At 56.0% G+C, this 57,671-nt stretch carries 41 protein-coding genes (1 of these 41 running past the window's edge); 21 read left to right on the top strand and 20 right to left on the bottom strand.

Going from position 1 to position 57,671, the window contains the following annotated elements:
• Positions 1–318: 318 nt before the first annotated feature.
• The 6 genes from PKY88_08865 (at position 319) to PKY88_08890 (ending at position 18,450) form a co-directional block, all read left to right on the top strand.
• A complete protein-coding gene (locus PKY88_08865) occupies positions 319–2,445 on the top strand; it encodes a carbohydrate-binding protein (GenBank protein ID HOQ05309.1) in 2,127 nt (708 codons plus the stop codon).
• A 40-nt stretch (positions 2,446–2,485) separates the two neighbouring features.
• Positions 2,486–7,297, top strand: a complete 4,812-nt coding sequence (locus PKY88_08870) for a family 43 glycosylhydrolase (GenBank protein HOQ05310.1) — start codon at positions 2,486–2,488, stop codon at positions 7,295–7,297.
• Between the two features lie 156 nt (positions 7,298–7,453).
• A complete protein-coding gene (locus PKY88_08875; protein HOQ05311.1) occupies positions 7,454–12,421 on the top strand; it encodes a glycoside hydrolase family 127 protein in 4,968 nt (1,655 codons plus the stop codon).
• Positions 12,422–12,442: 21 nt separating this feature from the next.
• Positions 12,443–14,011, top strand: a complete 1,569-nt coding sequence (locus PKY88_08880) for a glycoside hydrolase 43 family protein (protein HOQ05312.1) — start codon at positions 12,443–12,445, stop codon at positions 14,009–14,011.
• 22 nt (positions 14,012–14,033) lie between these two features.
• On the top strand, positions 14,034–16,106 hold the full coding sequence (locus PKY88_08885; GenBank protein HOQ05313.1) for an alpha/beta hydrolase-fold protein: 2,073 nt from the start codon (positions 14,034–14,036) through the stop codon (positions 16,104–16,106).
• A 28-nt stretch (positions 16,107–16,134) separates the two neighbouring features.
• Complete coding sequence (locus PKY88_08890; protein HOQ05314.1) at positions 16,135–18,450, top strand: glycoside hydrolase family 95 protein; 2,316 nt, start codon at positions 16,135–16,137, stop codon at positions 18,448–18,450.
• 78 nt (positions 18,451–18,528) lie between these two features.
• Here the strand turns inward: PKY88_08890 and PKY88_08895 are convergent, their stop codons facing one another.
• The gene (locus tag PKY88_08895) at positions 18,529–20,703 is read right to left on the bottom strand and encodes a hypothetical protein (GenBank protein ID HOQ05315.1); all 2,175 of its coding nucleotides are present in this window, start codon (positions 20,701–20,703) and stop codon (positions 18,529–18,531) included.
• Between the two features lie 582 nt (positions 20,704–21,285).
• Here PKY88_08895 and PKY88_08900 point away from each other — a divergent pair.
• From PKY88_08900 to PKY88_08910, 3 genes are read left to right on the top strand one after another with little or no spacing between them, the layout of a single operon-like run.
• On the top strand, positions 21,286–22,674 hold the full coding sequence (locus PKY88_08900) for a hypothetical protein (GenBank protein HOQ05316.1): 1,389 nt from the start codon (positions 21,286–21,288) through the stop codon (positions 22,672–22,674).
• Positions 22,671–24,422 carry a cysteine peptidase family C39 domain-containing protein gene (locus PKY88_08905; GenBank protein ID HOQ05317.1) on the top strand — a complete coding sequence of 584 codons (1,752 nt, stop codon included), beginning with the start codon at positions 22,671–22,673 and terminating at the stop codon, positions 24,420–24,422. The genes PKY88_08900 and PKY88_08905 overlap by 4 nt, the downstream gene beginning before the upstream one ends.
• 47 nt (positions 24,423–24,469) lie before the next feature.
• Complete coding sequence (locus PKY88_08910; protein ID HOQ05318.1) at positions 24,470–25,270, top strand: DUF1559 domain-containing protein; 801 nt, start codon at positions 24,470–24,472, stop codon at positions 25,268–25,270.
• 101 nt (positions 25,271–25,371) lie between these two features.
• Here the strand turns inward: PKY88_08910 and PKY88_08915 are convergent, their stop codons facing one another.
• Together PKY88_08915 and PKY88_08920 are read right to left on the bottom strand one after the other, a co-directional pair.
• The gene (locus PKY88_08915) at positions 25,372–26,535 is read right to left on the bottom strand and encodes a hypothetical protein (protein ID HOQ05319.1); all 1,164 of its coding nucleotides are present in this window, start codon (positions 26,533–26,535) and stop codon (positions 25,372–25,374) included.
• Between the two features lie 4 nt (positions 26,536–26,539).
• Positions 26,540–27,088 carry an RNA polymerase sigma factor gene (locus PKY88_08920; protein HOQ05320.1) on the bottom strand — a complete coding sequence of 183 codons (549 nt, stop codon included), beginning with the start codon at positions 27,086–27,088 and terminating at the stop codon, positions 26,540–26,542.
• Positions 27,089–27,546: 458 nt separating this feature from the next.
• On the opposite strand from PKY88_08920, the gene PKY88_08925 reads away from it, so the two are divergent.
• From PKY88_08925 to PKY88_08945, 5 genes are all read left to right on the top strand, one after another.
• Positions 27,547–29,103, top strand: a complete 1,557-nt coding sequence (locus PKY88_08925; protein HOQ05321.1) for a hypothetical protein — start codon at positions 27,547–27,549, stop codon at positions 29,101–29,103.
• Entirely contained in the window at positions 29,100–29,621 is a 522-nt protein-coding gene (locus tag PKY88_08930) for a hypothetical protein (GenBank protein ID HOQ05322.1), read from the top strand. The genes PKY88_08925 and PKY88_08930 overlap by 4 nt, the downstream gene beginning before the upstream one ends.
• A complete protein-coding gene (locus PKY88_08935) occupies positions 29,596–30,723 on the top strand; it encodes a hypothetical protein (GenBank protein ID HOQ05323.1) in 1,128 nt (375 codons plus the stop codon). The genes PKY88_08930 and PKY88_08935 overlap by 26 nt, the downstream gene beginning before the upstream one ends.
• 122 nt (positions 30,724–30,845) lie before the next feature.
• Positions 30,846–32,354 carry an asparagine--tRNA ligase gene (locus tag PKY88_08940; protein HOQ05324.1) on the top strand — a complete coding sequence of 503 codons (1,509 nt, stop codon included), beginning with the start codon at positions 30,846–30,848 and terminating at the stop codon, positions 32,352–32,354.
• Positions 32,355–32,582: 228 nt separating this feature from the next.
• Complete coding sequence (locus PKY88_08945) at positions 32,583–33,773, top strand: peptidylprolyl isomerase (protein HOQ05325.1); 1,191 nt, start codon at positions 32,583–32,585, stop codon at positions 33,771–33,773.
• A 64-nt stretch (positions 33,774–33,837) separates the two neighbouring features.
• On the opposite strand, the gene PKY88_08950 is transcribed toward PKY88_08945, so the two are convergent.
• The 11 genes from PKY88_08950 to PKY88_09000 all read right to left on the bottom strand — a co-directional run bounded on the left by PKY88_08950 (position 33,838) and on the right by PKY88_09000 (position 42,391).
• On the bottom strand, positions 33,838–34,116 hold the full coding sequence (locus tag PKY88_08950; GenBank protein ID HOQ05326.1) for a hypothetical protein: 279 nt from the start codon (positions 34,114–34,116) through the stop codon (positions 33,838–33,840).
• A 185-nt stretch (positions 34,117–34,301) separates the two neighbouring features.
• On the bottom strand, positions 34,302–34,823 hold the full coding sequence (locus tag PKY88_08955; GenBank protein ID HOQ05327.1) for a YbaK/EbsC family protein: 522 nt from the start codon (positions 34,821–34,823) through the stop codon (positions 34,302–34,304).
• A gap of 12 nt (positions 34,824–34,835) precedes the next feature.
• The gene (locus PKY88_08960; protein ID HOQ05328.1) at positions 34,836–35,033 is read right to left on the bottom strand and encodes a hypothetical protein; all 198 of its coding nucleotides are present in this window, start codon (positions 35,031–35,033) and stop codon (positions 34,836–34,838) included.
• A gap of 271 nt (positions 35,034–35,304) precedes the next feature.
• Entirely contained in the window at positions 35,305–35,847 is a 543-nt protein-coding gene (locus PKY88_08965) for a hypothetical protein (GenBank protein HOQ05329.1), read from the bottom strand.
• Between the two features lie 57 nt (positions 35,848–35,904).
• On the bottom strand, positions 35,905–36,396 hold the full coding sequence (nrdR, locus tag PKY88_08970; GenBank protein HOQ05330.1) for a transcriptional regulator NrdR: 492 nt from the start codon (positions 36,394–36,396) through the stop codon (positions 35,905–35,907).
• 217 nt (positions 36,397–36,613) lie between these two features.
• Positions 36,614–37,528: a hypothetical protein gene (locus PKY88_08975; GenBank protein HOQ05331.1), complete on the bottom strand. Its 915-nt coding sequence runs from the start codon at positions 37,526–37,528 to the stop codon at positions 36,614–36,616.
• Positions 37,525–37,770: a MerR family transcriptional regulator gene (locus PKY88_08980; protein ID HOQ05332.1), complete on the bottom strand. Its 246-nt coding sequence runs from the start codon at positions 37,768–37,770 to the stop codon at positions 37,525–37,527. Before PKY88_08980 ends, PKY88_08975 begins: the two co-directional genes overlap by 4 nt.
• A gap of 435 nt (positions 37,771–38,205) precedes the next feature.
• Positions 38,206–39,180 carry a type II secretion system F family protein gene (locus PKY88_08985; protein ID HOQ05333.1) on the bottom strand — a complete coding sequence of 325 codons (975 nt, stop codon included), beginning with the start codon at positions 39,178–39,180 and terminating at the stop codon, positions 38,206–38,208.
• A 46-nt stretch (positions 39,181–39,226) separates the two neighbouring features.
• Complete coding sequence (locus PKY88_08990) at positions 39,227–40,045, bottom strand: PTS sugar transporter subunit IIA (GenBank protein ID HOQ05334.1); 819 nt, start codon at positions 40,043–40,045, stop codon at positions 39,227–39,229.
• 26 nt (positions 40,046–40,071) lie between these two features.
• Positions 40,072–41,820, bottom strand: coding sequence for a hypothetical protein (locus PKY88_08995; GenBank protein HOQ05335.1), 1,749 nt, complete (start codon positions 41,818–41,820; stop codon positions 40,072–40,074).
• Positions 41,821–41,896: 76 nt separating this feature from the next.
• Positions 41,897–42,391 carry a ferritin family protein gene (locus tag PKY88_09000; protein ID HOQ05336.1) on the bottom strand — a complete coding sequence of 165 codons (495 nt, stop codon included), beginning with the start codon at positions 42,389–42,391 and terminating at the stop codon, positions 41,897–41,899.
• A gap of 213 nt (positions 42,392–42,604) precedes the next feature.
• On the opposite strand from PKY88_09000, the gene PKY88_09005 reads away from it, so the two are divergent.
• The 3 genes from PKY88_09005 (at position 42,605) to PKY88_09015 (ending at position 46,413) form a co-directional block, all read left to right on the top strand.
• A complete protein-coding gene (locus PKY88_09005) occupies positions 42,605–43,876 on the top strand; it encodes a uroporphyrinogen decarboxylase family protein (protein HOQ05337.1) in 1,272 nt (423 codons plus the stop codon).
• 16 nt (positions 43,877–43,892) lie between these two features.
• Positions 43,893–45,332, top strand: coding sequence for a sugar porter family MFS transporter (locus PKY88_09010; GenBank protein ID HOQ05338.1), 1,440 nt, complete (start codon positions 43,893–43,895; stop codon positions 45,330–45,332).
• A gap of 76 nt (positions 45,333–45,408) precedes the next feature.
• Positions 45,409–46,413 carry a glycoside hydrolase family 5 protein gene (locus PKY88_09015; protein HOQ05339.1) on the top strand — a complete coding sequence of 335 codons (1,005 nt, stop codon included), beginning with the start codon at positions 45,409–45,411 and terminating at the stop codon, positions 46,411–46,413.
• Positions 46,414–46,469: 56 nt separating this feature from the next.
• On the opposite strand, the gene PKY88_09020 is transcribed toward PKY88_09015, so the two are convergent.
• Entirely contained in the window at positions 46,470–46,673 is a 204-nt protein-coding gene (locus PKY88_09020) for a hypothetical protein (GenBank protein ID HOQ05340.1), read from the bottom strand.
• 280 nt (positions 46,674–46,953) lie between these two features.
• Between PKY88_09020 and PKY88_09025 the strand changes: the two genes are divergently transcribed.
• Complete coding sequence (locus tag PKY88_09025) at positions 46,954–48,192, top strand: AAA family ATPase (protein ID HOQ05341.1); 1,239 nt, start codon at positions 46,954–46,956, stop codon at positions 48,190–48,192.
• A 101-nt stretch (positions 48,193–48,293) separates the two neighbouring features.
• Here the strand turns inward: PKY88_09025 and PKY88_09030 are convergent, their stop codons facing one another.
• The 5 genes from PKY88_09030 to PKY88_09050 form a co-directional block, all read right to left on the bottom strand.
• Positions 48,294–50,879, bottom strand: coding sequence for a DNA translocase FtsK 4TM domain-containing protein (locus PKY88_09030; GenBank protein ID HOQ05342.1), 2,586 nt, complete (start codon positions 50,877–50,879; stop codon positions 48,294–48,296).
• 167 nt (positions 50,880–51,046) lie between these two features.
• Positions 51,047–51,562 (bottom strand): hypothetical protein, encoded by a 516-nt coding sequence (locus PKY88_09035; GenBank protein ID HOQ05343.1) that lies wholly within the window; start codon positions 51,560–51,562, stop codon positions 51,047–51,049.
• A gap of 94 nt (positions 51,563–51,656) precedes the next feature.
• Positions 51,657–52,952, bottom strand: coding sequence for a phosphopyruvate hydratase (eno, locus tag PKY88_09040; GenBank protein HOQ05344.1), 1,296 nt, complete (start codon positions 52,950–52,952; stop codon positions 51,657–51,659).
• Positions 52,953–53,343: 391 nt separating this feature from the next.
• Complete coding sequence (locus tag PKY88_09045; GenBank protein HOQ05345.1) at positions 53,344–54,351, bottom strand: alpha/beta hydrolase; 1,008 nt, start codon at positions 54,349–54,351, stop codon at positions 53,344–53,346.
• 144 nt (positions 54,352–54,495) lie between these two features.
• Positions 54,496–55,623, bottom strand: a complete 1,128-nt coding sequence (locus PKY88_09050; GenBank protein ID HOQ05346.1) for a choice-of-anchor D domain-containing protein — start codon at positions 55,621–55,623, stop codon at positions 54,496–54,498.
• Between the two features lie 314 nt (positions 55,624–55,937).
• Between PKY88_09050 and PKY88_09055 the strand changes: the two genes are divergently transcribed.
• The 3 genes in view from PKY88_09055 to tsaA are tightly spaced (at most 15 nt apart) and all read left to right on the top strand, a layout consistent with a single transcriptional unit that may run on beyond the window.
• Positions 55,938–56,279: a metalloregulator ArsR/SmtB family transcription factor gene (locus tag PKY88_09055; protein HOQ05347.1), complete on the top strand. Its 342-nt coding sequence runs from the start codon at positions 55,938–55,940 to the stop codon at positions 56,277–56,279.
• 15 nt (positions 56,280–56,294) lie between these two features.
• Complete coding sequence (locus PKY88_09060) at positions 56,295–57,629, top strand: permease (protein HOQ05348.1); 1,335 nt, start codon at positions 56,295–56,297, stop codon at positions 57,627–57,629.
• Between the two features lie 11 nt (positions 57,630–57,640).
• A protein-coding gene (gene tsaA / locus PKY88_09065; GenBank protein HOQ05349.1) for a tRNA (N6-threonylcarbamoyladenosine(37)-N6)-methyltransferase TrmO crosses the window boundary here: on the top strand, positions 57,641–57,671 show its beginning. The gene runs 449 nt beyond the window's last position; only the first 31 of its 480 coding nucleotides appear in the window; the start codon lies at positions 57,641–57,643; the stop codon falls past the right edge of the window.

Genomic DNA, 57,671 nt, shown 5'->3' on the forward strand with positions numbered 1-57,671 from the left:
TCTGCAACCGCGAAATCTACGACATGGGTATGTACGATGCCAACGGCGACTGCCGGATTACGCTGGCGGACTTTGCAGCGTTTGCAGCCCGGTGGCTGGAAGATGACCGGATCTATCCGAATCCGTAAGCGGTTCATACCGGGGACACCGCTTTCTGTCTTCTTGTAAAACGGTTCGAAGCACCGCTCCGGCAAACAAGGCCGGGGCGGTGCCTTCCGGATTCAAAGAAGACATAGAAAATTCCAAATGGGCGTTTCAAGACAGGCGGCAGGAGAAAAAGAAAAAGAAGACAGTTTCGACTCCACAAATGGGGGGTTTATGAACAGAAAAAGAGCTCGGTTTTTCCAAGTCATTTCTCTCTTTTTTTTCGCGTCTTTTAATGCAGCGATCTGCTGCGGCCGGCAGTCTGACAACGGCGACGGCACATTCACCAATCCGATTCTTTACGCGGACTATCCTGACCCGGATATCATCCGGGTCGGCCAATATTTTTATATGGTCACTACGACTTTTGCAGACTCACCCGGTCTGACCGTCCTGCGATCCGAAGACCTGGTGAACTGGGAGATTCTTTCTCACGCAGCTTCTTTCCTCGATATGGCACCCGAGTACAATATGCTGAATGAAACGACGGCCTATCGGAAAGGAATGTGGGCCTCGAGCATCCGCTATTACAACGGAATGTTTTATATTGTGGTCAATCCCTGGGGAGCGCCGGGCGCCCGGGTGTACTATGCCTCCAACCCGGCAGGGCCGTGGAATTACCATCAGCTCGACCGCGGCGCCCACGACCCGGGATTTTTCATCGATGACGACGGAACGGGATATATCTTCTATGGGTCAGGATGGATTTCCGTCCTGACGCTCAACTCGAATTATTCGGCGGTGGTCGCCCAGACGAACAATGTCGTCAACGGCGGCGGCGAGGGGTCGCACGTCATCAAACGCGGCAATTATTATTATCTGTTTAACGCCAACCCCGGCACCTGGCCGTTCCAGCTCCGCTGCTCCAGAGCAACCAGCATTTTCGGTCCGTGGGAAACCGGACACATTTGTCTGCTGGCAACGACCGGCGGCCATCAGGGGGCTATTGTCGATATCGATGACAATGATAACTGGTACGGCTTCGTGATGCAGGACAGCGGAGCAATCGGGCGGATGACCCGCATCGGGCCGGTCTTTTGGGAGAATGACTGGCCGGTCTTCGGCACACCGGCCGAGCGGGATGTAATGGCGGCGACGTATCCCAAACCGATTCAGGGCAAACCCATCATTCAGCCGCCGACCAGCGATGATTTCGAATTGCCCGTTCTGGGGCTTCAATGGCAGTGGAACCACAACCCGGACAACAGCCGCTGGTCGCTGACAGAGCGGCCCGGCTGGCTTCGGCTGCGTCCGACCCGGGCCTCGGGCTTCTGGACCGCCCGCAACACACTCACCCAGAAAGGCCAGGGACCCTGGAGCCGCGGCCAGGTCAAGCTGGACCTGCAGAATCTGCAGCCCGGCGACATCTGCGGCTTCGGAACACTCGGTAAATACAGCGCCCACATCGCTGTTCATTGCGATGCAGGCGGAGCCCTCTTCCTGAGGATGAATGTCCTGCAGGACACCACCAGCGGCATTCAAACCGAAACCCGTGTGTCTTCCGTTCCGATTGCTGCGAACATCCTCTTTCTTCGAACGGACCTGAATTTTCAGACCAACCAGGGGCTCTGCTCCTATAGTCTGGACGGGCAGAGCTGGACGCCGCTGGGCGGCGAGTTTCCGCTGGCTTTCGACTGGCAGACCGGTACGTTTCAGGGCGAAAAATATGCTCTGTTCTGTTATAATCCCAATACCGCCGCCAGTCCCGGCTGGGTGGATGTGGACGGGTTTGAGTTTTTTGACTCGCCGCCGCCTCGTTCGGCCTTTCGTCGAATTGAAGCGGAGGACTTTGACGAAAAATCCGGCACCCAGACGGAGACCTGCAGCGAAGGCGGCCTGGATGTCGGATATATCCAGAACGGCCATTATCTGGTCTATAAAAAAGTGAATTTCGGGCGCGGGGCGGTTTCATTTCGGGTTCGGGCGGCTTCGGCAACCTCCGGCGGAAACATCGAACTTCGTCTGGATTCGCCGAGCGGCCCGCTCATCGGCACCTGTCCGATTCCCAACACCGGCGGCTGGCAGACCTGGCAGACCCGCTCCTGCGCGGTCAGCGGGGGTTCAGGAATCCGCGATTTGTATCTGAGATTTACCGGCGGCACCGGTTATCTTTTTAATCTGAACTGGTGGCAGTTTATTCGATACGGCGACCTGAATGCCGATACAATCGTGGACAAAAGCGACCTGTCGGCCTTTGCCGACTTGTGGCTGCAGCCGCACAGCGGCCTGGACCGGGACAGCAACGGCATCCTCAACCTGACGGAGTTTGCCGACCTGGCCGCCGCCTGGCTGGAGGACTGACTCTTATGCTGACAACAGATATCCTTTAAATGGGGGAATTATGAAGTTTCAAAAAACTGACGATCGATTCCGGAAAAGTTTTATCTTTGGATTTGCCGCTGTTCTTTTGGGATTCCTGTCCGGTCTGCTGCGTGCGGATTATCCGATTATGTCGCAGCACTACGCCGCCGACCCGACGGCCGTCGAATGGAACGGACGACTGTATGTGTATTGTTCCAACGACGAGGAAAACGGCGAGAACACCGGCTACATTATGGATTCTATCGCCTGTTTCTCCACGGATGATTTGAAAAACTGGACGGACCACGGCGTTGTCTTTGATGCAGACGAGCTGTCCTCCTGGTATTCCGGCACTGCCTGGGCCCCCTGTATCGTCTATCACAACAACAAGTTCTATTTGTATTTCGGGGATGCGTACTGGGGTATCGGCGTCGTGACGAGTGATTCGCCGACCGGCCCGTTTACCGCTCCGAAGAACGCACTGGTGGTCACCCGCTCCACGCCGGGGGCAAGCAGCACCTGGATGTTTGACCCGTGCGTGTTTGTGGATGATGACGGCACGCCGTACCTGTGTTTCGGCGGCGGCGGAGCCAATCAGGGACGCATAATCCAGCTGAACACAAATATGATGGACCCTGTCGGCTCAGCCATATCCATTGAAGCGCCGGACTTCTTTGAAGCTTCACTTATGCACAAATACAACGGCACCTACTACTATTCCTATGCTGACAACTATGAAGATTCAACTCCCTCCTCCCAGATTGCATATCAGACCGCTTCGGCCCCGATGGGCCCCTTTACCCATCGTGGTGTCGCGGTCCCTCAGCCCCCGTACAACTACGGCAACAACAACCACCATACCTTTTTCACATTCCAGGGCGAATGGTACTGCGTCTATCACAACCGCTATCAGGCGACGATAGACGGAGTGTCCACCACGGAACACCGCAATATCGGTCTGGACCGGCTGTATTACAACCCGGACGGCACCATCCAGCCGCTCGTTCATACCCAGGATGGGCTGCCGCAGCTGAAATACCTCAATCCCTTTGTCCGAGTGGAAGGGGAAACCCTGGCTCAGCAGAGCGGCATTCGCACGCAGGTCTGTTCGGAAGGCGGGATGAACATCACCGCTGTTGACAACGGCGACTGGATTCAGCTTCGGGGTGTGGATTTCGGCACCGGCGCCGGCAGCTTCAAAGCCCGCGTCGCCTCGACGAAAACCGGCGCAGGCATCGAATTGCGGCTGGATTCTCTGAGCGGCACCCTGATCGGCACTTGCTCGGTTCCCAACACCGGCGGACCGCAGACCTGGACAACCGTCTATTGCAATGTGAACGGCGCCTCCGGTGTGCATGATTTGTATCTGAAGTTTACAGGACCGGCGGGCGGCGACCTGCTCAATCTGGACTGGTGGCAGTTTCAGACCGAGCCGCTGACGATGGTCTCCGTCAACATCAATCCGGCCATTCTCTATCAGACCATCGAGGGTCTGGGCGGCGCCATCTGTTTTTATAACGGCTGGGTGACCGCTCATCCGTACAAATCCGAAATCTACACCCACGCCTTCGCCGGACTGAATCTTTCAATGCTGCGGGTGGGCAACTGGTGGCGGGGCACAGATGGTCAGGATACAGCTACTTATGAAATCGCGGCCGCCGCCAATCAGCGGCTGGGCCGGCCTGTGCCGATTCTGATGTCCTCCTGGTCGCCGCCGGCTTACCTGAAAAGCAACGGCCAGACCGGAGGCGGCGGCACACTCATTCAGGTCAACGGCCAATACGACTATGCGGGATTCGCCGAGTACTGGTATCAGTCTCTTCAGGACTACATCTCGCGCGGCGTCAACCCCATTTGGATTACCATCCAGAACGAGCCGGACTGGACGGCGGATTACGATTCATGCCGCTTTGATCCGACGGAAGCCGAGTATGCCAGCTATGCCCTGGCTCAAGATGCCGTGTTCAATCGGCTGCAAAGCATGGCCTCTCCGCCCAAACTGCTCAGCCCGGAATGTGTGGGCCTGTACGGCAACGCCGCCGGTCTGCGCAATTATCTGAACTACCTGAATCCGAACACCTTTTACGGCATTGCCCACCACCTTTACGGCGGCAGCACCGACGGAACACCGGACGGATACAACACCGCCTTTACAACCGTCTTAAATACCCGCAACACACAGTTTCCCGGCAAGCCGATTTTTATGACGGAATTCGGGGATATCAAAGGATTGATTCCTGTTGCCAATCTGATTCACAACAGTCTTGTCGTTGAACAGGTCAGCGGCTACAACCACTGGTGTCTGGTCTGGCCCGGCGATATTGGTCTGGTGGAGATTGAGTTCCCCTGGAGCTACTACGGAACAGGAGGCTCCTGGACAAATCCCAAGGGATACTGGCTGAATCCGTCCTATTGGTCGATGAAGCATTATTCCTATTATGTCCAGCCGGGATTCCGCCGCACACAGTCGTCCAGCGGACATTCCAATCTGCTGGCATCCTCGTTTTTATCCCCCGACGGCAAACGGCTCGTGGCAGTGCTCATCAACCGTCTGGAAACGGAAACCCTGTATGCCGATCTGAACATCGGTTCTTTTGCGTATAATTCCTCCAGCGTCTTCCAGACCGTCGGAACCCAGTATTTCCAGGCCCTAGGTCCCATGGGTTCGCCGGTGGTTCTGCCGCCGTCTTCGGTGACGACGATTGTTCTGGACTCCTACGGGCCGGCGGCTCCGACAGGACTGGCAGCGACGGCGATTGTCGATTCGCAGATTAACCTGACCTGGGCGGCTTCTCCCGGCGCCTTGTCCTACACTGTCAAACGCTCCACCGTCAGCGGCGGGCCTTATACAACCATCGGCACGAACATCACGGGCACCGCATTCAGCGACACTCAAGTCGAGCCGGGGATGACCTATTACTATGTGGTCAGCGCCAACACGCTCAGCGGTCAAAGCGCCGACAGTGCGGAAGCCAGTGCCGCCCGCGTGCGCACCTACCTGCGGTTCAATGAAACCAGCGGGACGACGGCGGCGGATGCCACCGGCGGCGGACGAAACGGCACGCTGGTCAACGGCCCGACCTGGGGCACCGGCAAATTCGGCAATGCGGTCTATCTGGACGGAACCAACGACCACGTCACGCTGCCGGCCGGCGTCGTCAACGGCCTGACGGACTGCACCATCTCCCTGTGGGTGTACCTGAATTCCGTCAGCACCTGGTCGCGGGTGTTTGACTTCGGCACCGGCACGACCGTCAACATGTTCCTGACGCCGCGGCACAGCAACACCTCCGGCACCGTGCGGTTTGCCATTACCACCAGCGGTGCCGGCGGGGAACGCCGCATCAACGGCACGTCAGCCCTGCCGACCGGCGTCTGGACCCACGTGGCCGTTACCTTCAGCGGCAGCACCGGCATCCTTTATGTCAACGGACAGGAGGTCGGACGCAACACTTCGATGACGCTCAATCCGTCCTCGCTGGGCAATACAACACAGAACTATCTGGGCCGCTCACAGTACGCAGCCGACCCGTATCTGAACGGGCGAATCGATGAATTCCGCATCTACTCGAGGGCTCTGAGCGATCTTGAAATCGCCCGGCTGTATGAAGAACAGATTCCGGCAGCGGCTCCGCCGACTCCGACAGGCCTGACGGCGACGGCGGTTTCCGGCACCCGCATCAATCTCAGCTGGAACGCGGCCGACACCGCCACCAATTATGACATCAAACGGTCAATGACCGGCGGCGGCCCGTACACCCATCTGACCAGTGTCTCCGGAACCTCTTGGAGCGACACCGGCCTGTCGGAGCAGACCCCTTACTATTATGTCATCAGCGCCGTCAACAGCGTCGGCAGCAGCGCCGACTCGGCGCAGGCCCAGGCCGTCACGCCCGCCGACCCGCCGGCCGCTCCGACCGGTCTTGCGGCGCAGGACATCGGCGGCGCCGTGCGGCTGACCTGGAATGCCAACACAGAAAGCGATTTGGCGGGATATTACGTCTGGCGCTCCGCAGCCCCCGGCAGCGGCTATACGCGGCTCAACAGCACCCCGCTGAACAGCCTGACGTTTACAGACAGCGCAATCACTTACTACACCACGTATTATTATGTGATCACGGCAGCGGATACCGACGGCTATGAAAGCGGCTATTCCAACGAAGTGTCCATCACGCCGGCGGACCCGCTGGTTATCGTCCTGACATCCGCTGATTTTGAAAGCGGCTTCGGCGCCTGGGTCAATCTGACCGGCGCGGACAATCAGGACTGGCTCCGCAATTCCGGCCAAACGCTGACACCCAACACAGGGCCTTCGGGCGGAGCCAACGGAACCACGTGGTATGCGTATCTGGAGACCTCGCCGGGCTGGGCATATATGCCCGGTGATACGGCCATTCTCGAAAGCCCTGTGCTGTACGGCACACAGCGCCGATTGACCTTCTATTATCACATGTACGGCGCAGAAATCGGCTCGCTGTTTGTGGATGTGGAACAAAACGGCACCTGGCAGTACGGCGTCTGGAGCCGCACCGGCCAGCAGCATACATCCATCAACGAGCCGTACACCAAGGCCGTTGTCGATTTGAGCAGTTTTAGCGGCCCGATTCGGATTCGCATCCGGGCCGCGGCCGCCGGCGGTTCCCGCGGAGACATTGCTGTCGATGAAATCACCGTGACCGGACACTGGCTCTACGGAGATTTCAACGGCGACGGGACGATCAATTTGGAAGACCTGACGGCCTTCAGCACTCTGTGGCTGGACACTCATTGCGAGCTGGACCGAAACGGAGACTGCCGGATTGATTTGGCGGAGCTGACGGAACTGGCCGCCAACTGGATGAAAACCTTCTGATTGGAAAACCCGATTTCGTCTTGGCCTATGACAAGGACCGTCGATTTCAAAACAAACCAGGAGAAATAGAAATCAGCCGGAGAAAGGGTTGCCTGAGCCGTTCTCCGGCTGTATCGTTGGTACAAAAGGATGTATTAGAAACAATGGAGGTTTTTTATGAAAAGGACGCTGCCTGCACAGGTTCCCGCCGTAAGTCTGCTTTGGCTTCTGATGAGTTTGTCTGCCGTCGGTTTTGCCGCCGCTCCGATTGCCTTTGAGCAGTTTGAGTACAGCGGACAGGACATTACCTCACCGGCCGCCCTCGAAGCCGGACATTACCGCAACCCGATTTTGGCCGGCTTTCATCCTGACCCGAGCATCTGCCGTGTCGGAGACGACTACTATCTGATTAACTCAACATTTCAGTATTTTCCCGGTCTTCCCATCTTTCACAGCAAAGATTTGGTCAACTGGAAGCAGATCGGCCACGTGATTCACCGCCCGGAGCAGTTAAACTACACGTCTCGCCGAACCAGCGGCGGACTGTTTGCCCCGGCTATCACATATCACAAGGGGCTGTTTTATGTAATTTGCACAATGGTGGATAATCTGGGCAATTTCGTGGTTACCGCCCAAAACCCCGCCGGCCCCTGGTCGAACCCGGTCAAACTGGACTTCGGCGGCATTGACCCGTCCATCTTTTTTGACAACGATGACCGGGCCTGGATTGTCAACAACGATGCCCCACAGGGGCCGCCGCAGTACGATGGCCATCGAGCCATCTGGATTCAGGAGTTTGATTGGAAAAATCTGAAAATGGTCGGCCCGCGCAAGATGCTCATCGACGGCGGCGTGGACATCACCAAAAAACCCATCTGGATTGAAGGCCCGCACATCTACAAACGCAAGAACTGGTATTACCTTTGTTGTGCGGAAGGCGGCACGGGCCCGGGACATTCTCAGGTTATCTTCCGCAGCCGCAGTGTGGACGGCCCTTATACCCCCTGGGAAAAAAACCCCATTCTCACCCAGCGCGATTTAGACCCCCAAGTCCTCGGCGCTGTCACCTGCACGGGCCATGCCGACCTTGAAATCGGTCCGGATGGAAACTGGTGGGCGGTCTTTCTGGCCGTCCGGCCCTATCAGAGGGGCCTGTCGCCTATGGGCCGAGAAACCTTCCTGCTGCCTGTTACCTGGACCGAGGACGACTGGCCGACCATCCTGCCGACCGACCAAAGGGTCCCGCTGATTGTCAAATCCCCCAACGGCGTCTCTGTCCAGCCGTCTGCCGTTCCCTACACCGGTTCGTTTTCCTGGCGGGATGATTTCAAACAGAAAGACCTCTCGCTCGAATGGATTATGCTCCGCCAGCCCAAACAAACCTGGTGGCAGATTGACACCGATGCCGGACGGCTTCTGCTGACGCCGCAGAACGAAAAACTGTCCGGCACGGGCAACCCGAGTTTTCTGGGCCGGCGCGTCCGTCATCCGGTTTACACCGCCTCAGTGACTGTGGAAGTCCCCAAAGAAAACAACGTCTCGGCCGGACTGGCTTTGTTTATGAACGAACGCCATCATTACTTCTTTGCGGTTCGGCGCGTCGGCGGCAAGCCGCGTATATTTGTGGAATGCGTCAAACGCGGCCAGACCAGCGAGTTGGCCTCCGTTGACCCGCACGCCGCCCAGACCGTTCGGCTGACCATTGAGGCCGACAAGGCCGTCTGTTCCTTCCGCTACCAGATCCCCGGCGAAGAACGCAAGACCCTGCTGGAAAACGCCGATGCGGCAATGATTTCCTTCTCGGTTCCGGACGCTCTGTTTCTGGGCGCCACCGTCGGACCCCACGTCCGCCTCGATGCGTCGCCCTTCCCGCCGCCGCTGGCGAAGGGCTCCACGTTCCAAATCCAAGGCAATCCGATTTTCCGGGATGCCTTCACCGCCGACCCGGCCCCGCTGGCGGACGGCGACACCCTCTATGTCTATGTCGGCCATGACGAGGCCAAAGACGGCGAGCTGTTCAATATGACCGGCTGGCTGTGCTACTCAACAAAGGACATGAAAAACTGGGCCGCCCACGGGACCGTCCTGAAGCCCACGGACTTCCAGTGGGCTGTGGGGGATGCCTGGGCCTCCCAGGTCATCAAAAAAGACGGCAAGTACTATTTCTTTGCCACGGTTCAGCACGGCCCGCCGCACGTCGGCAAGGCCGTCGGGGTAGCCGTCTCAGACAGCCCGACCGGACCGTTCAAAGATGCCCGCGGCAGTGCTTTGGTTTACGACAAAATGACGCCCAACTCCAAAGTCCCCTGGGAGGACATCGACCCGACCGTACTCATCGATGACGACGGCACACCCTGGCTGTGCTGGGGCAACGGCGACTGCTATCTGGTCAAACTCAAGCCCAACCTGATTGAGCTCGATGGGGAGATTCAGAAAATCGATTTGCCCTACTACACAGAAGGCCCCTGGCTTCACAAACGCGGCAATCTTTACTACCTGACCTATGCGGCCTTTGCGCATCAGGGCACGGCGGAAAAGATTTGCTACGCCACCGCTCCGGCGGTAACCGGGCCGTGGACCTATCAGGGCATCCTGACCGGCTTTGCCAAAAACAGCTATACCATCCACCCCGGGATTGTTGAATTCAAGGGACAGTGGTATTTCTTCTATCACAATGCGACGCTCACGCTCAATGGTTTAGGGCCCGCCACCGGACGGCGAAGCGTCTGTGTTGAATACCTGTACTACAATCCGGACGGGACGATTCAACCGATTACCCAGACGGAAGAAGGCATTTCCGTCCCGCCCAAAAAGGAAAGCAGCGTCTCATCCTGCTTTTTTCCCCTGAAGGAGGTTCGGCTTTTGCCGAGCCCTTTTTCCGAAGCCGTCCGGGCCAATCGTGAATATCTGCTGGCACATAAACCGGACCGCCTGCTGGCCCCGTACCGTCGGGAGGCGGGGTTAGAGCCCAAGGCGGCTCCCTACGGCAACTGGGAAAGCAGCGGCCTGGACGGCCACACCGCCGGACATTACCTGTCGGCCCTTTCGCTGATGATTGCAGCCGGAGCCGACCCGGACAGCGAGTTTGGGCGGCGTCTTGACTATATGCTCGAGGAGCTGGCCGAAATTCAAAAGGCCAACGGAAATGGATATATCGGCGGCGTCCCCGGAAGCCGTCCGTTCTGGAAAGGCGTCTCCGAAGGCCGCATCGACCTGTTCCGCACCAAATGGGTCCCCTGGTACAATGTCCACAAGATGTTTGCCGGTCTGCGGGATGCGTATGTGCACGCGGGCCGCTCCAGGGCCCTCGAACTGCTGACGGGACTGGGCGATTGGTGCGAATCGGTCGTCGCGGGCCTCAATGAGCAGCAGATGCAGCAGATGCTCGATACAGAACACGGCGGGATGAACGAGGTCCTGGCTGACCTGTATGAGCTCACCGGAAACCGCAAGTACCTGGAACTGGCCAAACAATTCAATCACCGCAGAATCTTCGAGCCGCTCGAAAACCGTCAGGACCGGCTTACGGGGCTTCACGCCAACACCCAGATTCCCAAGATTGTCGGGATGCAGCGAATTGCGGCCCTGACCGGCGATGAAAAACTGCACACCGGGGCCCGTTTTTTCTGGGAAACCGTCACCCGCAATCGCACTGTGGCCTTCGGGGGCAACAGCGTCAGCGAGCACTTCAATGACCCGAAGGACTTCAGCGGAATGATTGCCCATCGTGAAGGGCCCGAAACCTGCAATACGTATAATATGCTTCGGCTGACCGAAGCGCTTTTTGAAGCAGAGCCGAAGGCCGAGTACGCCGACTATTACGAACGCGCCCTGTACAATCATATTCTGGCTTCGATTCATCCCCGCAGACCCGGCTATGTGTATTTTACGCCGATTCGTCCGGAGCACTATCGGGTGTATTCGCAGCCGGAGGTGTGTTTCTGGTGCTGTGTCGGAACGGGGATGGAAAATCCCGGTCGGTACGGACGGTTTATTTACACCCGGGCTCAGGATGGGCTGTATGTGAACCTGTTTATTCCGTCGGTGCTCACGGCGCCGGACAGGGGACTGGTGCTCAAACAGGAGACATCGTTTCCGGATGAGCCCCGAACGCGTTTCTCTCTGCAGCTGACCAAGCCGGCGGACTTTACCCTGTATATCCGTCATCCATACTGGGTAAAAGCGGGCGAATTTGCCGTGAAAGTCAACGGCCAGCGAATGGATGTGTCCTCTGTCCCTTCCTCTTATGCCGCCCTCAGGCGGGAATGGAAGGACGGCGACACCGTGGAGGTGGACCTTCCGATGCACCTGCACTCAGAGCGTCTTCCGGACGGCTCCGATTGGGCAGCGATTCTGTACGGGCCGATTGTTCTGGTCCGGCCGGCCGGAACAGACCGACTGGATGGTTTGTTCGCCGACGGAAGCCGGATGGGCCACGTCGCCCACGGGCCTATGGTGCCGCTGGACCGTGTCCCCGTTTTGCTAACGACAGAAGAAGGGCTGCTGAAGCATATAGCAGAGGACCGCTCCGCCGGACCGCTGCACTTTCGAATCAAAGACATTATCGAACCCCCTGCACCGCAAGGGCTCTTGTTGATGCCGTTTTTCCGTCTGCATGAGCAGCGCTATCAAATGTACTGGGAGCTGACGACAGCGGAGCGGGTGGCGGCCCGACGGGAGAAACTGGCCGCTCAGGAGCGCGCCCGACAGGCCCGTGAAGAGGCAACCCTCGACTGGGTGGCCCCGGGTGAGCAGCAGCCCGAAACCGAGCACGACCTGCAGGGGGAGGGGCTGGAAACCGGCATTCACAACGGACGGCGCTGGCGCCACGGCTCCTGGATTCAATACACCCTGGATCCCCGGGGAGCCCAGGAAGTCATCCTCTCCGTCACCTATTCCGGCGATGACCGCGGACGGGAATTTGACATCCTGGTCAACGGCACCGTCATTGCGACCCAGCAGCTGACCGGCGAAAAACCGAATCACTTTATCGAAAAACGCTATCCAATCCCCGCCGAGATTCTTCGGGCTGCCGCCGGCAAACGGCTGACGGTTCGTTTTGCCGCCAAACGCTGGCTGGCCGGCGGCCTTTATGATGTACGTCTGCTTCGTCCGGGGGCTCCGGAAATCGAACCGTTTCAATGAATCTTTTTTTGAGGGAAAACAATGAATCGAAACTCGCTTCAAATGGTTCTGTCGGCCTGGCTTGTCTGCTTTTCAGCAGGTCTGCTACAGGCCGGACCGGCCCGCAATCCGATTATCTGGGCCGATGTGCCCGATGTGGCCGTCATTCGCGTCGGGGATACCTATTATATGAGCAGCACCACGATGCATATGAGCCCGGGGCTGCCGATTATGAAGTCCAAAAATCTGGTCAATTGGACACTCGTCGGCTATGCCTATGACCGGCTCGTAGAAAACGACGCCATGAACCTCGAAAACGGCAAAAACGCCTACGGCGCCGGTTCCTGGGCCAGCTCGCTTCGGTATCACAACGGCACGTATTATGCCTCCACGTTCTCCAGCACCAGCGGACGCACCCACATTTACACCACGCAGGACATCGAGAAAGGCCCCTGGAAGGAGATTTCGTTTGCCCCGTCCCTGCACGATCATTCGCTGTTCTTTGATGACGACGGGCGGGTGTATATGGTGTACGGCGGCGGCGACATTCGGCTGGCGGAACTCAAAAGCGACCTGTCCGGCCTGAAAGAAGGGGGTTTTCACGACATCATTATCAAAAACGCCAGTGCCGTGGCGGGCCCCAATATCGGTCTGCCCGCCGAGGGCTCCCAAATGCTCAAGGTCCACGGCAAGTACTACCTGATGAACATCACCTGGCCCCGCGGCGGGATGCGCACGCAAATCATCCACCGCGCAGACAAAATCACCGGCCCCTACGAAGGCAAAGTCATCCTGCAGGACCGCGGCATCGCACAGGGCTGTCTGATTGACACCCCCGACGGCCGCTGGTATGCCGTCCTCTTTGAGGATAACGGCGCCGTCGGGCGAAGTTCCTGGGTGGTGCCCGTTCAGTGGGTGGACGGCTGGCCGGTGCTCGGCACAAACGGCAAAGCCCCCGATGTGCTCGACATCGAAGACAGCGGCGAAGGCCTTTCCAATCTGGTCTGCTCGGATGAATTCGACCGCGCCCCGGGTGAGCCCCTGCCGCTGGCCTGGCAGTGGAATCACAACCCGGATAATCGCTTCTGGTCCATCGGCGTCCGCAAGGGTCATCTTCGTCTGACGACCGGCCGCATCGACAGCAGTGTCCTGCAGGTGCGCAATATGCTCACCCAGCGGACCTTCGGGCCGGTCTGCTCGGCCGGCACCAAACTGGACACGGCCAACATGAAAGACGGCGACTGTGCGGGCCTTATCGCTCTCCAAAAGCGCTATGGTTTTGTCGGGGTGAAAATGGAGCAGGGCGCTAAATCCATCGTGATGGTCAGCGCCCAGTCCGACAGCCCGCAAACAATGGAAACCGTTCCGCTCCAACAGGACATCGTCTATCTGCGCATCGACTGCGATTTCCGCAAACGTACGGACAAGGCCTATTTCTACTACAGTCTGGACGGCACAACCTGGACCCGCATTGGTTCGGTTCTGCAGATGGCCTACACGCTGCCGCACTTTATGGGCTACCGCTTCGGCCTGTTCAACTGGGCCGCACAGACGACCGGCGGCATTGTCGATTTCGATTACTTCCGCGTCAGTCCGCAAATCATGGAATAACTTTTTTTGAAGGAGACTTAGAATGAAGCACAAAGGACTCGTTTTGCTGATTGTACTGACTATCGGACTGTACGGCAGGGCCCAGACGGATGCGCCCGCCCCCAAAGACGACTTCAGACCGTCCCCCCTGAACCAGCCGGGCCGTCAATACCCTCAGGTCAATTCAGAAGGACGGGTTCTGGCCCGGATTTTCGCACCCGAGGCCCGCAGCGTCTTTCTGGATATCGGCGCCGTCAAATACCCGATGACCAAAGACGAAGAAGGGGTCTGGACGGGCATGTCCGCCCCGCAGGACGAAGGGTTCCATTATTATCAGCTGATAATTGACGGGGCGGCGGTACCCGACCCGGGCACTCTCTATTTTTACGGCGCCAGCCGGTGGGGCAGCGGCGTGGAAACACCCGCCCACGACCAGGATTTCTACGCCCTGAAGGATGTCCCGCACGGCCAGGTTCGCCAGCACATCTATTTTTCCAAAATTACCAACTCCTTCCGTCGGTGTTTTGTCTATACACCCCCGGACTATGAAACAAACACCTCCGTCCGCTATCCGGTTCTGTATCTGCAGCACGGCGGCGGAGAAGATGAAACCGGCTGGTCCAATCAGGGCCGGGTCAATCTGATTATGGACAATCTGCTGGCCGAAGGCCGAGCCGTGCCGTTTCTGATTGTGATGGAAAACGGGACCTGGACGGCGCCGGGACAGCCCCGCCCGCGGCGCGATAAAGGCCGGCCCTGGCCGCCGCCCGGATGGGCCGACACCTTCGAAAAAGTGCTCCTGCAGGAAGTCATCCCGATGATTGACCGCCAATACCGAACCCGGGCCGAGCAGCCCTATCGGGCGATGGCGGGTCTGTCGATGGGCGGCATGCAGACCAACGTGATTGCCATGCGCAATCTGGATGTGTTCTCGCACATCGGCATCTTCAGCGGCGGCACCGTCGGCGACCCGGCCACGGCCCACGGCGGCGTCATGGCCAACGCCGAAGAATTCAACAAAAAGGTCAAACTGATCTTTGAAAGCTGCGGCTCCAAAGAAAACCCCGATGCCATTCGCAATCACGTCGAGCAGCTCAAGGCTGCCGGCATCAACGCCGTCTGCTATATCTCGCCCAATACTGCTCACGAGTGGCAGACCTGGCGGCGCAGTTTCTATCAGTTTGCTCAGCTGGTCTTCCAAACGGATTCCAAATCGCCGGCTGCTTCCGCTGCTCCAGCCGCTTCCCCGGAGCCGGCTGCTCCTGCGCCCCGCCGACCCGGCGGGTTCGGCCAGCCTGTCGCCCTCGAAGCGGATGACAAGCCCGTCTTTGACGAACCGCCGGCGGGCTTCAACCAGAAACGCGACGGCATCCCGCACGGCCGGATGGAAATGATTGAGTACGATTCCAAGACCGTCGGCACACGCCGCAAAATGCTTGTCTATACCCCGCCGAATTATTCCCCCGACCGCAAATACCCCGTGCTGTATCTGCTGCACGGCATCGGCGGCGATGAAACCGAATGGCAGCGCTTCGCCTCGCCTGATGTCCTGATGGACAATCTGCTGGCCGACGGCCGCGCGGTGCCGATGATTCTCGTGATGCCCAACGGACGGGCCCAGCCCAACGACCGCGCCGAAGGCAACGTGTTCAGCCACGCCCCCGCCTTCGAGCGGTTCGAGCAGGACCTGCTGAACGATGTCATCCCGTCGATTGAAAGCCGCTATTCGGTGCTGACCGGCCGGGAGCATCGCGCGCTGGCCGGGCTGTCGATGGGCGGCGGCCAGACCCTCAATTTCGGCCTCAAACACCTCGACAAATTCGCCTGGCTGGGCGCTTTTTCCGCTGCTCCCAACACCAAACAGCCCGCAGAGCTCGTGCCCGACCCGGACAAAACCCGCACCCAGCTGAAACTGCTTTATCTGGCCTGCGGCAGTCAGGACGGCCTGCTGCCCATCAGCCGCCGCCTGCATTACTACCTGAAGGAACACAATATCCCCCACATCTGGCATGTGGACTCGCACGGCCATGACCCGACCGAATGGCAGAACAACCTGTACTGGTTCCTCCAGCATGTCTTCCGCTCGCCGGCGGACTTCCCGAAACCCAAACCGTAAGAAACCGGCATTCTTTTCGGAGAGCGCTATGCCTTCCCAACGGATTCGAACTATTCTGGCGACGATGTGGATGGCTCTATCCGCTGTCTCGCTTGCGGAAAGCCGCAAACCCCTGACCCTCTGGTATACCCAGCCCGCGCGGCAGTGGGTCGAGGCTCTGCCGGTCGGAAACGGCCGTCTGGGGGCGATGGTCTTCGGCGGTCTCGATACAGAGCGGCTCCAGCTCAATGAAGATACGCTCTGGGCGGGCGGCCCCTATCAGCCGGACAACCCCGAAGGCCCCCAGGCCCTCCCCGAAATCCGCAAGCTTATCTTCGAAGGCCGCTGCCGAGAAGCCGCCGACCTGGCTTCCCGGACCATGATGGCCCGGCCTTTGCGGCAGATGCCGTATCAGACCGTCGGCGATTTGCGGCTGTCCTTCGGCTCCGTCGAACCGGTTCAGGACTATCAGCGTTCGCTTCGGCTCGACACGGCCGTCGCCGAGGTCTCCTACAAAAAAGACGGCGTGCTCTTCACCCGGGAGGTTTTCTCCTCGCCCGTTCATCAGGTTCTCGTCTGTCGGCTGGCCGCCGACAAACCCGGGCAAATCTCCTTCAGGGCCTCCTTCAAGACCCCGCAGCAGGCCCGCGTTGAAACCGAAGACGGCCATACACTCATTGTCCGCGGAATCAACGGCTCCGCCGAAGGCATCGCAGGAGCTCTGACGTTCCAGGCCCGCATTCGGATTCTCCATCAAGGCGGGCAGTGCCGCGCCGAGGCCGACGCCCTGAGCGTTTCCGGCGCCGACAGTGTCGTGATTCTCATTGCGGCCGCCACCAGCTGCAAAAATTATGAAGATGTCAGCGGCAACCCGCAGGCCCTCACTCGGGAACACATTCAAAAGGCCGCTGCGCTGCCCTATGAGCAGCTCAAAGAAGCCCACATTCGGGAGCACCGGCGGCTTTTTGACCGCGTGCAGCTCGATTTGGGCACCACGCCGGCGGCGGAGCTGCCCACCGACCGTCGAATCGCCCAGAACAAGTTGGCCGACGACCCGGATCTGGCCGTGCTGTTCTTCCAGTACGGACGCTATCTGCTGATTTCTTCGTCACGTCCGGGCAGCCAGCCCGCCAACCTGCAGGGCCTCTGGAACGAGAGTATGACCCCGCCCTGGGGCAGCAAATACACCATCAACATCAATGCGGAGATGAACTACTGGCCCGCCGAGCCGACGAATCTGGCCGAGTGCGCCCAGCCGCTCTTTGGAATGATTCAAGACTTAAGCCGCACCGGTGCCCGAACCGCCAAAGTCACCTGGGGCGCCGGCGGCTGGGTGGCCCATCACAACACCGACCTGTGGCGGGCATCAGCGCCCATCGACGGCGTGTTCTGGGGGCTCTGGCCGACCGGCGGCGCCTGGCTGTGCCTGCACCTCTGGGACCACTATGAATACCATTTCGACAAGGAATTCCTGAAAGAGTCCTATCCCATTCTGAAAGGGGCGGCTCAATTCTTCCTCGATACGCTCGTGGAAGAACCCCGGCATAAGTGGCTGGTTACCAGCCCGTCTCTTTCGCCGGAAAACGCCCATCCCCACGGCACCAGCATCTGTGCGGGTCCGGCGATGGATACGCAGATTCTGCGCGACCTGTTCGCCTGCTGCATTCAGGCGGCGGAGATTCTGGATATCGATGCCGACTTCCGCGCCCGGCTGGCCGCCGCACGGCAGCGCCTGGCCCCGCATCAAATCGGTGCCGCCGGCCAGCTGCAGGAATGGCTCGAAGATTGGGATATGCAGGCGCCGGAAATGAATCACCGCCACGTTTCGCATCTGTACGCGCTCTATCCGAGCTGGCAAATCAACCGCTTTGACAGCCCGGAGCTGGCGCAGGCGGTCCGCAAATCCCTGGAGATTCGCGGCGATGAATCCACCGGCTGGGGACTGGCCTGGCGGCTGAATCTCTGGGCCCGCCTGGGCGACGGCGACCGGGCGTTCAAGCTGCTCCAGATGCTTTTGAGTCCCGACCGCACCTATCCGAATCTCTTTTCCGCCCATCCGCCGTTCCAGATTGACGGCAACTTCGGCGGCACGGCGGGCATTGCTGAGATGCTCCTGCAGAGCCGGCGAGCCGGCGGCGTCTGGGAGATGATTCTGCTGCCGGCCCTGCCGAAGGAATGGCCTTCCGGCTCCGTCAAGGGCCTCTGCGCCCGCGGCGGTTTTGTGGCGGATATCCGCTGGAAAGACGGGCGGCTCGAGCAGGCCGTCATCCAGTCCCGATTCGGCCATCCCTGCCGTATCCGCTATGGCGACACCCTGCAGACCCTGACCGTTCCCAAAGGCCAAACCACCGTCTGGAAGCCGTAAAGAAAAAGCGATTCAGAAACACGGAGGCCCCCCATTCTCCTCCTTACTCTTTTTACGAAAACCGCTCCGCAAGCCGAATTATTCCAGACACGACAGCAGCCCGCACCAGAGCCAGTTTTCAGCAAAGAGCGCCAGATCGGCAAGATTTACTACACAATCGCCGTTCACATCAAAGGGATTGGGGCTCAGGCAGGGGTCGGCCTCCAGCGGCTCACTGTCCGGCCCGTTCTCATACAAGGCCCGTATCCACGGCTCCGAAAGCGGAATATTGTAGATTCGCAGTTCATTGATTCGGCCTGCAAACAAAGGATGCTCAGCCGCCTGCGAACGGCCCAGCCAGCTGTTGCGGTCACCCAAATCCGACAGACGGCCGTTTAAGTCCGCCGTATCCATCAGCTGGCCATTCACATAGAGCCGCATTTTCTGTTCCGCGCCGCTCCAGACCACCGCAGCACAGACTTCCTGACCCGCCGCCGCAGGCGGAGCTGTCAGGGTCTGAACGGTCCCCCCGAGCCGGCTCTCAAAAACCATCCGCGGATTGGCCGGATTCTCGTTTCTGGGTGTCAGCATCAGATACCGGCTTCCTGCAAGCGAGCCGGCCTGACCTTCTCCTCCGTCGCTGATTCCGAAACTGAAAACCGGCTGATTGGCAAGGTTGCTTTCCGCCGTAAACCATACCATCAGCGTCATAGGATTGCCCAGCGAGGAAAGCAGTCCGTCGGGCAAATCCAAAAAGGACGCGTTCGGGTCGCCGGAGGTCCTTCCCCCGGGCTCCAAAACCGCCGCCCCGCCCTCCAGCCGAATCCGGCCGCCGAGAAAATCCACCGCAACTGCATTGGCATCCCCGACTGAATCATCAAAATTTTCATTCATTCTCCACCGATGCACAATCTTCTCGGAGGAAACATACAAAGCGGCCGGAGCTGACTCATACTCCTCCAGATTGTCTAAAACAGCCCGGACCCGATAGACCCCCTCGTCTTCCTCTCCTGCATTGTGAATCGTCAAATGAGTCATAATGTGGAAATTCGTATGGATGGGGCGTTCTTCGGAGTACTTTTGCCCGTCGATCGGCAGGGGCTGTCCATTCCGGAGCCATTCGAGCAGAAGAATCGGGCGGGCCGCAATCACCTCCATCGTCCATTCAACCTCCGGAGCCGGGGGCATTCGAAGCGTCATCGGGTCCGGCAGCAGATATCGGTCTTCCAGTGTCCCGACAAACGTCAGCCACTCCGGATAGGACGAAAACGACCAGACATCGCCTTTAACCCACGTATGAATATTCCAGCAGGGTTCGTTCGTTTCCGGAATCACACACAGCCAGTTGGGCTCAATAACACAAGTGTCCACACGCCAGTAATAGATGTGGTTGGGTTCAACCGCATCAAAAAGAAAAGTGCCGTTCGGGTCGGTCGGCGAAGCAGGAGAGATTTCCATCCCGCCGATCAGCATCGGCTCCGCAGGCAGATTCGGCTCGGCAACCCGCCTGGCATCCGTATCCAGATAAAGCTTGTACAACTCGACTCGGTCCGGATTCGTCCATTGAAGAAGAACCTGATACGGCACCGGTACCTGCGGGGAAGGGTTCAGCCGGACAGCTTTCGCAGGCGGATGGATACCGTGCAGGCGAACCGCATCGATTTCCTCCTGCGTCAAAACATGGTCATAAAACGCCAGCTGATCGATTCGCGCATTCAAAAACTTTCCGGGTTCATTGTTGGTGGAGGCCAGATACATCGGGACCGACTTTCGAGGATAAACAGGCGTCCAAACACGGACCTCCTCGGCAGGCCCTTCATCTACATAGATTTTGTATTCGCCCGTGGTGCCGTCTCGTGTGCAGCAGACAAAGTGCCACTGTCCGTCATTAATGGAGGTAACAGACTGCACATCATAGACATCATCGCAAAACCCGCCGATTCCAAAACCGGCTTTGTCGGTACCCTCCAGACAGATTCCCCAATCGCCGGTTTCGTTCGTGCATCCTTCGTGCTCCGCGCTGACAATCCCCTTGCCGTTCCAGAACTTTCGGTTGCCGCCCGGCTGGGAATCCGTAGTTTGAACCCAGAATACAATACTAAAATCATCCACAACAAACGACGTGGTTACGGCCGTCTGATTCACTCCGTCAAATGATGCGGCCAGACCCTCCACACCGCTGACAAAACCGGGAGCATTCAGCGGAATAAACTGCTTCTCCGGAGCCCCTAATGCATCCTCAAAAGTCCCATCGAACGGATAAAAAGCGACCAACTTTCCCTGTACCGAACAGGTAAGAAAAAGAAAACAGAACACAAAAAGAAGATATTTTATAGATATGATGGCGATAGTCCCCCTTCATTTCATAGATTCTTACCTCTCCACAAAAATTGGCCTCCAAATATTTATATCTGCCAAAAGAATCAAAGTCAAGAACAGAAGGTTAACAAACCATATCGGCTTATACGGTCCACAATATCCAGATATAGTTTACTTTATAAAACCCCCTTTCCCCCATTTTATCCCTTCCTAATTTTCTTCTGCCGCCACGGGGCTTCACCCCATTTTGCCTGCAAAAAGTAACCCATTGCCTGCCATTCTGCCCTTAATTAAAGCCGTTTGTGAAAGGGAATTGATTGATAGAAAAAATTTCAAAATAGAGAAAAATTTTAAAATTTTTCCCATCTACCCTATCAATCACCGCCCCCCGACAGACGACTAATATAGAGAAACTGGAAAGGCCAGGGAGGTTTGCCTCAGTGATGCCGAGGATGGGAAGGAGTAATATCGGCAATCACACTTCGTCGCGAAGGGATTTTCCAAACTTGAGTGTCTTGATACGCAGGAGTTGATAAAATGAAACGAGGCGTTATCTGTCTATTATCTCTATTAATTTCCAGCAGTGCTTTTGCCGCAGTCTCCTTCCGATTGGCCGACCCCAATACCCTGCTTCCATTGCCTTCCAATGAAATCCTCCTCGGTCAACCGGTCTCTATTGTCATTTCCTCCGATGCAAACGAACCCTGGCAGGGAGGCATCTTTGTTCGCGGCCAGGACCGTCTTGTGAGCCGGATTGTCGGCCGAGGCAGCAACCCGGTCCTGCGGCATTATCCGGCCAGCTGCTTTTCTGCAGCCGGCCCCCATGCACGTGCCATGCTTTGGAAAGACTCGTATCTTCAGGGCTTTGACTTCTACACGGAGGCCTTTGACCCCAACGCCGGCGACTGGTTTGTTGTGGACTATCAAGCCCTGCGCCCCGGCACTTGTACACTCGAGTTTTACGACTACACCACAGGGGACCCGAACAGCTGGTATGTCCCGGCCCAGACGCTGGTGCTGGAAAATACTCCTTCCCGGGATTTTTCTGCAGACGGCTTGGTCAATCTGGAAGACTTCGCGCACTTTGCATCCTATTGGCTCCAGGATGGATGCACAGCCCCGGACTGGTGCGCCCAGACCGATTTAGACTGGGACGGCCTGGTTGGACTGACGGATTTGACGCTGTTTTCAGAACACTGGCTCCGCGGCATGCCCGGCTGGCAGCCCGCTCCCGCCCCGGCCGCGATAGACCCGAACCTTTTTTATGCTATCACGGATGGTGAAGATGCCAATGAAATCACCCTGACGGTCGGAGAAAGCGTCCGCCTCTATATTCAGAAAACCACGCTCGAACAGGAAGTGCGTCTGATTTACCTGGAAGCAACCATCTCTGATACGGAGCTCGGCTGGATTGACAACACCGAGTATGACCCCAACAACCCGGAATCGTCCACAGCCGAACTGCTGGTCGAACCGCGTTATACGTTCTTTGACTATTGGGGACCGGGGGAAACCCAGCCGGAAGGAATCGTTTTCTTTGCCACCGGTTTAGGCCAGAGCCTCAACGATGGGCCGGTCGCCAGCTTCGTCTATACCGCCGCTGAAGCAGGCGATGTAACACTTGAACTGATTGACTACGGACAAATCCCCAGCGCCCGACACCATATAGTCATTCATCAGGTCGCCCCGATGCAGGCAAATGCTCCGGATACACAGTCCTTCCAGACAATGTCCGTCGCCGTTTCGGAGGCAGAGGACCTGTCTGCTGCAGAATCTGCAGAGACCCCGGCAGAATCCCAAATCGTGACGGAGGAAGCCGTGGAGTTTCTGGAGCGCATCTGGGAGGAAGACCCGCAGATTCGCGAGCAAATCAGTGAAGAACAATGGAACGACTTTATCGAGAAGGTAAGGAATTCAAGTGTATGAGTCGGAAGAAATATCAGTTTGCAGGAGCAGAGACTTTTATGAGAAGCACAATCATCGGCTGTCTGATTTTGTGTGCCGCAGCGGCCTGGTCCTCGGCCGGTCGCATCTGGACATCGGCGGAAACAGAAACCCTGCTGCGGACATTGACCGATTCGCCCCGCCGGTATTGGATTGAATCCGGACGCATACGGGCCAAACATCTGAATTATCGGCAGGCGGAAGACTGGCTGGCCCAGACCGAAGAAATCATTATCTTTGACGGACAGCGGTTCCGCTGGGAGATCACGCTCGACGGTGACGAGCAAGCCGTGCCGGAACCGATGAAGCCGGGGCAAAAGACTCTCCGTGTACCCGACAAGGCTTCCAATCGAAACCGCATTTTTGTTTGGGACGGAAATCAATATATCCGGTATTACCCAAACACCGAATACGCCGTCATCTCCGAACAGGCGGCTTCCTCGGCACCGGTTTTGCGGGGACCCCTGACCGCCGAGATTGTTCCCTGGGGGCATGGAGATTACGCCCTCTCTGCTCTGCTGTCCCGACAGCCGATCGTGCAGGAAGAAACCCTGAACGGACGAACGGTCCTGCGCTTGTCCTTTACTCATCAAACGATAACCCCTCCGCTTCAATGTGTTCTTCTCCTCGACCCAGCAATGAATTACGCGGTTTTGTCCCTGACCCTGAACAGTGAGGCCGTTCACATCACTACAACCTACTCAGACTATTCTCTGACCGGCGGACGCTGGATCCCCCGCACAATCCGAACCGAGCGGTATGCCAGAACCGCCCAGGGATTGGATTTGATTTCCTATGACGACTGGGTCTTTACCGAAATCAATACGGATACCCCCGCCGAGGATGCACTAAAACCCCATTTTAAAGAAGGAACTCTCGTGGAGGTGCATCCGGGCGGCGGACGCGAATCGCTGCTCTATCATTCCCGCGAACAGACAAATATTTCGGAACTGATGACGGAAAAAATGTCGCTGCCCTCCGGGTTGGATGAAAGCCGGCAAAACTGTGCACAGGCCGCCGTTCAGCTGCTCAAACGCCGGTTTGCCACCTCGGTTCTGCCCTCATCAGGCCCCGCAGCCGCAGCGGCTTCCTCCGCCGCCGAACCCATGACCGGTCTGGTCAGTTTATACGAGGTCAAACAGAAACTTGAGCAAGCCGGCCTGTATTGTTTGGCCGTTCAGACCGACATCCAAACCCTTCAGGGACTATCCGACTGCGGAATCATCGTACACCTGCCCAACCAGAAACATTATCTGATCGTGGATAAGATTGACGGCGGCTCCGTCTGGACCATTGACTTAAGCAGCCGCAAGTTTTACTGGAAATGGCGAATCGCCGACTTCGTTCGGGACTGGAAAGAGGGAACGGCACTGCTGGTCGCCGACTCCCCAACTCGCCTGCCGACCCAAATCAAAACACTCGAACCAACACGGCTGTATGAAATCGTCGGCGGCGACGGAGAACTGTATGAGACCTACTCGTGCACACAGAAGATTCAGGAAGACGACTGGATTCCCTGCCCGATGCCCATCGGAGGAACCTTGTGCTACGGTCTGCTATATGTCTTTTACCCGCGATACGGCTGCGTCGAGGATGAAAACGGCGGTTTCTGTGAAGGCAGACCGATGGACGGGATGGACGTAACCCCCTGTCTTACGGATCCTTTGGAATACGGCTCCTGCGTGATTACTTCAGAATGGCACACGACGTACATTCGGGCCTGCAAATAACGGGTTATTCTTGATTTTCCGCTGTGTAGCTGCTATCCTGTCTCATTATGAGAGACAGGATAGGTCTGACCCTGATTGAAGTCCTCATCACCACAGCGGTGTTGGCTGTACTTTTGGCTGTTGTCTTTCCGGCATTTCAATCCAGCCGTGATTCAAGCCGTTCAGTGCTCTGTACAGCCAATCTCAAACAGATCTGGCTTGCTACCGAGGTTTATGAACAGGACCATCATCGTTTTCCGCAGGGCTTCTGCTGTCTGCCGGAGTGCACACGTTCAGCCCCGCCGCAGGGGTTTGCCGGCAAACCGGTTTATGACAGACCCGGCTGGTGGTGGTTCGATTTCTTGGGCATTGAGGACCGCTCCGCAAAAGGAATACTGTGGTGCCCGTCTCGTCGGCCGACGAACGGGCCGCTGCGCGAAAACGTTTTATGGTGCAACTACGCAATCAATTATTCCATTGCCAAATGGGCCTCGGACTCAGTCCGCGGAGAGTTTTTGGGACCGCCTCTGAGCAAAACGCACATCCTCCATCCCTCCGAAACCCTCCTATACTCCGATTCCGGATACGGTCTTCTCAGCTGGAAGGCAGTGGTGGGAATCCCTAATCCTTTCGATAACAACCCTATGCGGGATGACTCCTTTTATCTGCCCGGACTGAAACTCAATCAAAACCGTTCTATCCATCCTGACCAGCAGATGGATGCTCTGAAGGGGCGGCATCGCGGAGCAGCCGTTTCCATTGCCTATGCGGATGGACATGCTGCAACGGAAAAGGCCGAACGGTTTACAGTCCGAACGGATGAAAATGGAGCCCCGACTCCGCCTTATTTTTGGACGGGGGGCCGATAGTCAAACCCCTCCGCGGCAATCCGTGCCAGAACTTCTTCTTCCCGCGGATAGCAAACCGTAGTCGACGTGATCTTTTGAAACGCTTTGTTGTCTGGCTTCTCCTACCATTCAATCCGAAGAGGATATTTCGACCGGGCATCCAGATAACCCCGCCACCGCCGCTCCACCGGCCGGCCCAGCGCCGAATAATCCATCCACGTCAAATCATAAACCGCAACATTCGGCATTCGCTGACCATCGGACGGACGGACGGATTTCCATTTGTACCTGGAAGGCAGTTCAGACGGCGAGCGAAACGGCAGCAGACCCCATGGTATCTCCAGTTTCTTGGCCGGCTCTTCAATCGGTATCACTTCTATTCCGGAGGCCGTCTTAATCAGTTTCCTCTGCCGATTCAAATCCCACAGAACGGCCCGCTCTTTTTCAATAAAAAGATGCACCCCCAGGGAATTGGATACCCAGATTTCCTGCAGAGGCCTTTGCTCTTCGAAGGCATATGAAGCCAGGAGCAGGTTCTGCCCCCCTTGGGGATACGAAGTGACCGACACATTGACGGCCTGACCGAGGGCCTGATAGACTTCCGCAATATCCAACCCCCGAACCGGACGGACCTGCCAGAGCAGCAGAACAGCGATCAGCAGAACAGCCGCCGCGGCATAGCGAACCCACACAAACGAACGCTGCCTCGCTGTCTTTTTCGGCTCGTCCGCAGCCCGCTGAGCCGTTGCAATCTGAAAGGTCCCATCCGGATTTCGGCCCAGCTTCGTCAGAACTTCAGAATCCTCCCTGCATCGGATTGCCTCCAGCGCATCAGGACAGGGGCTGGCCAACATCAGACGGGCATCCCCGTCGCCGCTCAGAAAACGGGCGGCCGCAAGGGCCTGTTCACTCGTCAGCGAGAATCTCTTCAGGGCCTCCAAATCATTCCGGCACAGAGAACAATGCGCCAGATGGGCCGCCGCCGGCGTCGGAACCGACGGAACCAATCCCTCCACCGACAAAAGCGGCAGAAACGGCTTTGTCTGCGTGCAGCCCACCCACCGGTCAAAAAGCGGCACCTGACAGCGCAGAATCTCCATTCGAACAGACCGAACGGCCGGTTCAGGATTTTCCAGAATCTCTGCAAGACGCCCCAGCTCCGCCCGGCATTCTCCGCACCGTTCTATATGCTCCCGAACGTTCTGCGGAATTTCGGACGGTTCAGTCAGATAATCATAATAGAACACTGCAGCCCGTCGACAAACAGATTGGCTCTCCTTCTTCATAACTTCATCCTTCTTTATTAAAAAAAGCTTTTCTGATTTTTTTCAAACCGCTGCAGATATATCGAGCCGCGGTCTCTGGTTTGACCCCCAGCTTCAAAGCTGTTTCCTTCAGCGTATAATTCTCTTTATACCGATACAAAATCGCCCGACCTTCATTCGTTTTCAAATGCGTTTGGACCTTCTCAAAAAAAACGGCAAGTTCATCGACATCAGAGATTACGGGTTCAGCTCCTTTTTCCACGGCATCGAGCCGGGCTTGTTGGTAAAACTTGAGGAGTGCTTTCCGCCTTCGTGCCTGATTTCGATACCAATCAGTAGCCCGCTCAAGAACAAGCCGGTAGAAAAAGCCGCGAGGTTTCTGAATATCTCCGAACGGCGGATCCAGAATAAAAGACAAAAAAAGGTCCTGGTAAAAATCATCGCGGTCGGACGGATTCTGAATCACAAATCGAATCGCCGAACGGATAAAGCCCTCGTGTTCCTGAAACAAACGAGATGCCTGCTCCCTCATCGCGGCCAACTGTTCCGGCGGAGTATTTTTTTCCGACCCCACAACCCTAACTCCGTATTGTTGCGTGTGTATCCCTTTGAAGCAGAATATTTTACGGAAAAACCGCCGGAAAAAGCAAGTATTTTCACTCCGTTTTCTCCAAACTGCCTAATTTTCAAAGAACCGTTCGGGATAGTTCTGGCCTTTTTCGCTCCCGAATTGTTCCTTTCTTGGACTGCAAAACATCCTTGTGTTTCACCAAACCTCACTGACAGCTTATTAAAGAATTTCCTTCGCCCAAGGAGGAAGGAATCTTTTCCAAAATCTCCTCTAATATAGCCGTTTGAGAACCCCCCGCCATTGATAAAAAAATGTGAATTTATTAAGAAAAATTTTGGATTCCTGCTCTAACTGTCCGTATTGTATGGACTTAATCGAATAGTCCGTCTTGGCTGCCTCGGAGCAAATACTCAAATACCCTTGTGAAACAGCAAAAGACGGGTAAGATGTACTCGTCCAAAATGAGAAAAACAACCGGGAGAGAGATTGGGGGCGCTTTACGCTTCGCCTGGCGGGTGCTATCGGCGATTGTCCGCTGGTCGGCTGTTTTCCTTTGCTCCCTTCTGTGCTCCATCGGGCTTGTCCTCCATATTCCGATAAAAATTGTGCTTTTGCTGGCACTCATTCCGCTTGTTTCCGTATTTGTCCCTCGAAAAAGTCAAAAATGGTGCTGGGCTGTGATGGCTGCGGCCGCCATATCCGTTTGGATATGGATTCAAATCCCATCCGGGGATTCGGCGGAGTGGATGACCTACCCATTTGCGATTGAGCCGACAGACTCTATCCCGGACAATGCTGCCGACTATTATACCTCGCTTGTGGAAAAGACCCGTGAAACGGTTTTTTCCTATCCTTATTCTGAACAGGAAGACCAACTGTCCTACGCCGGCCCCTGGAAACCGGAGCAGTTTCCGGCCTTAAGCCGCTGGATGGACGAATGCGAACCAATTCTTCAGCAGCTGATGGAGAATGCCCGCAAGCCCTTGTGCCGGTTTGAGGTGCCCGGCGACCCCGTTCGTTATCAAAGGCAGCAGCTGCGCATCAAGGTTCTGAAGGCCTGGTGCAGCATCCTGCTCCGCTCAGCCAACCGCGATTTGGCCTGCGGCCGGCTCCAGCCGGCGCTCGAAAAACAGCTTACGATTGTTCACATAGCCCGTCATTTTTATCAGCAGGGAACGCTTCTGGACCAGGCGGGCGGGTATTATCTGGAGGAGGCGGCCGGACGAGTCCTTTCCCGGATGATTGTGGAGGAATGCACGGAGCCGATGCTGGAGGAGATTGAGGCAGCTTTTCGACAGACCGACCCAATCTGGGAGGACAACTGGCCCCGGATTCTCCAGCGGGAAAAAATGCTGGCCCGCAATATCGCCGCGATCTTTTACCAGCAGAATGCCCGAGGGCAGACCCGTCTGTCCCGGGATATCGGACTGGGGCTTCATGAAGTGCTCGGCTATCCGCGCTATCGGCTGTTCGCTACGGAACAATTCACCAAGCTGGCGGTTTTGATTATGTGGTTCAGCATGCCGGCCTCGCCGCAGGCAGCCGCCGACCTGATAAACAAACGCTATGACCGCTATGCACGAATGGCCGAGGAGGGAAAAGATTTGGAGTGGGTGGATACCCAGCCGCTCTGGAAGCGGGGACTCAACAGCCGCTCTCTGGTGGATTGGTATGCCAAACGGCAGGTGAGTTACTATTATCCCCTCAACAGCCGAAACCGTCAGCAAAAGGCCCTGCGGCAGGCGATGGCCCTCCTGATGGAATTGAGGCGTTTTTATCTCCGGAACGGCCGGTGGCCGGCGAATCTCGAGGAACTGTCCGCCCGGCAGGGTCGGCTGGACCCCGTCAGCGGCGAGCCGTTTGTTTATGTGCCGACACAAAACGGTTTTCGCCTGTACAGTATCGGGATAAACAAACGGGATGACCAGGGCGTCGATTATTTGAAAGAGGACAAAGATGACCGCCAGTACTGGCCGACACCCGGATGGGAAGTAAAAATCGAAGGAGATGAAGAATGAACCGTACGCCAATGTCTTCCGGTGAACCGGAAAGTACGGAACAGAAAAACGAAACAAAAACGAGCCGGAACGAGCAAAGTATTTTCTTCTGGGTTTGCCATATTCTGCCGGCTCTTCTGATTCTGCTGGGGCTTTATGTCCGGCTGCCGTGGAAGGTGCTGGGGCTGCTTTGTCTATTGCTGCTCCCGGCGCTGCTTCTGAAATCTTATTCCAAGAAAGTTCGATACGGTCTTTTGGGCGGCGTGCTGCTGGTTCTGGTTTGGGTCTTCCTGCCGGCAAAACCGGACCTGCAATGGAAGCCCTATGCCCTCGAGGACCAAATCCGCATTTGGCGGCAGGCACAGGAGATACCGGACGGCGAAAATGCGGCGGTTCTGTACAAAGAGTTGTTTGCACGAAAAGACTGGGAGGGCCTGCAGTGCCGGCTGAGCGAGCTGGACCCCCAATCCGCCGCCGTCCGGCATCCGTGGCAGCGGGGGGGATTTCCCCGGGTTGGCCGACTGGCTGAAGGAGAATGAATCCGTCATCGAGCTGCAGGCCGCTGCGGAATACGCGAGATGCTGGTTTGGGCTGGAACCGCAATGGGGTCAGACGTCAAATCAGGATGTGGTGGTCAATCTGTCCACCGCCGCCGGTATTCTGCTTCGCTCCTGTACGCTGGACCTGGCGGAGGGACACACCGAATCGGCTCTGCAAAAGCTGTACACCGCGGCTCAGTTGTCCAATCATCTCAGACAGCAGCCGATGTTTTCATCCCTCATAAACAGTCTGCGTCTGGATGAGAGGATTTGTGCGGTTCTCAAATACCAAATCCTCGAAGGGGTTCCGCAGCCGGACCAGGACGAGCGGATTCAGAAGATTCTGGAGAAAATGGATATTTCCTGGACCCAGCTGTGGCCTGCGGTGATGGAGTTTGAAAAACTGACAGCCAAACAGATGTGGGCCACGTTGTATGAGGTCAACGAACAGGGACGGACCCGCCTGAAACGAAGCGGAATCGCCGTTTTTGCCGTACCTGATTTGATTCGGCAGAACCGGCAATCGCCGACCTATCTTGAACTGGTCAAGGGCCGACTTCTTTTCCTGCTGCTGACTCTGTTTTACCCCAGCCGTGCCGAGATACTCTTTCAGGAAGTTGACAGGCTTTTCGACCCGCTGATGGAGAGGGGGCTTCATCCGGAGTGGAGGCATCCGCGGTCGGAGGGCGGAATAACCCGTATCGAGTTCAATTATCAATCTGTCATGAAGCTGCTCCTTGAAACCCTTCGAGCCGTCTATTCGAACATTTCTGAAGCCTGTCTGCGGCACCAGACGCAGCGGCGGTCGGTGGTTCTGTGCAGGGCCCTTCGTCAGGTCAAAGAGCAGCATCAGACGTGGCCGCCGGACTTGGACGCGTGCAGGTCTTATGCCCCTTCTGAAGAGATTTTCACAGACCCGCTCAGCGGGGACTCCTACGTTTATCAGCGGAGCGAGACGGGCTTTCGTCTTTACAGCAAAGGCTGCAACGGTATCGACGACGGCGGCGTCTGTCAGCGGCGGGTGGACCTCAAAACGGCCGGGCCGGTTGCTGAAAAGGATGATATTCCGCTCTGGCCGGTGCCGGAGGGCGGATGCCTGTAAAAAACAGATTTGTATCTGCGGCGGCAAAGTATTACAATTCGCGAAAGAGTCGGCAGCTTTCCTCGGGCCTGTCTTTGACAGAGCTGCACTGACAAGGCACGTACAGTTTTTTCGGAATTTATATGGCGATGAAAACGTGGATTTCAGATTTGCAAAATCATGTCGGCAATGAAGTGCGTCTGAACGGCTGGCTGTACAACAGCCGGCCCAGCGGCAAGGTTCAGTTTCTGATTGTGCGGGACGGCACGGGCTTCTGCCAGTGTATCGTCGAAAAGGGCAAAATCCCCGATGACCTCTACGAAGCCCTCGAGCATCTGGGGCAGGAATCGTCTCTGTCGGTGGCGGGGATTGTTCGGGCCGAGCCGCGCAGCCCGGGCGGCTATGAACTGCTGGTTACGGATGCCCAAATCCATCAGGCGGCCAAAGACTATCCCATTACCCCCAAAGAGCACGGCATCGATTTTCTTCTCCAGAACCGCCATCTTCATCTGCGGAGCCGCCGGCCCTGGTGCATCGGACGCATCCGCCATACCGTCATTGACGCCATCCGGCGATTCTTTAACGACCGGGGCTTTATCCTCGTGGATACCCCGATTTTTACCACGATTGCCGGCGAGGGCGAACAGACCCTCTTTGAGGTCGATTATTTCGGCCAGCCCCTGCATCTGACCCAGACGGGGCAATTGTATCTGGAGTCGGCGGCGATGAGTTTCGGGCGGGTCTATTGTTTCGGTCCGACCTTCCGCGCGGAAAAAAGCAAGACCCGCCGGCACCTGACGGAGTTCTGGATGGTCGAGCCCGAAGTCGCCTATATCGACTTAAACGGCCTTCTGGAACTGGCCGAGGGACTGGTTTGCTCGATTGTGCAGCGGGTCCTGTCCGACAACCGCGCAGAGCTGGAGATGCTCGGCGCCGACATCGCCGGACTCGAAAAGGTGCAGCCGCCGTTTGTTCGGCTCACCTACACCCAGGCCGCCGAAATCCTCACCAGTCCGGCAACGCAGGAGTTTATGAAGCGGCAGCTGTCTGAGTTTCAGGCCCAAAAGGAGGCTCTCGAAAAAGAACTGGCCCAGCTCCAGGAGCAGGAGAACAAAGGCGGTCTGAAAAAATGGCAGCAGGAGAAGAACGCCCGCCGCATCGTCGAAATCCGCAGTGATTTGGACGAACTGGAAACGAAAATCCAGAACAATCCCAAGCACGCCGAGCTGGCGGCCTCCTTCCGTTGGGGCAAGGATTTGGGCGGCTCGGATGAGACCATTCTGTCTTTGATGCACGAAAAACCCGTCTTCGTCACGCACTATCCCAAAGAAGCCAAGGCCTTTTATATGAAGGCCGACCGCGCCAACGAGCGTGTCGTCGAAAACTTTGACCTGCTGGCGCCGGCCGGTTTTGGAGAAATTATCGGCGGCTCCGTCCGCGAGGATGACTATGACCGGCTGCTCAAGCGGATTCAGGAAGAAGGATACAACCCGCAGAACTACTGGTGGTACCTGGATTTGCGCCGGTACGGCTCGGTTCCGCACGGCGGCTTTGGGCTGGGCGTGGAGCGCACCGTCGCCTGGATTACGGGCGAACGGCATATCCGCCAATGCATCGCCTTCCCGCGACTAATGGACAAAGTCTATCTGTAAAAAAACAGCGGCATTCAAAAGATTTCAGTTTCTCACGGAATGGAGCGAAATGATGATGGCATCATCAAATTTACTACATAGAGGAAGTTGTCCGCTGCGGAGTCTGGGAGGCAAGCCCTGCAAAAAAATATCTTTCTTGATTATCCATTCGCAAAGGGGTAATGTGTTTATTTTGTAGATTTGCAAACAGGCACGAAATATTTTTAAGACTATGAAAGGAAAAGGTTTATGAAATTGGTTAGGCCGCTTGCTCTGTGGATGGCTCTGGCTGGAATCGCTGTCCTGACAGGATGCAAAGACGAAAAAACTCAGCCGCAGCCGGCGGCTGCTCCCGCCCCTGCTGGCCCATCCGAACCAGCCGCCGAAAAAGCCGCTCCGGCGCCGGCACTGACTCCTGCCGCAGATGCCGTAGTTGTCACGGTGAACGGGCAGGCCATTATGGAATCCAAAGTCGCTCAGGAAGTCGAAAAGCGGGTGCAGGCCCGGCTGAAGATGGTCCCGCCGGGAATGGAAGTGCCCCAGGAGCGCATCCAAATGCTTCGCGATCAGACCCGCCGGCAGGTGACGGAAATGCTGGTGGACCTGGCCCTGATTGAGATGGCCCTCAAAGAGAAAAACATCCAGGTAGCCCCGGAGCAGGCCGAGCAGGAAATGAAAAAGTTCGCGGAGGAAAACGGTCTGACCCTCGAAGCCATGCTCGAGCAGATTACCGCTTCCGGCATGTCCGTGGACGATGTCAAAGAGCAATTTCTCACACGGGCCAAAGTGGAGGCCCTGATGAAGGCGGAACTGGGAGACCTGAAGGCCACGGAAGCGGAAGCCAAAACCTACTATGACGAGCATCAGCAGGAATTTGCGCAGCCCGAACTGGTGACCGCCAGCCATATCCTGCTTCGCACGCAGGGCAAGACCGAGGAAGAAAAAGCCCAGATTCGGCAAAAGATGGAGGGCATCCTCCAGCGGGCTCGGGCCGGGGAGGATTTTGCCGCATTAGCAAAAGAATATTCGGAAGATCCGGGCTCCAAAGACCGCGGCGGCGAGTACACCTTCCCGCGCGGCCAGATGGTCAAGCCCTTCGAAGATGCCGCATTCTCCCTGCAGAACGGACAAATCAGCGACATCGTCGAAACCCAGTACGGCTACCACATCATCAAAAGAACCGACCACAAAGATGCCGGAACACAGTCTTTTGACGAGGTCAAGGAAACCCTTATCGGGCGTCTGACAGACCAGAAAGAACAAGAGGGCTGGCAGCAGATTAAGGCCAAACTCCGGGCTGCCGCCAAGATAGAATGGTCCCCGGAAGAACAGGCCCGACAGCAGGCCTTTGAGCAGCAGATGCAGATGATGCAGCAGATGCGGGCCGCTCAGCCGGCGCCGGCTCCCCAGCCGCAGCAGCCCCCGCAGCCGCAGCAGTAAAGAAACCAGCAAGCCATTCAAACCGCCGTTTCATCGCGAAACGGCGGTTTTTTTATGGAAAGATTTACAAACTCCCGGATGTTCCCTGGGCACTGCGGTTTTGATTTCGCAGGGCGGGCCAATCCCCAAACGCCAGCACAAACGGCAAAATCAGATTGGCAATCGGCACCATCATCAAGAGGCCCAGGGCCCACGGATACCCCGCCTTGGCGAAGATCCGGCAGAACGGCCAGACTACCAGCACAACATTCACCGACAGAACCAGCAGGATAATCCCGAAAGCAAAGCAGATACCGAAAACGGCCTCCGCCCCGTCACAAGGACCGCAGCCATATCCGAGCATCAGAGAATCCTTTCTTTCAAGCAATGAATGGTCTTTTTTTGCCAAAACACACACTGCTATAGACAGGAGAACAGCGAGGGTTGTTTCATTTTTTCTGAAAAAAAAACGCCTTCTCCGTTTCCGCCGGACTCTTTTCGCCGAAATCCTCTCCAGAGCAGAGAACAGGGGCTGTCAGCTGCTTTCATTTACGGGAGAAAATTATTGTCCAAATACGGGTCGAAAAAATACGGGTCCAGAAACCGCTCCGCCTGTGCCGGATAAGAAAACTTCAAAACACTCGGACGGGCCAGCCGCAGATAATCCTCCATCTTCATATGGACGGAAACATCATGTCTGCCGGCCAAAAAAGAAATTTCCTTGTCTCTCAAAAGCGCTTTGTCCAGCAAGGTCGGAAGGTTGTACAAATGCCCGAAAGGAACTTCTGCCCCGACCTCCGCATCCAAAAACAGCAGGGCCATCTGATCTTCATCCGCCAGACGTACCTGATTGGCGTTCAGATGTTTTTGAAGAGCAAAAAAGTCAATCTTCCGGTCCGCCGGCAGCACGCAGAGATAAAACCGCCCGTCCGCCTCCACCACCACCGTCTTGGCCACCTGGGGGGCAGGCAGATGCTCCACCCGTGACAGCTGTTCGGCCGTATAAGCAGGCTTGTGTTGAACCACTTCATACTTTGTCTGCTGCTCATTCAGATAATCAATCACATTCATAGGGACCTCCTTTCAGTCAGGAAAACAAATCTCATTGAAAATAATAATGCCGCAGCGCCTCCGGATGCGGCCGGGACGAAACATAATATAAAAAATCACTCCAAGCACGGCAAAAAGCCATACAAGGGGATTATGAATGGATTTGGCAATAGACCATCGAATCCGACGGGCCCATTCCGCAACCGATTGATGAGCACGAATCGCAGTCATTTTTCCCTCCGTTAAATCGTCTGACTGCATGCCTCAATCAGGGGTGTTTCGCTTTGCCGGCCAGACACACTTGCTGTTCTTCGGGGAAGCAGAAACACTGGAGATGGATATGGGCTCATTGTACCAAAAAACCGTTCAGAAAAGCAACGGCTTTCCGCCTTCCTCTGCGAGGAGTATCCGCAATGGGTTTGCAGGTTTCCTTTCGGAGGAAAGAATAAATGCGGGGAAAAACGACTTTTTTTATCGAGACAAACCGACTCTTGAATGGGTCTTACAGGGTAATATTCAGCTGTTCTTCAGCTCGAAGCATTGCTTCGGTTTCATTTTCCACCAGCTGCCGGATCAGCCCTTTCCGGACGCGAAATACCTCCATCCGAAACACCCTTTCCTCCACCTGCCCGGCAATCACCCGTGCCAGCGAACGATTCAGATGGTACCGGCGAATCAGATAGGCCACAATCTCCGACTTGTTCCAGGCGGTTGAAGACGGCTCCTCCGCCGGAGAATCGCCAATGACTTCAATGCGCCTGCGCAGCAGTTTTCGCTGAACCCGATGCTGATTGAGCGCCTCGGCTGCCGCTCGATGTCCTGTATCCTGAAGAACCGCCTGAATCATCAGGTGAATCTCATCGGAGCTGACGGTGCGGGCTGCCGGACTGCTGTGAAGATAATAGGTAACGGCCTGAGCCATTTGCTCCGCCGCATACAAATTGGCTTCTCCGGCGGCACTGAGCGCATGATGAAATGTTCCAAGCACTTTGGTATGGAGGTAGGGCTCTGCTGTACCGTCGGTCTTGATTACTCGCACTCGCATGACGGTTCCTTTCGACAGAGGTTAAACGGCCGAACGGCCTGGCGAAAACCGTTCCCTTTAATGCCCGAACAAACCCGGCTGGTCCGACAGGTCCGGCTCCTGAAGAACCTGATGAACCTCATCCAGCAGCTCTCCGGCATCCTTGAAATCCCGATAGACGCTGGCAAAACGGATATAGGCCACTTTATCCACCTTCCGCAAATGGCGCATCGCCGCCTCACCCAGAAAACGCGAGGAAACCTCTTTGTCAAAATTGCGGAAGACCTCTTCTTCGATTTTGTCGGCAATCTCCTGCATCTGTTCGGCCGATACGGGACGCTTATAACAGGCCTTCTGAAGACCGGCGATAATCTTTTCCCGCTCGTACGGAACACGGGAGCCGTCTTTTTTGATGACGCTCAGTTTGTAGGTTTCCCCGACTTTTTCGTAGGTGGTAAACCGACGCTTGCAGACCAGGCACTGCCGGCGGCGGCGGATAATGCGCCCTCCCTCACTCGAACGTGAATCAATCACCCGATCCTGGTCTTCTTTGCAGAATGGACATCTCACAGGCCAGTCCCCGAAAATTCCATCTATCGCCGCCGACTACTATATATAGACCCTGCCCAATTCCATTTCTTATATATAGCGGGTTCTAAAAAGAATGTCAACAGGAAATCTGTTAAAAATGGGAGGAAGATAGAAACAGTCCCGCCGGAAAAAATCCGGCAGCTTCTGCCTCCGAGCAGCGTCGAACGAAACAATTAGAAGAAAGGGTGTTTGGGGACTACCACTTAATCCGGATGCCGCGGTCGCGGGCCTCCGCCGCCCATTTTTTAATCTGTTCCAGGGCCATCTGAAGTTCGAGCGTGCTGTCCACCAAATTTTCATACAGCCGCTCATCCGTCACCAGCCGGCCCGCTGTGCCCTGTCCGGCATTAATCTGCGCAAAGACCCGTCCAAACTCCGCCAGCGCTGTATCAAGCCGGTCGGCTACTCGTGTCAGCTGCTCCGTGCCGACATCCGTAAACTGCTGCACAGATTTGAGTGTATCGCGGGCTTGGGCAGTGGCTTCGCTGACGGCGGCAAGTGTTTTTCGAATGTTGGCCTGATTGTCCGCATCCCCGATGATTCGATTGGCGTTGGTTGCCAGCGCCGCAATCGCATCGACCAGATTCTCCAGTTTTTTCTGGACCTCCGGCGGGAAAAACTCGCTCGTCAGCCCCGTCGTACCCGACAGCACCATCTGGTCCATCAGATACACCGACCGCGGATTGTCCGGATACTTCGGAACCAGCGGTTTTTGGGGGTCCCACGTAAACTCGATATAACTGCTGCCCAGCCCCCGGCGCATCAGTTTGATATCCACATTCCATGGGATATCCTTGTACTGCTCCTCAATCAGACAAACCGCCTTGACTACGTGTCCCATCGGTCTGCCGTTGGGGTCCGTCGCCAGCACCGGCGGAGACACCTTCAGCACCCGCCCGATTTGATACCCGCAGTACTGAACCGGTGTATCCCGTCCGATCCCCGGTGCATTGGGAAACTCAATGAGCACCTCAAACGAGCGCATCTTCCCCACAGCCACCGGCAAATCGCCGAAAACCATCAGCATCCAAAAAAAGGCGCAGAGGGCCACCAACACAAATCCGCCTACAATCAGATTCCGGCGGCGCTGCTGAGCGGCATAATCCATCATTTTGACGGTCCTTTTCCCTCGTTCTTTCGTTTTTCCAGAAATATCTCCCGGATATCCCGCAGGGTATATCCGGTATCATTCATCTGATGAATCAGACGTATCGTCTCAATCGCCTTCTCATCAAAGAACCGACGGCCCGTTGCTGTCACTTCCGTCGGCTCCAGCAATCCTACCATCAAATAATACTGGACAGTCTGTCGAGATACACCGGCTTTGGATGCCGCCTGTCCAATACTGAACAATTTACGCTCCGTCATTTTCAAACGCTGCACGTCGAGACCATAATGTATATACCATATCCAAAAACGTCTCCCTTACTACCTCAAATGTCGGCAACTCAATGGTGCCTTTCTCTTTTTTTTTCGACATTTTCGGTGTAAAAATTAAAACATAGTCGAAATCCGCTGGAATCTGATGCTGACTGAGCCGGAATGCCTCCCGTCCAAGCCGCTTTAACCGGTTTCGAGTCACAGCGTTGGTCCCCTTTTTGGCCACAGAAACCCCAAATCGCGGTTTTTTTAGCCCATTCGGGGCCATATACAGCTGCATCATCCCCCGCCGGACAGACAAGCGCCTCCCTATCACACGACGAAAATCCGCCTGACTGCGAATCCGCTGATTCTTCCGAAAAAAATATCTCGCCAAAGCAGACCCTTCTTTATCCAATATCCGGACTATTAGGACAATATTGTCCCGTAAATGGACAGAAACCCCTGAAACACCAGAAAGGCCAAAACGCCCATAATGAGCAGATAAATCAAAACCGGGAATGTTCGGGCAAAGACCCTGATGCTCGTTTCGGCCCGCTCGGCATACATATTCCCCAGCCGCTGGGCGGATTCTTCCAGTTCTCCCGTTTCCTCCCCGACCAGCCAGATTTCACGAAATTGCGCATCCACCGTCGGAGCAAACCCTGCACTCATCAACAATCCTTTTCTGACATTCAGGCATCCTCCCTTCAACCGCTGCTGGACCAGCCAGTTGCCGCAGTTTCGCATGGCCTGCTCGGAGGCCTGGACAATCGGCACACCTGCACCGTACAGCATCGCAAACGTTTTGGCAAACCGGCTCAGAGAAAGATTGATTACGGCTTTCCCCATCACCGGCACGGCACAGAGCGCCGAATCATACATCTTTCGAAAAAACCCCTGCGAAGGCGTCAGGTACACGGCGGCGGCCGTCAGTGCGGCCGGAACATAAAAAATGGACAAAATCCCGGCCACGGAATAGAAATAATCCGCAATCTCACCCTCCTTGTGCAGAATCGCTTTCCCTAAAATCTGAAGGGGAAGCGCCAGCGCCGCGGAATGGATGTACACAATCGGCAAGGCCATCCCGGACCAGAACGTTCGTTTAATTTGACGAAGGAATTCCCGCCATTGGCTCAGCTGTTCCAGAATTTCCGCCAGCTGTCCAGTCTGTTCTCCCGTGCGGACCAGCTCAATCTCCAGCGGTTCAAAATATCGCTTCCTCCGAGCCAGACTGTCGGCCAGCGACATTCTCTTTCGAACGTCGGCATCAAGCGACTGAGCCATCCGCCGCCAGGACCCGCGCAGGACTCGGGAAGAAAGCGGCAAAGCCCGCAGAATCGGAACACCAGCCCTCAGCAGTGTGGACAAACTATGATAGAATTGAATCTTCGGGTCTGCCACAACGAACCTCCTTCTTCAGAGCGGCTGCCCGCCCCTAAAGAAAACCTTACGGTTCGAGCGAGCCGGCCGCATACGACAGATTCTGAATCGTCACCATCACCCCGCTGCATTCCTGCAGGGGGCCGGTAATGCCTTCAATCCGCCGAATAATTTCATTGTCCAGCCGCTGCTCAATCATCGCCAAAATCACCCGACACACCGACCCGTTCCCGCTTTCATTCTTGGCAAACTGGGCATACAGCGGCATCTTCGACAAGTAGGTACGGCTGTTCTCCCCGCTCAGCACCGCCAGAGAGCCGGTTTCCAGCCCGGCCAGCGCTCCGAGAATCTGCTCAAACACGTGCTCATCCTGCACAAACACATGCAGCAGACTCTTCTGACTGGACACCTCCAGCGGAATCTCCGCACCGGCCTGGCGAATCAGCATCTGCCGAAGCGACTTGGCGTCTTTGGCGGCCACCATCTTTTCAACGCCTTTGGGATTCTGAAGCGCCCGTGAAATCGACGACAGCAGCCGAATATGAGCATTCGGCCGCTCCGCCGGCGCCAGAATAAAAACAATCAGCCGGACTTTCTGACGGTCCGCCGCCTCAAAATCCACCCCGTCCGGAATCGTCACCGCCCCCACCACAAAATCCTGAATGGACTTGAGCCGACAATGCGGTATCGCCACCTGTCCGCCGAAGGCCGTTGACCCAAGCGTCTCCCGCTCCTGAAGCGCCTCCAGAATGTCCTCCTCCGAGATATGCCGGCACAGCGGACTTTTTTTGGCCAGGGCGGCAATCTCACAAAGGGCAATGGCCTTATCCTCAATCACCATCCCCGTCTGGATGCATTCCGGTTTAATCAAATCAGACAGTTTCATTCAAGCCTCCGTCCGCTCCTATTCGCTCAGGGCTGGTTCGGCTCACCGACAGACGGTCCCGTACCGGGAGCGGGCTCTTCAAACCCCCGTTCGATAGCCGCCTGAACCGTTTGCTTTTCGGCCTGCAGCAGACGAAGCATCTTTTCATCCGCTTTGGCCTCATACTGTTCAATCAAAGCCAGGGCTTCCCGGGCTGCCTGTTCCCGCTGCTGCGGAGTGCCCTGCACCTGCTTCCAGGCCGTCAGCTGCGGACGAAGCGACTCAAAATACAGTTCGCTGTCATACGGCATCTGCGGCTGATAATTCAGTCCTTTTTCCAACAGCCGCGCCGTTTCCGATTGTGTAAAAATCGGCCCCAGTTCAGCGGCCTTCTGCATTTGCTCCTTCAAGACCGCCTCGACTGCGTCAGCCAACTCATACCGGTCGAGCGAATCCGCCAGCTTCATTTTGGAGTGAAGGTTCAGCAGTCGGCTGGCTGTCACGTTCACCGCATACTGCCGAGCGGCTTCCCCGCTCAGCGAACGGCCTTCCGCCAGCGCCTGCTCAAAGGTCTTATCCGCCTCATCAAAAGCCGCCGAAGCCTTGCCCAGCCATTCATCCTCCGCCACCGTCAGCAGCCCCTCCCGCAGCAGCGTCTCAACCGCCGCATCCCCGCCGGCCGCCTTGATAAGCCCCTCGACGGACACACTGACCATCAGTTCAAACTGAAGTCGGCCCCCCGCCAGCTGGCCCGCCAGCGACTGAATCTGTCCTTTTTTGTACAGCACCGTCGGCTGAGATGAGCGAGATTGAATCCGCTCATACGCACCAAGCACTTTTTCGATTGACGCATTCACCTGTTCATACTGCCGCTGATAGGCCCCGACATTCTCCCGAAGTTCCGCAACCATCTGGCGGAGAGCCCCCAATTCCTGCTGGATTTGTCCGGCCAATTGCTCCTGGGCCGCCCGCAGCTGAGCGATCTGTTCGGACTGCCGAAGCCCCTCCAGCTTGCTCCGGATATCCTCAATAGCCGCTGCCAGCCGTTCCACACGCGGCTGCACCAAAGCAATCTGCCGTTCGGTCATCTCCGCCTGCGTCAGGGCTTCCTGCTTCTCGGAATAAAAACTCTTCTTCTTCAGCAGAATCTCATAACCGGCCTTTTCCAGTTCCGTCTTACGCACACCGCCGGCCAGTTTGGCCTCCTGAAAACGTTCATCCGCCTGGGCCTGCAGAAGCGACAGCTGTTCATCTGCTGCCGCAGCCTTGGCCGTCCAATCCTGCCGCTGAACTGTCAGGGCCGCCAATTCCTCCTGAGCTTTGGTCAACTCGCGAACCAACCCCTCTCCCAACGGCCCTCCGCCCGACAGTGCCTGCTCCAGTTCCGCCATCTCTTTCTGTCCTGACTCGAGCATCTGGGAAATCCCCTGCTGCTGATTGCGGAGTTTCCCAATCCGCCGAACCTGCTCGGCCAGACGAATCAGGGTATTCAGGACCGGCTGTTTGGCAGCCTCCAAATCCGCCGCCTGCCGGCGAAGGTCCGTCAGCTCAAGATTGCCTATGGTCAAATAGGCCGGTTCCCGCACCGCCGCACTGCCGCCCGCCAAAAGGGCTTGATCCAGCTGAGCCCGGGCGCCCTCAACATTGCCTTCATAAGTCAGCAGAGCCGCTGCCGCCTCTGTTTTTTCAGAAATTTTCTTCTGGGCCTGATGAGCCGGGTCGTCCGAACAACCCAAAAGCACCCAAATCGCCGCCGACAAAACCGCCGCTCGAGCCGTTCCGATGCTCTCTTTCACCGTATCTCTCCCGAAAAACAGATTCTTTCAGCAAAAACTCCCCCATCGTACCGGTTTTCTTTCGCCGGTGTCAAGTTTATTCAGGGCTTTTTAGACCCTCAAAAGCACTCGATGAGCCCTTTTTTTCATTTTCTTCCAGCGCCACCAGGCGTTTCTCAAAAACCTGCCGATGATGCAACTCTTGTCCTGACAAAACCCGAAACAGCTGCTCCAGTTCCTCCTGCTGGACCAAATCCGCTAAAAGTGAATACAAGTGCTCCGCAGAGCGTTCTTTACGAATCGCAAACTGCAGGGCTTCCTTCAGACTCACATCTTCCGGCACGGGCATAGCATCCAGATACCCGCTCTCCGATAAATCCCGCAAGTCCGGCTCCCGGAGGGCATAGGCATATCCTTTCAGGGAAATCAGGCGTTTTTCGTGCTCCTTTTCTTCCGCCGTCAATTGCTGGTAAAACTCCCTGACGGCGGGGTCCCGAACCTCCTGGGCCAGCTTGGCATAAAACTGCTGGGCCGCCTTTTCCTGAACGATTGCAAAATCCAAAACTTCGTCAAATGTGCGAAATTTCAGCATAATCGCCTCTTCCCGCCGCCGGTCATCTTTTTCTGAACGTTTCCTGTTTTTAAACCCCTAAAAACATTTATTTTACAACTCTTTAGGGCCCTCTGCAAGCAGTAATCAATCCTTCTTCACTCCAAATTTCTTTTCAAAAGTTCACCTTTTGAATTAAGATGGAGGGAGACTGGACAGAGCGAAAAGACAACCAACCTTCTCAAAAGGGGAAAAATGCCGGCTTTGACTTCTCGACAGCGTCTTCAGGCGATTCTGGACCGCAAAATGCCGGATCGGCTCTGTGTTGATTTTGGAGCCGGGGGGCAGACCGGGATGGGGGTTTGTGCCGTTCATCGCCTTCGGCAGGCGGTGCTGGGAGAGCCGGATTATCGTGTTAAGGTCATCGAGCCCTATCAGATGCTCGGGGAGATTGATGAGCCGCTGCGTTTGGCGCTGGGGCTGGATGTCGTGGGCGTCCATCCCCGCTGCAATATGTTCGGCTTTGAGAACACCGGCTGGAAGCCCTTTCGAATGCCCGCCGACGGCACGGAGGTCCTTGTGCCGGAGCAATTCAACTGGACGACGGATGCCAAGGGCGACCTGCTGATGTACCCGCAGGGCGACACAACCATTCCGCCCTGTGCCAAAATGCCCAAACACAGCTGGTTCTGGGATTCGATTCGACGCCAGGAGCCGATCGTCGAGGAGAAACTGGACTGGCGGGACAATTGCGAGGAGTTCGGGCTGCTCTCCGAGGCCGACATTGCCCATTTCAAGCGGCAGGTCGATTGGTATTACGAAAACACCGACGCCGGCATTTACCTGACTTTTCCCGGACTGGCCTTCGGCGATATTGCCCTCGTGCCCGCCCCCTGGCTTAAACACCCCAGGGGCATCCGCGATGTTGAGGAATGGTACGTCTCGACGGTAACCCGACGGGATTATGTGTATAAGGTGTTTGAGTATCAGTGTGAAATCGGGCTGAAGAACATTGAACGGCTGGCTGCCGCGCTGGGTGACAAGGTGCAGGTGGTCTTTGTAAGCGGCACGGATTTCGGCACGCAGCGGGGGCCGTTTATCAGCCCGCAGATGTACCGCGATTTGTACAAACCCTTCCAGAAGGCCGTGAATGACAAAATCCATAAACTGACGAAATGGAAAATCTTTATTCATTCCTGCGGTTCCATTTATCCGCTGATTCCGGACCTGATTGAGGCGGGATTCGATGTGCTCAATCCCGTCCAGTGTTCTGCGGCGGACATGGACCCTGTTCGGCTCAAGAACGAGTTCGGCGACCAATTGGTCTTCTGGGGCGGCGGGGTCGATACCCAGCAGACCCTGCCGTTCGGCACACCCGAGGAGGTTTATCGGCAGGTGCGCGAGCGCATTGACATCTTCAGCCGAAACGGCGGTTATGTCTTTAACAGCATCCACAATGTCCAGAGCAATGTCCCGACCAAAAACCTTCTAGCGATGTTCCGGGCCATCGACGATGCACGGAAATAACAATCAAAGGAGCACAATGACACACGCAGAAACAAACGTGGATGCCGGGGCCGCTGAATACAACCGGGCCTTTTTGTGGCGGGTTTGTCTGGTGGCCGCTATGGGGGGACTTCTGTTCGGCTATGACTGGGTGGTTGTCGGCGGCGCCAAACCCTTTTACGAACCCTATTTCCAAATTACGGATGACACCCCGTTTCTGCGGGGCTGGGCGCAGAGCAGCGCCCTGGTCGGCTGCATCTTCGGAGCCGTCCTGTCCGGTGTGCTGTCCGACCGCTTCGGACGCAAACGCCTGCTGATTGGGGCGGGCTTTCTGTTTACCGCCTCGGCCCTCTGGACGGCGTTCAGCCAAACGCTGACGGATTATTCGCTGGCCCGCATCCTCGGCGGACTGGGCATCGGTCTGGCCTCCAATCTGTCTCCGATGTACATTGCCGAGATGTCTCCGGCACCCATTCGCGGGCGGTTGGTCTCTATCAACCAGCTGACGATCGTCATCGGCGTTCTGGCAGCACAGTGGGTCAACTGGATGCTGGCCCGCTCGCATCCTTTATCGCCGGATGCCTCCTCGGCGGACATTCTGGCGGGCTGGCACGGCCGGGTCGGCTGGCGGTGGATGTTCGGAGCCGAAACCCTGCCCGCCTTCGGCTTTTTTGTTCTGATGTTCCTGCTGCCGGAAAGCCCGCGCTGGCTGGTCAAATACGGCAAACTCAATCAGGCCCGGGCGGTTCTGGCAAAAGTCGGCGGATGGGAATACGCCTGTCAGGAGGCCGACAGCATTCAGGCAACCCTGGCCAAAGAGGAAATCGCCTCTGTCCGCTTCCGCGACCTGCTGGAGCCGCGTTTGCTGAAAATCATCGCGCTGGGCGTCTTTCTGGCGGTCTTCCAGCAGTGGTGCGGCATCAATTCCATTTTCAACTACGCACAGGAAATCTTCGCCGCCGCGGGCTATTCCGTCGGCGATATCCTGTTCAACATTGTCATCACCGGCACAGTCAATCTGCTCTTTACCTTTGCGGCGATTTACACGGTGGACCGCCTCGGACGAAAGGCCCTGATGCTCCTCGGGTCCGGCGGTCTGGCCGGCATTTATGCCGTCCTCGGCACGGGCTATTTCCTGCAGGTCCGCGGCTTCTTTATGCTCCTGCTGGTTCTGGCGGCGATTGCCTTTTATGCGATGTCCCTGGCCCCGATTACCTGGGTGATTATCTCCGAGATTTTCCCCAACCGCATCCGCGGGGCGGCCATGGCCGTCGCCGTCCTTTCCCTCTGGATTGCCTGCACCCTGCTGACCCTGGCCTTTCCCTATCTGAACCGCTCGCTGGGGCCGCACGGTACATTCTGGCTGTACGGGGCCATCTGTCTTTTCGGCTTTTTTGTCATCCTCAAGTTCCTTCCGGAAACCAAAGGCAAGTCGCTGGAAGAAATCGAGCGGCAGTTTGCAGACAAAGCGAGTTAATTTTGACTTTGAGCCGGAAAAGAGATAGTATAAAGGCGGAAATGTAAATATTTGCGGTTGACAAAAAGGGGTATTTATGCGGAAAGTAATCCTGTTCTTTTCAGGACTTATTCTGTTAACGGGTGTTCTTCAGGCGGCTTCGGAAGAGATGGACATTTTTGCACTCAATCAGAAAATCGGACGCGGCGTGAACATCATCGGCTATGACCCGATTTGGCGCTCGCCGCAGCAGGCCCGCTTTAAAGAGCCGTATTTCAAAATGCTCAAAGACGCCGGCTTTTCGAGCGTCCGCATCAATCTTCATCCGTTCCGGTTTATGAAAGACGAGCCGCCGCATTCGCTGGACCCGCAGTGGCTTCAAACCCTTCGCTGGGCTGTAGAGAAGTCCCTGGCCGCCGGTTTGGTCGCCATCCTCGATCTGCACGAATACAACGCAATGGGCTCCGACCCGGCTGCGTACAGGGGCAAGTTCCTGACTTTTTGGGAGCAGATATCCGCCGAGTTTGCGGCCGCCCCGCCGACCGTGCTCTTTGAGATTCTCAATGAACCCAACCGGCAGCTGACGGAGGAGCTCTGGAATGACTATTATCGTCAGGCCCTGGCCGTCATCCGAAAATCCAATCCCACACGGGCCGTTATCATCGGTCCGGCACACTATAATTCCGTCGATGCCCTCCCTTCGCTGCAGCTGCCGGAGGATGACCGCAATCTGATTGTCACCATCCACTACTACAAGCCGATGGAGTTTACCCATCAGGGGGCACGCTGGACCCCCGCCTACACTGAGAAGACCGGCATCATCTGGCCGCGAAGTGCCGCCGACGAGGAAGCGGTTGTGGAGGATTTCCGAAAGGTCAAAGAATGGGCCCAGAAAAACAACCGCCCCATCTTCCTCGGAGAGTTCGGGGCGTATGACAAGGCCGATATGGACTCACGCGTCCGTTATATCTCTTTTGTCGCCCGCACCGCCGAAAAATGCGGCTTCAGCTGGGCCTATTGGCAATTCGATTCCGATTTTGTCCTTTACGATGTCGAAAACGAAAAGTGGGTTCAACCGATATACAATGCCCTGATTCCATAAACAACAGAATATCACCGCCGGAATATTCTGTTAAAATAGAGAAATATTAAGCCACTTTAGCTGGCAAATGAGGCCATTTGCCGGTCTTTGATTTCTTGAGCTACCTTAAATCCCACATCCAAAGTCAGTGAAAAGGTCGGGTCCAGAACATCCGTAATTCGATGTTCTTGCAGAAAACTTTCCGCCAAAGACGTTGCATTTGTAAAACCGTCCCGTTTAATCTTTTCATACATCCACTGGATGATTTGTTCTTCCGTCATCGCAAAAATCTCCTGCTTTTCCTCTGATTCAAAATATTCAGAAGATAGAAACCTCCTATTTTATCGGCAAAAAACAAAAAATCATCCATTTTTTTCAACCTACGCAAGAACCAATAAAGACCCCGTATGTCCTTATAATGGCCTTTTCTCAATATTAAAAACGCCTTTTTTCTTTTTTTGTCCGATAAAAAACTAAAGATTCCGCCATACTTTGACGAAAATTAAATTACGAACGCCAAATAACAGCAACCCCTTGCGGGACTTAGAAAAGGGAGTTTCTATGAGAACCGTAGCCATTATTAATCAAAAAGGAGGATGCGGCAAAACCACCGTCTCTATCAACCTGTCCAGCGCCCTTGCGGCCAAAGGATATCGGACGCTTCTGGTTGATTTGGACCCGCAGTCTCACTGTGCCGTGGGCCTGGCCGTCCCTGAAGAACAGATTGAACAAAGCATTTATGATGTCTTAATCGGCAAGGCGCGAGGCGAGCCGCTTCGGCTCAAGGAAATCCTCTGGCAAATCAGCGACCGGTTCGAACTGGCCCCTTCCAGCATCGATTTGGCGGCCTTTGAGTCCCAGATGGCCGGCATCATGGACCGGGAGAACTGCCTCAAATCCGTCCTCGAAGAGGTCCGGGCTGATTACGATTATGTGATTATTGACTGCCCGCCCTCTGTAGGACTGCTGACCTTCAACGCCCTGCGGGCGGCTTCCGATGTGATTGTGCCGGTCGAGATGGGCTACTTCTCTCTGCACGGTCTCAGCAAGCAGCTGGAGACCCTTCAGGTCCTCTGCGAGCAGTGTCGGCAGAAGGTCAACCTGATGGTGCTGGCCAGTATGTATGACATCCGCACCAAGATGGGACGTGAGATTCTGGCCGAGCTTCGCAAACACTTCGGAGATCGGATGTTTCAGACGGTCGTCAACTTCAATACCAAACTCAAAGAAGCCGCCAGTCTCGGGCAGCCCATCAGCGAATACGACCCGGCCAGCAAGGGCTATAAGGACTTCCTCAACCTGGCTGAAGAATTAATCGGCACGGATACCCTCGTTCACAAGGCCGAGCTGGTCGATACCCTCGAAGCACGCATCCAGTCCATTAGTGCCAGCGCCGAAGAACTGCTGGCCACCATCAAAGAACCCCGCAAGACGACGGTTGAAGAACCCGCAGCTGCGGCATCGGCTCCAGCGCCGCAGCCCAAGGATACACGCACCTTCGAAGAGAAAATCGCCGACTTTTACGGCGTTCGTCAGGAAGGCGATACGGTCATCTTCTCGACCCTCTATCCGCGGGCCAAAACCGTCCAGATTGCCGGCGACTTCAACGACTGGATCCCGGAACAGACCCCGATGCAGCGGGCCGGCGAGAACGGCAAATGGATTCTCAAGCTCCCGCTCAACAAGGGAACCTATCGGTATCGCCTTGTCGTGGACGGCCAATGGCAGCAGGACCCCTACAACGAAAACGCCGAGCCCAATCCGTTCGGAGAATACAATTCTGTTCTGCACGTCAAATAAACCGAGCCCGTTCTGAATGAACGAAAAAACCCGGCCCTCGAATCGGCCGGGTTTTTTTATTCTCTCTCGGAAAGTCCTCTGATTTCAGGGCTGAACCGCCGTCAGGGGTTGTCCTCGTTGATGATTTCCGTCGGCGAAAGGTACTCATCCTCGTCCGATTCCTCCGCCTCCTCGTCCTCTTCGTCGGTTCGGACATCGTGTTTTTCCTCTCGTCCGGAAAGGTCTTCGTACTGAGCCACCTCTTCCGGCAGCTGATTGCGCTTCATTTCCTCATATTCTTCGAGAGTCATCATCACCTCCCGCGCCTGGCTGCCTTTGTATTCGCCCAGAATCCCCGCCGCCGCCATCATCTCAATAATGCGGGAGGCCCGGGCATAGCCGATGCTCAGCCGCCGCTGCAGCAGCGAGACACTGCCCCGCCGGGTTTCCAGAACAATCCGAACCGCCTCATCAAACAGCTCATCTTTCTGACCGGCGGCCAGCTCAGCCCGATTCAGCTGCATCAGTTCCGGATGGAACTGCGGCTGGGCCACATCCTTCAGGAAGTTGACAATGTTGCGGATTTCATCGTCTTCCAGATACGCCCCCTGTGCGCGAATCAGGTCGCTTGTGCCCGGAATCAAAAACAGCATATCGCCCTGCCCGAGCAGCGACTCGGCCCCGTTCTGGTCCAGAATGATTCGGCTGTCCATTCGACCCGCCACACGAAACGCAATGCGGGCGGGCATATTCGCCTTAATCAGCCCTGTCACCACTGTTGCCTGCGGACGCTGGGTCGCCAAAACCAGATGAATCCCAACCGCCCGGCTCTTCTGAGCAATCCGCACAATGTATGACTCCACCTCTTTGGCGCTGGTCATCATCAGGTCCGCCAATTCATCAATAATGATAACAATATGAGGCAGCTTCTTGGGAATCTGGGCCTCTTCCTCCTGCGTGCTCGGCTGGAACCGTTCAATCAGCTCTTCCGGCGTCAGTTTGTTGTAGGAGGCGATATTGCGAACCTTGGCCTCGGCCAGCAGTTCGTACCGCTCATCCATCTTTTCCATTGCCCACTGAAGAATCTGCTCGGCCCGCCGCATTTCCGTCACCGTCGGACACATCAGGTGCGGAATCGATTCAAACGCCGCCATCTCCACCATCTTCGGGTCAATCAGAATCAGTTTGACCTCATCCGGCCGGCGGGTCATCAGAATCGACGTAATAATGCTGTTGATGCACACACTCTTGCCCGAACCGGTCGTGCCCGCAATCAGCAGATGCGGCATTGCTCCCAAATCCGACACAAGCACCTCGCCGGAGGACCCTTTGCCCAAAAACAGCGGGATCTGCATCTTGGAAGCGGATGCCCCGCCCTTAAGAATCAAATCCCGCAGCCGAACAATCTCCCGCTGGCTGTTGGGGACCTCAATGCCGATGGTGTTCTTGCCCGCCAGCGGGGCGACCACGCGAACCATTCCCGAGCCCAGTGCCCGGGCGATGTCGTTGGCCAGGTTCGAAATCTGATTGACCTTCACCCCCGCCGCCAGCTGCAGCTCATACATCGTAATCGCCGGTCCCGGCTCCGCATTGACCACCTCCGCCTGAATCCCGAACTCCTCCAGCAGCTCCTCCAGCGTGCGGGCCTTGTGCTCCACCATCTTTTCCTGAACCGCCGTAAAGTTCGGCTCCGGCTCCCGCAGCAGCTCCAGCGGCGGAAACTGATAGTCGTCATAGGTGCGGGGAATATACGGCTCCGGCTTGGCCGCCGGCTGTTTGGGCTTTTTGGAGGGTTCTGCCGGCACAGCAGCTTGCTCTTCCTGGTCCTTCGAGACGGCAGAGGTCGGTTCGGAAGCGGCTGCCGGCTCCATCGGTTTTTCCTCGACGCTGGACTGAACCGGTTTGGGCGGCAGGACCGCTTTGTCCTTTTCCTTCTCTTTCTCTGCGGCGGCAGTGTCTGATGCCTCCCGCTTCTGACGAAGGGCTTCCTGCAGCTTGGTGGTTTCTTTCTTCTGCTTTTCGCTCAGTCGGGTCCAGATGTCCGCCAGGGCCTGAGAGTGCTTTTGGGCGGCACTCCAGGCCGGTCCGGCAAGACCAAACAGACGCCCCGTCAGATGACCGAAGCCGCGCGTCAGCGCCAGCACAACACTGTCTGCCAGCAAAATCGCACCAACCACCCAGGCCGAAAACAAAACCAGCGCCGTCCCCAGCAAAGCCAGATGCTTTCGCAAAAACACGCCAAGGGCAATCCCGAGAATTCCTCCGTTGCCGCTGGGAATTGAACCATGACGATACAGCAGAATCGGCTCATCCGGCCAGAGCAGAAACCAGCTTGCCGAAGCCGCTGCCGTCAGCAAAAGCAGACCGACGAAGCGCAGGTTCAGTTGAGTCAAAGGTCGGCCCGACAGGTGAACAATCAGCATCATCCCGATGGAAAAGGCCGCCAACACCGCACCGGGTCCTATATAAACCATCAAATAATAGGCACAAAAAGCCCCAACCCGTCCGCACCAGTTGGTGACCGGATTATTGGTCGGCCATACATACCCCGCCGGCTCGTCTCCAATGTCAAAACTGATTAGACTGAAAAAAAGAAAAACACAAAAAGCCAGCAGGATACCTTCCAAAGCAAGTTTATACAAATGAGCCGACTGTTCCGAATTGCGGCTCTGCCGGTCACGAGTTCTTTTTTTGCTTTTCCCAGCCATGGCTTGCAGGCCCTATAACTATTCAAAAAGAAAGTTTTTAACACTGATAAGCACTTTTCAGCATTGAAAGTATATCGGCATTCCTCCGTTTTTCACTGCAAAGGTTTGGTTTTTGTAAAAATGGATAAAACAGAACCTTTTCCCAATAAAAGGCCGGAAATCAATCTTCAGTCGGGGTGTTCCTTGGATGAGTCCGCAGGGACAGATGGACTCCCGAAAAAAATGAAGGTAATAATGACCAGCCCGCTTCCGGCCAGAAAAAGGGCGGTTCGAATGTTCGGCTGAAGACACCGTTCAAACCATTTCGGCATCGGGGGCTCTTCGGGCTTGGAGTCTATCTCCGCCAAAACAGCCCGGGCTGTTTCCTGCAAATTCTTGTCGAAAATCGGCACAGTGGAGGCATCTGCTTCCTTGGGCCGATAGGCCTTTCCAAAGGTGACCAATTCCAGCCGCCCCAAAAGGTTCGGTTCCCGACGAATCATATCAATCTGCATCTGGTATTTTTCCGTGAGCTCCTCAATCCGCTTATTTTCCGCCTCCAGTTGGGCCAGCACACGGCGATTTCGGAAATAGATGCTCAGTTCCGGGTCAAGAAGGATCGAGAAAGCAACGGTCCCGGCCCCAATACTGAAAAACACACAAAAAAACAAAAAGCGAATTATCAAACTGATTCGAGTCGGCATATAGACTTCTTATCGGTTCCAGACCCTAAAAACACTAAAAAAAGAGACCCCTGCGCTGCAGGGGCCTCTGCAAAGACTGTTGGGAACGTTTTTCTTAAGAAACGTACCGGAAAATCTGACCGCCGTAACGGGCGCTGGGTCCCAGTTCTTCGTGAATCCGCAGCAGCTGGTTGTATTTGCAGATTCGGTCGGTTCGGCAGGGAGCGCCGGTCTTGATCTGTCCTACGCCGGTGGCCACCGCCAGGTCCGCAATGGTCGAATCCTCCGTCTCACCGCTGCGATGGCTGATGACCGCCGTATAACCGTTTCGCTGAGCCATCTGAATGGCTTCGATGGTTTCCGTCAGCGTGCCGATCTGGTTCACCTTGATGAGAATCGAATTGGCACAGCCCTTTTCAATCCCCATTGCCAGCCGTTTGGTGTTGGTGACAAACACGTCATCGCCGACCAGCTGACAGGTTTTGCCGAGTTTGTCCGTTAAATAAGCCCAGCCCTCCCAGTCGTCTTCGGCCAGCCCGTCTTCCAGACTGATAATCGGATACTTGCTCACCCAGTTGGCCCAATAGTCGGCCAGGGCCTTGCCGCTGATTTCCTTCTTCGGATTGGACTTAAAGAAGCAGTATTTCTTTGTCTTGCCGGTCCACATTTCAGAGGCAGCCGGGTCCAGCGCGATAAAGACTTCCTTGCCGATCTTGTATCCGGCTTTCTTGACCGCCGCCAGAATCACCTCGATGGCCTCTTCGTTGCTCTTGAGCGACGGAGCAAAGCCGCCCTCATCGCCGACCGCCGTATTGTAGCCGCGGCTCTTGAGAACCCCCTTCAGGCAATGGTAAATCTCCGCACACATCTGAAGGGCCGTCGGGAAGTCCTTGGCACCGACGGGCATCACCATAAACTCCTGGAAATCCACATTGTTGTCGGCGTGCTTGCCGCCGTTGAGGATGTTCATCATCGGTACCGGCAGCAGGTTGGCATTGCAGCCGCCGATGTATTTGTACAGCGGCAGCCCGCACGAGGCCGCGGCGGCCTTGGCGGCAGCCAGTGAAACACCCAGAATCGCATTGGCGCCCAGTTTGGCCTTGTTCGGCGTGCCGTCCAGCTCACAAAGGAACTTGTCCAGTTCCTCCTGAGCTGTCGCATCCATTCCGAGGATTTCCGGTGCGATCACCTCGTTGACATTCTTGACGGCCTTCAAAACACCCTTGCCCAGATACCGTTTGGACTTGACATCCCGGAGTTCCACCGCTTCGTGGACACCCGTGCTGGCCCCGCTCGGCACCGCCGCCCGACCCAAAGACCCGTCTTCCAGAAGAATATCCACTTCAACGGTCGGATTGCCCCTCGAGTCGAGAATTTCTCGGGCGGTTACATCTACAATTGTCGTATACATACAATTTCCCTTTCGATTTCCAGCCGAATCCTCGGCTTTGATGATAATAGACTTTGTCGCTGTGTACACTCAATAGAGGCAGACTGTATCCGAAGAAACCGGATGCGTCAAGAAGTGTTTTTCGAGAAAATCGGACGCAAAATATCAGATTCCGCCCGCCCCCCCCCATAAAAAAACCTTCGGCAGAAATCATCCTGCCGAAGGTCCCGCCAAAATAAGCCAAACCTCCCTTGGCTCACCGTCCATTAATATATATCGCATTTTTCCGTGTTTTTCGCAATAAGGAAAAATCCCTATTTTTGAAAATTATTTTTCCCATCGGTTTTTACGGGGTTTCTATCTATAGAACCACCCTCAAACAAATAACAACATCTCCTTATTTCATAACGAGTTATCTTTTATCTGCTTCCGGGGCGGATTCTTCAGAACTCCGGAGATGCTCAATCCATTCTTTCCAAATCGTTTGATAGGTTTGCAAATCCTGAAGAAACCCTTCGTTGTGGCTGCCGGAAATCCGGGAAAATTGTTTGGGCGGGTTGGCACTGTCAAATATCTTCTGCCCAAATTCAAAAGGAACAATCTCATCTTCCGGGCTGTGAATAACCAGGATGGGAATATGAACTTTCCGAACAGCTTGAACCGTATTAAATCGAAACCGAGCAAACCATCGGATTGGAAACCACGGATAATAGTGCCGCCCCATATCAACGATAGAGCTGAACGTGCTTTCAATGACCAAGCCGGCCGGCTGGGGTCCCGCCTGCTCGGCCAACCGGGCCGCCAGATTGGCGGCCACCGCCCCGCCCAGCGATTGCCCGTATAGGACAATCGTCTCCGGCGGAATCTGACGGACTTCGGTGAGCCATTTCCAGCAGGCCGCCGCATCCCGATAGACCCCTTCTTCCGAAGGACGCCCGCCGCTGCGTCCATACCCGCGATAGTCAAAAATCAGACAGTTCAGACCCCATTCTCGAAACAGCAGCAGTGAATCGAGCCGATGGCTGATGTTGCCCGCATTGCCGTGAGAGAAAAGAATGGTATAAGAAGCGTTTTGGGCGGGTACGAACCATGCGTCCAGTTCAATCCCGTCCTCCGTGTAAATCTTGACGGATTCATAAGGCAGACCGACTTCTTCCGGGCGCCAGTCGTGTTCCCGCATCGGATAAAAGACAAGCCGCGGCTGGAACAGCCAAAGCATCAAGGCCAGGCCGACATATACCGCCGCCGCCATCGCCAACAGAGACACCAGCACACCCATCCATCGGCCCTTCCGAAATCGCTGATACAGAAAGAAAAGACACAGTCCCGCCGCTGCTGTCAAAACAAAAAAACGAAACGATGCCGCTTGGCCTATCTGCGCGGACAAATCAGCAACGCTGATACTCCCCGGCTCATGCATTTTCTCAGCCCTTGATTTTCTCCCATCAGAATTCGAGACGGCCGATTTGTCCAGAGAAAACTTTCTACAAAAAAACAGCCGCGGGGGCACGCCCCCCGCGGCCTATGGTTAACCTGCACACGGGAAGTACACAATTGGAACCGACTACAGCTTCTTCAGGTCCTCCAGAAGAATCTGGATTTTCGTCTGCAATTCTGCAGCCGCAGGTCCGATCACAAAGTCACCGGGACAGTTCCGGCCGTCAATCTTCAGCAAAACGGCCTTCAGCGTCGCCGCCGCCATCCCGTAGTTCTTCTGTTCGATAAAGGTCTGAGCCGCTTCCAGCAGATACCGAACAGCCGCCAGACGATGAACGGCGGATTTCCCCCAGCCGACGCCCTTCAGTGTGCCGGCAGCCGCCGATTCATCAAAGAAGGTCAAAATCGCCTGAATCTGCTGTGCACAGGTCAGGGGTACAACCCCTTCGCCGGTCAGCGTGATCTCGACCCGAGCCGTATCAGGGTCATTGCTCAGCAGCACCAGTGTCGCCGAAGACGTCCCTTCCGCCGCAGGAGTAAACAGCACACCCAGAACCGTGCTTTCGCCCGCCTGCAGGGTTACGGACGCCTGACGCAGCCCCGTTGTGTAGAACTGGAAGGTGTCTTCCTGTTCCAGATACACGGCGGCAATCGTCAGAGGCGCATCGCCGATGTTGGACACCGTCAGGAACTGCTCCCCGAAGGTGCCGACCTGAACCTGTCCAAAGTCCACAGCCGTCAGCGAGACCTCAATCGCAGGCACAGGTTCGGGTTCTTCAGGTTCTTCAGGTTCCTCGGGCTCCTCAGGCGTCTGGTCCACCCAGGCCAGATGCAGCGTCAGCCGATAATCGCCCTCCGCAAAACAGTCCACTCGGATGGCAAAGGGTGTCCCGTCCCCATACAGCCCTGAAATCACCTGATTGGCCAAATACAGCTCGGTCGTCCCGGCTGTCACAGGAACCCCGTCAACAGCAAAAGCGGTTCCGTACAGGGTTACATAGGGGTCGGGCAGACCGTTGTAAGCCGTGGTAATCAGCAGCATATCATCAATCTGACCGCCGTAGATATTCACCACAGCCCCGCTGGCCGCATAGACATCGCCCATGTAGTAGGAGTTTTTGATATGGGCCCCGGGGAGAAGATTGACGGTTGCATCCTCAATCCACACATAACCGAGGATTTCCCCGGTGATATCCACGGTTACGCCGCCTGTGTACACCTCATCCGCCCGGCAGAGGGAAACGGATGAGAGCATCACGGCCAACAGAGCACCTGCAGGCCTGTCCGAATCTCTCGATACGTTTTCATGGTTCTACCCCCAATCAGAGAATGGTACTGACGAATTATCGACTCTCTGTAAAGTATACACCCAAAATCATCTAATGCCAAACTGCCCAACTTAACCATAAAATCACCATAAAATCTCGGAATTATCAGACTATGCCGATAAAAACATACCCCTAAGAAACTCCACTAATTTTTTTGATTTTTTAGAAAAACAAATTTGATTTCAGCAAATATATGAGTATATTGTAATATAATCATATTTAGAGGTTACTGAAGCAAGCAATGGAAGACAAAAAACTTCGCCCGGAATTGTTGGAACTTTATGAAAAACAGGCCTTGGTTACACAGGCGATGGCCCATCCGCTTCGGATTGCCATCTTGAATGTCCTGCGGCAGGGCCCCTGCTGCGTTCAGGATATTGTCCGTCAGGTCGGCGGCAAGCAGTCCAATATCTCCCGCCATCTGGGGATTTTAGTCAATGCGGGCATTCTGCAGTATGAAAAGAAAGGGCTTCACGTTTATTACACCCTGAAAAGACAATGCGTCCTTCGTTTTTTAGACTGCCTGTCGGACTATCTGAAGGAACAAATCGAAACAGATAAGAAACTTCTGCAATTCATCTGACGGAGCGGCGAGCCGATGGATTTTCTCAAACAGGAATGGAAAAAACTGGTCGGAATCATCGGGGTTTTTCTGGCCTGCTTTTATCTGCCGCTGGGCTGGCCGCGGTTTGACAACGCCGTGTTCGAATCCCTTCATCTGGTCAAATGGTATGCCCGCGAGCATGTGCTGCTTTGTCTGGTGCCCGCCTTTTTCATTGCCGGAGCCATTACCGTCTTTCTCAGCCAGGCCTCCGTGATGAAATATCTGGGTGCCCGGGCCAACAAAGTGCTGGCGTACGGCGTTGCCTCCATCTCCGGCACTATTCTGGCCGTCTGCTCCTGCACAGTGCTGCCGCTGTTTGCAGGCATCTATCGAATGGGGGCGGGACTGGGACCGGCCTGCGCTTTTCTGTATTCCGGACCGGCGATCAACATTCTGGCGATTATCCTGACCGCCCGCATCCTCGGACTGGAACTGGGCATCGCCCGGGCGGTCGGGGCCGTCCTCTTCAGCATCCTCATCGGCCTGATTATGCATTTTCTCTACCGCAAAGAAGAACTGCAGAAGGCCGATGCACAACTGATGATGCCCACCGAACAGGTCAGCCGTCCCCTTCGGCAGAACGTCATTTTGATGGGGCTGATGATCGGCATTCTGGTTTTTGCCAACTGGGCCCGCAGCGGGGATGTCCGGGCGGTCTTTCTCTGCTGTCCCGGCGGCCTGACAACGTACACAATGGAAGGAACTATCGTCCGGCAAACCGAGCAGCAGGTCCTCCTCAAAGACCGAACCGGTACCGAACACATCATCCCCGCCGAGCAGATTCAGCAGGTCCGCCCCGTGGAAAAAAATCCTCTTTACGAGGCGATTTATAAAATCCGCTGGGGCCTTACAATCGGGCTGCTGGTGCTGCTCCTTGGGCTGGTGCTGCTGTGGATTGACAAAGAAGAACGCATCCACTGGCTTCAGTCCACATGGGGATACGCCGTACAGATTCTGCCGCTGCTGCTGTTCGGCGTGCTGATAGCCGGCTTTCTGCTCGGTCGCGTGGGGCACGAAGGGCTTATCCCATCGGTCTGGATTCAGAAAGCCGTCGGCGGCAATTCCGTCTGGGCCAATCTGTTCGCCTCCGTCGCCGGGGCATTTATGTATTTTGCCACATTGACGGAGGTGCCCATTCTGCAGGGTCTCCTCGGTGCCGGAATGGGCAAAGGACCCGCGCTGGCCCTCCTGCTGGCCGGACCGGCTTTGTCGCTGCCCAATATGCTGGTTATTCGGTCCATTCTGGGCACGCAGAAAACCGTTGTCTTTGTTTCGCTGGTCATCGGAATGGCAGCCCTGTGCGGAATGATTTTCGGAGCGTTCTTCTAAATCGTATGGAAATGCATTTGAAAGCCATTGGAATCATTCATA

Source organism: Anaerohalosphaeraceae bacterium (genome assembly GCA_035378985.1).
Taxonomy (GTDB): Bacteria; Planctomycetota; Phycisphaerae; order Sedimentisphaerales; family Anaerohalosphaeraceae; genus JAHDQI01.

What these genes read in the sequence shown, in the direction of transcription:
- PKY88_08865 (HOQ05309.1), top strand. Translation starts at nt 319, where the DNA reads ATGAACAGAAAAAGAGCTCGGTTTTTCCAAGTCATTTCTCTCTTTTTT.
- PKY88_08870 (HOQ05310.1), top strand. Translation starts at nt 2,486, where the DNA reads ATGAAGTTTCAAAAAACTGACGATCGATTCCGGAAAAGTTTTATCTTT.
- PKY88_08875 (HOQ05311.1), top strand. Translation starts at nt 7,454, where the DNA reads ATGAAAAGGACGCTGCCTGCACAGGTTCCCGCCGTAAGTCTGCTTTGG.
- PKY88_08880 (HOQ05312.1), top strand. Translation starts at nt 12,443, where the DNA reads ATGAATCGAAACTCGCTTCAAATGGTTCTGTCGGCCTGGCTTGTCTGC.
- PKY88_08885 (HOQ05313.1), top strand. Translation starts at nt 14,034, where the DNA reads ATGAAGCACAAAGGACTCGTTTTGCTGATTGTACTGACTATCGGACTG.
- PKY88_08890 (HOQ05314.1), top strand. Translation starts at nt 16,135, where the DNA reads ATGCCTTCCCAACGGATTCGAACTATTCTGGCGACGATGTGGATGGCT.
- PKY88_08900 (HOQ05316.1), top strand. Translation starts at nt 21,286, where the DNA reads ATGAAACGAGGCGTTATCTGTCTATTATCTCTATTAATTTCCAGCAGT.
- PKY88_08905 (HOQ05317.1), top strand. Translation starts at nt 22,671, where the DNA reads ATGAGTCGGAAGAAATATCAGTTTGCAGGAGCAGAGACTTTTATGAGA.
- PKY88_08910 (HOQ05318.1), top strand. Translation starts at nt 24,470, where the DNA reads ATGAGAGACAGGATAGGTCTGACCCTGATTGAAGTCCTCATCACCACA.
- PKY88_08915 (HOQ05319.1), bottom strand. Translation starts at nt 26,535, where the DNA reads ATGAAGAAGGAGAGCCAATCTGTTTGTCGACGGGCTGCAGTGTTCTAT.
- PKY88_08925 (HOQ05321.1), top strand. Translation starts at nt 27,547, where the DNA reads ATGAGAAAAACAACCGGGAGAGAGATTGGGGGCGCTTTACGCTTCGCC.
- PKY88_08930 (HOQ05322.1), top strand. Translation starts at nt 29,100, where the DNA reads ATGAACCGTACGCCAATGTCTTCCGGTGAACCGGAAAGTACGGAACAG.
- PKY88_08940 (HOQ05324.1), top strand. Translation starts at nt 30,846, where the DNA reads ATGGCGATGAAAACGTGGATTTCAGATTTGCAAAATCATGTCGGCAAT.
- PKY88_08945 (HOQ05325.1), top strand. Translation starts at nt 32,583, where the DNA reads ATGAAATTGGTTAGGCCGCTTGCTCTGTGGATGGCTCTGGCTGGAATC.
- PKY88_08950 (HOQ05326.1), bottom strand. Translation starts at nt 34,116, where the DNA reads ATGCTCGGATATGGCTGCGGTCCTTGTGACGGGGCGGAGGCCGTTTTC.
- PKY88_08955 (HOQ05327.1), bottom strand. Translation starts at nt 34,823, where the DNA reads ATGAATGTGATTGATTATCTGAATGAGCAGCAGACAAAGTATGAAGTG.
- PKY88_08960 (HOQ05328.1), bottom strand. Translation starts at nt 35,033, where the DNA reads ATGACTGCGATTCGTGCTCATCAATCGGTTGCGGAATGGGCCCGTCGG.
- PKY88_08965 (HOQ05329.1), bottom strand. Translation starts at nt 35,847, where the DNA reads ATGCGAGTGCGAGTAATCAAGACCGACGGTACAGCAGAGCCCTACCTC.
- PKY88_08975 (HOQ05331.1), bottom strand. Translation starts at nt 37,528, where the DNA reads ATGATGGATTATGCCGCTCAGCAGCGCCGCCGGAATCTGATTGTAGGC.
- PKY88_08990 (HOQ05334.1), bottom strand. Translation starts at nt 40,045, where the DNA reads ATGAAACTGTCTGATTTGATTAAACCGGAATGCATCCAGACGGGGATG.
- PKY88_09000 (HOQ05336.1), bottom strand. Translation starts at nt 42,391, where the DNA reads ATGCTGAAATTTCGCACATTTGACGAAGTTTTGGATTTTGCAATCGTT.
- PKY88_09005 (HOQ05337.1), top strand. Translation starts at nt 42,605, where the DNA reads ATGCCGGCTTTGACTTCTCGACAGCGTCTTCAGGCGATTCTGGACCGC.
- PKY88_09010 (HOQ05338.1), top strand. Translation starts at nt 43,893, where the DNA reads ATGACACACGCAGAAACAAACGTGGATGCCGGGGCCGCTGAATACAAC.
- PKY88_09015 (HOQ05339.1), top strand. Translation starts at nt 45,409, where the DNA reads ATGCGGAAAGTAATCCTGTTCTTTTCAGGACTTATTCTGTTAACGGGT.
- PKY88_09020 (HOQ05340.1), bottom strand. Translation starts at nt 46,673, where the DNA reads ATGACGGAAGAACAAATCATCCAGTGGATGTATGAAAAGATTAAACGG.
- PKY88_09025 (HOQ05341.1), top strand. Translation starts at nt 46,954, where the DNA reads ATGAGAACCGTAGCCATTATTAATCAAAAAGGAGGATGCGGCAAAACC.
- PKY88_09030 (HOQ05342.1), bottom strand. Translation starts at nt 50,879, where the DNA reads ATGGCTGGGAAAAGCAAAAAAAGAACTCGTGACCGGCAGAGCCGCAAT.
- PKY88_09035 (HOQ05343.1), bottom strand. Translation starts at nt 51,562, where the DNA reads ATGCCGACTCGAATCAGTTTGATAATTCGCTTTTTGTTTTTTTGTGTG.
- eno (HOQ05344.1), bottom strand. Translation starts at nt 52,952, where the DNA reads ATGTATACGACAATTGTAGATGTAACCGCCCGAGAAATTCTCGACTCG.
- PKY88_09045 (HOQ05345.1), bottom strand. Translation starts at nt 54,351, where the DNA reads ATGCATGAGCCGGGGAGTATCAGCGTTGCTGATTTGTCCGCGCAGATA.
- PKY88_09050 (HOQ05346.1), bottom strand. Translation starts at nt 55,623, where the DNA reads ATGCTCTCATCCGTTTCCCTCTGCCGGGCGGATGAGGTGTACACAGGC.
- PKY88_09055 (HOQ05347.1), top strand. Translation starts at nt 55,938, where the DNA reads ATGGAAGACAAAAAACTTCGCCCGGAATTGTTGGAACTTTATGAAAAA.
- PKY88_09060 (HOQ05348.1), top strand. Translation starts at nt 56,295, where the DNA reads ATGGATTTTCTCAAACAGGAATGGAAAAAACTGGTCGGAATCATCGGG.